Origin of the sequence: Mesorhizobium sp. M0408 (assembly GCF_040321495.1) — a bacterium.
In the GTDB taxonomy this organism is placed as follows: Bacteria; Pseudomonadota; Alphaproteobacteria; order Rhizobiales; family Rhizobiaceae; genus Mesorhizobium.
The window spans coordinates 55939-96796 of sequence record NZ_JAMYRO010000025.1; the positions used below are offsets into that span (position 1 = coordinate 55939).

Annotated in this window: 43 protein-coding genes (1 of these 43 cut by a window edge); 13 read left to right on the forward strand and 30 right to left on the reverse strand. The window is 62.0% G+C overall.

What is annotated here, in order from left to right:
• Both NKI67_RS25270 and cysS read right to left on the reverse strand, forming a co-directional pair.
• On the reverse strand, positions 1–97 hold the 5' end (the start) of the coding sequence (locus NKI67_RS25270) for a VOC family protein (RefSeq protein ID WP_352620462.1). It extends 290 nt beyond the left edge of the window; 97 of the gene's 387 nt are visible here — the first part of the coding sequence; the start codon lies at positions 95–97; its stop codon lies off the left edge, out of view.
• On the reverse strand, positions 94–1563 hold the full coding sequence (gene cysS / locus NKI67_RS25275; RefSeq protein ID WP_352637875.1) for a cysteine--tRNA ligase: 1470 nt from the start codon (positions 1561–1563) through the stop codon (positions 94–96). Before cysS ends, NKI67_RS25270 begins: the two co-directional genes overlap by 4 nt.
• A 414-nt stretch (positions 1564–1977) precedes the next feature.
• On the opposite strand from cysS, the gene NKI67_RS25280 reads away from it, so the two are divergent.
• Positions 1978–2127: a hypothetical protein gene (locus NKI67_RS25280; RefSeq protein WP_023677745.1), complete on the forward strand. Its 150-nt coding sequence runs from the start codon at positions 1978–1980 to the stop codon at positions 2125–2127.
• A 56-nt stretch (positions 2128–2183) separates the two neighbouring features.
• On the opposite strand, the gene NKI67_RS25285 is transcribed toward NKI67_RS25280, so the two are convergent.
• On the reverse strand, positions 2184–2945 hold the full coding sequence (locus NKI67_RS25285; protein WP_023677746.1) for an SOS response-associated peptidase: 762 nt from the start codon (positions 2943–2945) through the stop codon (positions 2184–2186).
• A gap of 123 nt (positions 2946–3068) precedes the next feature.
• Here NKI67_RS25285 and NKI67_RS25290 point away from each other — a divergent pair, with 123 nt between their 5' ends.
• The 4 genes from NKI67_RS25290 to NKI67_RS25305 all read left to right on the forward strand — a co-directional run bounded on the left by NKI67_RS25290 (position 3069) and on the right by NKI67_RS25305 (position 5436).
• Entirely contained in the window at positions 3069–3494 is a 426-nt protein-coding gene (locus NKI67_RS25290) for an NUDIX hydrolase (RefSeq protein WP_023677747.1), read from the forward strand.
• 48 nt (positions 3495–3542) lie between these two features.
• Complete coding sequence (locus NKI67_RS25295) at positions 3543–3920, forward strand: TIGR02301 family protein (RefSeq protein ID WP_023677748.1); 378 nt, start codon at positions 3543–3545, stop codon at positions 3918–3920.
• Between the two features lie 374 nt (positions 3921–4294).
• Complete coding sequence (locus NKI67_RS25300) at positions 4295–4552, forward strand: hypothetical protein (protein WP_023677749.1); 258 nt, start codon at positions 4295–4297, stop codon at positions 4550–4552.
• A gap of 80 nt (positions 4553–4632) precedes the next feature.
• A complete protein-coding gene (locus tag NKI67_RS25305; RefSeq protein WP_352637873.1) occupies positions 4633–5436 on the forward strand; it encodes a hypothetical protein in 804 nt (267 codons plus the stop codon).
• 32 nt (positions 5437–5468) lie between these two features.
• On the opposite strand, the gene NKI67_RS25310 is transcribed toward NKI67_RS25305, so the two are convergent.
• Positions 5469–6800 (reverse strand): dihydroorotase, encoded by a 1332-nt coding sequence (locus tag NKI67_RS25310; RefSeq protein ID WP_352647463.1) that lies wholly within the window; start codon positions 6798–6800, stop codon positions 5469–5471.
• Positions 6801–6883: 83 nt separating this feature from the next.
• Here NKI67_RS25310 and ygfZ point away from each other — a divergent pair, with 83 nt between their 5' ends.
• The 3 genes from ygfZ (at position 6884) to NKI67_RS25325 (ending at position 10579) form a co-directional block, all read left to right on the forward strand.
• Positions 6884–7744, forward strand: coding sequence for a CAF17-like 4Fe-4S cluster assembly/insertion protein YgfZ (ygfZ, locus tag NKI67_RS25315; RefSeq protein WP_352647465.1), 861 nt, complete (start codon positions 6884–6886; stop codon positions 7742–7744).
• On the forward strand, positions 7744–8376 hold the full coding sequence (locus NKI67_RS25320) for a YfbR-like 5'-deoxynucleotidase (protein WP_352647467.1): 633 nt from the start codon (positions 7744–7746) through the stop codon (positions 8374–8376). Before ygfZ ends, NKI67_RS25320 begins: the two co-directional genes overlap by 1 nt.
• Positions 8377–8440: 64 nt before the next feature.
• Positions 8441–10579, forward strand: a complete 2139-nt coding sequence (locus tag NKI67_RS25325; protein ID WP_023677754.1) for a putative bifunctional diguanylate cyclase/phosphodiesterase — start codon at positions 8441–8443, stop codon at positions 10577–10579.
• Between the two features lie 129 nt (positions 10580–10708).
• Here the strand turns inward: NKI67_RS25325 and NKI67_RS25330 are convergent, their stop codons facing one another.
• The 11 genes from NKI67_RS25330 to NKI67_RS25380 form a co-directional block, all read right to left on the reverse strand.
• Positions 10709–10882 carry a DUF3303 domain-containing protein gene (locus NKI67_RS25330; protein WP_245274738.1) on the reverse strand — a complete coding sequence of 58 codons (174 nt, stop codon included), beginning with the start codon at positions 10880–10882 and terminating at the stop codon, positions 10709–10711.
• A 120-nt stretch (positions 10883–11002) separates the two neighbouring features.
• On the reverse strand, positions 11003–12466 hold the full coding sequence (locus tag NKI67_RS25335; protein ID WP_023677755.1) for a RimK family ATP-grasp domain-containing protein: 1464 nt from the start codon (positions 12464–12466) through the stop codon (positions 11003–11005).
• Positions 12463–13569, reverse strand: a complete 1107-nt coding sequence (locus tag NKI67_RS25340) for a peptidase C39 family protein (protein WP_023677756.1) — start codon at positions 13567–13569, stop codon at positions 12463–12465. The genes NKI67_RS25335 and NKI67_RS25340 overlap by 4 nt, the downstream gene beginning before the upstream one ends.
• A 209-nt stretch (positions 13570–13778) precedes the next feature.
• The gene (locus NKI67_RS25345) at positions 13779–14573 is read right to left on the reverse strand and encodes an anti-sigma factor family protein (RefSeq protein ID WP_023677757.1); all 795 of its coding nucleotides are present in this window, start codon (positions 14571–14573) and stop codon (positions 13779–13781) included.
• On the reverse strand, positions 14570–15088 hold the full coding sequence (locus NKI67_RS25350; protein ID WP_023677758.1) for an RNA polymerase sigma factor: 519 nt from the start codon (positions 15086–15088) through the stop codon (positions 14570–14572). Before NKI67_RS25350 ends, NKI67_RS25345 begins: the two co-directional genes overlap by 4 nt.
• A gap of 161 nt (positions 15089–15249) precedes the next feature.
• Complete coding sequence (locus NKI67_RS25355) at positions 15250–15582, reverse strand: DUF6572 domain-containing protein (RefSeq protein ID WP_051406156.1); 333 nt, start codon at positions 15580–15582, stop codon at positions 15250–15252.
• Between the two features lie 36 nt (positions 15583–15618).
• Positions 15619–18321: a DUF2339 domain-containing protein gene (locus tag NKI67_RS25360; RefSeq protein WP_352647469.1), complete on the reverse strand. Its 2703-nt coding sequence runs from the start codon at positions 18319–18321 to the stop codon at positions 15619–15621.
• Between the two features lie 84 nt (positions 18322–18405).
• Positions 18406–18681 carry a PaaI family thioesterase gene (locus NKI67_RS25365; protein ID WP_352647471.1) on the reverse strand — a complete coding sequence of 92 codons (276 nt, stop codon included), beginning with the start codon at positions 18679–18681 and terminating at the stop codon, positions 18406–18408.
• The gene (recO, locus tag NKI67_RS25370; RefSeq protein ID WP_352647473.1) at positions 18678–19466 is read right to left on the reverse strand and encodes a DNA repair protein RecO; all 789 of its coding nucleotides are present in this window, start codon (positions 19464–19466) and stop codon (positions 18678–18680) included. The genes NKI67_RS25365 and recO overlap by 4 nt, the downstream gene beginning before the upstream one ends.
• A 117-nt stretch (positions 19467–19583) precedes the next feature.
• On the reverse strand, positions 19584–20672 hold the full coding sequence (locus NKI67_RS25375; protein WP_352647475.1) for a porin: 1089 nt from the start codon (positions 20670–20672) through the stop codon (positions 19584–19586).
• 363 nt (positions 20673–21035) lie between these two features.
• Entirely contained in the window at positions 21036–21740 is a 705-nt protein-coding gene (locus NKI67_RS25380) for an antitoxin Xre/MbcA/ParS-like domain-containing protein (RefSeq protein ID WP_352449000.1), read from the reverse strand.
• Between the two features lie 408 nt (positions 21741–22148).
• On the opposite strand from NKI67_RS25380, the gene NKI67_RS25385 reads away from it, so the two are divergent.
• Positions 22149–22538: a CPBP family intramembrane glutamic endopeptidase gene (locus NKI67_RS25385; protein WP_352647477.1), complete on the forward strand. Its 390-nt coding sequence runs from the start codon at positions 22149–22151 to the stop codon at positions 22536–22538.
• 103 nt (positions 22539–22641) lie between these two features.
• On the opposite strand, the gene era is transcribed toward NKI67_RS25385, so the two are convergent.
• The 9 genes from era to rpoZ form a co-directional block, all read right to left on the reverse strand.
• The gene (gene era, locus NKI67_RS25390; protein ID WP_023677765.1) at positions 22642–23568 is read right to left on the reverse strand and encodes a GTPase Era; all 927 of its coding nucleotides are present in this window, start codon (positions 23566–23568) and stop codon (positions 22642–22644) included.
• Positions 23565–24290, reverse strand: coding sequence for a ribonuclease III (gene rnc, locus NKI67_RS25395; protein WP_023677766.1), 726 nt, complete (start codon positions 24288–24290; stop codon positions 23565–23567). The genes era and rnc overlap by 4 nt, the downstream gene beginning before the upstream one ends.
• A 4-nt stretch (positions 24291–24294) precedes the next feature.
• Positions 24295–25044: a signal peptidase I gene (lepB, locus tag NKI67_RS25400; RefSeq protein ID WP_352647493.1), complete on the reverse strand. Its 750-nt coding sequence runs from the start codon at positions 25042–25044 to the stop codon at positions 24295–24297.
• Positions 25045–25121: 77 nt separating this feature from the next.
• Complete coding sequence (gene acpS / locus NKI67_RS25405; RefSeq protein WP_352647479.1) at positions 25122–25535, reverse strand: holo-ACP synthase; 414 nt, start codon at positions 25533–25535, stop codon at positions 25122–25124.
• Positions 25532–26113, reverse strand: a complete 582-nt coding sequence (locus tag NKI67_RS25410) for a DUF2062 domain-containing protein (RefSeq protein ID WP_023677769.1) — start codon at positions 26111–26113, stop codon at positions 25532–25534. Before NKI67_RS25410 ends, acpS begins: the two co-directional genes overlap by 4 nt.
• A 231-nt stretch (positions 26114–26344) precedes the next feature.
• Positions 26345–26755 (reverse strand): VOC family protein, encoded by a 411-nt coding sequence (locus NKI67_RS25415; protein WP_352647481.1) that lies wholly within the window; start codon positions 26753–26755, stop codon positions 26345–26347.
• A gap of 42 nt (positions 26756–26797) precedes the next feature.
• Positions 26798–27376 carry an orotate phosphoribosyltransferase gene (pyrE, locus tag NKI67_RS25420; protein ID WP_352647483.1) on the reverse strand — a complete coding sequence of 193 codons (579 nt, stop codon included), beginning with the start codon at positions 27374–27376 and terminating at the stop codon, positions 26798–26800.
• Positions 27377–27469: 93 nt separating this feature from the next.
• A complete protein-coding gene (locus NKI67_RS25425; RefSeq protein ID WP_023677772.1) occupies positions 27470–29698 on the reverse strand; it encodes a RelA/SpoT family protein in 2229 nt (742 codons plus the stop codon).
• A 111-nt stretch (positions 29699–29809) separates the two neighbouring features.
• Complete coding sequence (gene rpoZ / locus NKI67_RS25430) at positions 29810–30211, reverse strand: DNA-directed RNA polymerase subunit omega (RefSeq protein ID WP_023677773.1); 402 nt, start codon at positions 30209–30211, stop codon at positions 29810–29812.
• 278 nt (positions 30212–30489) lie between these two features.
• Here rpoZ and NKI67_RS25435 point away from each other — a divergent pair, with 278 nt between their 5' ends.
• A complete protein-coding gene (locus tag NKI67_RS25435) occupies positions 30490–31071 on the forward strand; it encodes a LabA-like NYN domain-containing protein (protein WP_023677774.1) in 582 nt (193 codons plus the stop codon).
• Positions 31068–31745, forward strand: coding sequence for a uracil-DNA glycosylase (locus NKI67_RS25440; protein ID WP_245274739.1), 678 nt, complete (start codon positions 31068–31070; stop codon positions 31743–31745). Before NKI67_RS25435 ends, NKI67_RS25440 begins: the two co-directional genes overlap by 4 nt.
• A 30-nt stretch (positions 31746–31775) precedes the next feature.
• On the opposite strand, the gene NKI67_RS25445 is transcribed toward NKI67_RS25440, so the two are convergent.
• From NKI67_RS25445 to dapA, 4 genes are all read right to left on the reverse strand, one after another.
• Complete coding sequence (locus tag NKI67_RS25445) at positions 31776–32297, reverse strand: hypothetical protein (RefSeq protein WP_031212018.1); 522 nt, start codon at positions 32295–32297, stop codon at positions 31776–31778.
• Positions 32298–32403: 106 nt separating this feature from the next.
• Complete coding sequence (locus NKI67_RS25450; protein WP_023677777.1) at positions 32404–33132, reverse strand: GH25 family lysozyme; 729 nt, start codon at positions 33130–33132, stop codon at positions 32404–32406.
• Positions 33133–33238: 106 nt separating this feature from the next.
• The gene (gene smpB / locus NKI67_RS25455) at positions 33239–33718 is read right to left on the reverse strand and encodes an SsrA-binding protein SmpB (RefSeq protein WP_023677778.1); all 480 of its coding nucleotides are present in this window, start codon (positions 33716–33718) and stop codon (positions 33239–33241) included.
• Positions 33719–33743: 25 nt separating this feature from the next.
• Positions 33744–34625, reverse strand: coding sequence for a 4-hydroxy-tetrahydrodipicolinate synthase (gene dapA, locus NKI67_RS25460; protein WP_023677779.1), 882 nt, complete (start codon positions 34623–34625; stop codon positions 33744–33746).
• A 327-nt stretch (positions 34626–34952) separates the two neighbouring features.
• On the opposite strand from dapA, the gene NKI67_RS25465 reads away from it, so the two are divergent.
• Together NKI67_RS25465 and NKI67_RS25470 are read left to right on the forward strand one after the other, a co-directional pair.
• Positions 34953–36992, forward strand: coding sequence for a lytic transglycosylase domain-containing protein (locus NKI67_RS25465; protein ID WP_023677781.1), 2040 nt, complete (start codon positions 34953–34955; stop codon positions 36990–36992).
• Between the two features lie 230 nt (positions 36993–37222).
• Positions 37223–38110, forward strand: a complete 888-nt coding sequence (locus NKI67_RS25470; protein ID WP_352647486.1) for an alpha/beta fold hydrolase — start codon at positions 37223–37225, stop codon at positions 38108–38110.
• 271 nt (positions 38111–38381) lie between these two features.
• Here NKI67_RS25470 and NKI67_RS25475 read toward each other — a convergent pair whose 3' ends face one another.
• Both NKI67_RS25475 and NKI67_RS25480 read right to left on the reverse strand, forming a co-directional pair.
• Entirely contained in the window at positions 38382–39443 is a 1062-nt protein-coding gene (locus NKI67_RS25475) for a tyrosine-type recombinase/integrase (RefSeq protein ID WP_023677783.1), read from the reverse strand.
• Positions 39444–39680: 237 nt separating this feature from the next.
• On the reverse strand, positions 39681–40858 hold a 1178-nt coding region (locus NKI67_RS25480; RefSeq protein ID WP_352647489.1), incomplete at its 5' end, for a porin.

Genomic DNA, 40858 nt, shown 5'->3' on the forward strand with positions numbered 1-40858 from the left:
TGTAGAGCAGCGAGGCGCCGAGCGGCGCCATCGCCCTGTCGTAAAAAGCCTTCGACGCGTCGAAATCCGAAACGGTGATGCCGAGATGATCGATCATCTTTTTACCTCCCAGGTGGTGATGCGTTCGCCGGTGACGGGGTCCTTGCCGTCCTTCAACTGGATGCCTTGCGTCAGCAACTCGTCGCGGATGCGGTCGGCCTCGGCCCAGTTCTTGGCGGCGATCAGCGCGAGGCGTTTGGCGATCGCCTTGGCAATGGCGTCTTCATCCACCTTGGCTGTTGCGATGTCGAAGCCGAGGAACAGAAGCGATGCCTTCAGTGAAGCGGCAGCATCGTTGTCTTCGGCGGCTGCGTTGCCGCTACCTGCGTTGAAATCAACAGCATCACCAGCCAACTGCGTCAGCAACTGGAATGCGGCGTAGGTGGCAAGGTCGTCCGACAGCGCTTCGATCACATCCGCCGGCACCGGCTTTGCCGTCGGCGGCGCCAGATCGGCCGCCCGCTTCCATTTGCGCAGCGTATTCTCCGCCTCTTCCAGCTTGCGCACGGAAAAGTCGATCGGCTCGCGATAGTGCGTCATCAGCATCGCCAGCCTGAGCACCTCGCCCGGCCATTTGCGGCCGCCAAAGGTATCCGTCTCCAGCAATTCGGTGATCGAATAGAAATTGCCCAGGCTCTTGGACATCTTCTGGCCCTCGACCTGCAGGAAACCGTTGTGCATCCAAATCTTGGCCATCGTTTCGGTGCCGTGGGCGCAACGCGATTGCGCGATCTCGTTCTCGTGGTGCGGAAAGATCAGGTCGAGACCACCGCCATGGATATCGAACACCTCGCCGAGATAGGCGGCCGACATCGCCGAGCACTCGATGTGCCAGCCCGGCCGACCCCTGCCCCACGGGCTGTCCCAGCCCGGCTCCTCGGGCGAAGACAATTTCCACAGCACGAAATCCTGCGGGTTCTTCTTGTGCTCATCGACGGCGACGCGGGCGCCGGCCTGCTGCTCATCGAGATTGCGCTTCGACAACTGCCCATAATCCGGCATGGAAGCGGTGTCGAACAAGACTTCTCCAGCCGCGACATAGGCATGGCCGCGTTCGATCAAGCGTTGAATCAAGAAGATCATGTCGACCTTGCCGTCGGGCCTGGGCTCGACGAACTCGGTGGCGCGCGGCTCGACCGTCGGTTCCAGGCAACCGAGCGCCGCAACGTCCTTGTGGAACTGACCGGCGGTCTTTTCGGTGACCCGCCTGATCGCTTCGTTCAGCGACAGCTTGCCAGAGGCAATCTCGCCGCCGAAATCGCGCAGTGCGCGGGCGTTGATCTTGTCGTCGACGTCCGTAATGTTGCGCACGTAAGTGACGTGCGCTTGCCCGTAGAGATGGCGCAGCAAACGGAACAGCACGTCGAAGACGATCACCGGCCGCGCATTGCCGATATGGGCGAAGTCGTAGACCGTCGGGCCGCAGACATACATGCGCACGTTGCGCGGATCGATCGGGAAGAAATCGTCCTTGCTCCGCGTTAGCGTATTGTAGAGGCGCAGGCTCTTCGATGCGTCAGACATACGTGCGTTCCCGGTGCGTTACTTTGGCATGATCTTTTGGGATCGTGCTCTGGATGGAGTCGGTTACGCCGAGGCGCAAATCGGGGTCCAGCCTGCTGGCCGGGGCGTTTGTCCAATCTGGGAGGAGATGAGGCGAAAACGTCCAGGACCAGCGCGAGGCTAGCCGATAATGCAAATGCCACAAATGGCGAAAGACGTTTTCATGGCCGGCTTTATCGCCTTGCCCGGTGTTGCCGTCAAGTCGCTACCTTCGCCAAAAATATCGTTGGCTCACAGGAATTGAGCCACTGAAACATTTTATTAAACAGGTCGGCACTGTGATGAAACATTCGCCGGCTAGATCAGCAAGCGTCACGATTTGGTCGGATTCGGCCAGCAAACGCAGACACGAAGACGTTACCAGGGAAGAGAACAATGCCTAAGCAAGAATCCAACCGCGCCAAGCAACCGGCGCTCGCCAGCCACTACCGGGCGATCGGCCCGGCAGCAATCGTCGCAGCTCTTCTGCACACCGCGAAGAAGAAGAAGCCGGCGCAGAAGATCGTTTCGCCGCGCGCTGCCTGAGAATGCCGTCGGGAAGGTTGAGGCGCTCACGGCGCACCCAGCAATAGTAGCTTTTGCTAAAATAAATTCATCTGACTGTCGTTCGCGCCGGACTTCTGGCGCCTGACCTTCTTAGGCTCAGGCTCGACGACGCCCTTCTCCTGAATCTCCGGCCCGGTATTGGCGACCTTGTTGACGAGGTCGGAAACCGGGATCGCTTCGAAGAAATCGGGCTGGGCGGGTCTCAGCAGATGGGCCACATCGCGCGGCTCGAGCGTGCTGCAATCCAGCCAGCGCGCGAAATCTTCGGGATGGATCACCACCGGGATGCGGTCGTGGATATGGGCAGTATCGGCATTGGCGTGGGCGGTCAGAATGGCGCCGGTGTCCATTTCCGAGCCGCCCGGCTCGGCATAGGTCTCAATCAGCCCGGCGAAGGCGACAAGCCCGCCACGCCTTGGCCGCACCCAATAGGGCTGCCCTCTTCTGCCACCGGTTTGGTGCCATTCGTAGAATCCCGAAGCCGGTACCAGGGCGCGGCGATGGCGCATGGCAGCGCGAAACGACGCCTTTTCCGAAGCCCCCTCAGAACGCGCGTTGAACAGCAGCGGGAAGTTACGCGTATCCTTGACCCAGGCCGGGATCAGGCCCCAGCGCACCAGCATCGAGCGGCGGTCGGGCAGGTTCGAGCCCGGCGCCTGCGGCAATCCGGCGAGCGCCATCAGCACCGGCTGCGTCGGCGCGATGTTGTAGCGGGCCGGAAACTCCTCAAGTTCCGCCAGGCTGAGAAAGGCGGCGGTCTGGTCCGGAGTGGCGGTCAAGGCAAAGCGTCCGCACATGAATTCAGCTCTCGAATTGGTGGCATGTGAAAGTGGCCATGGAACCCGCCTTTCGCAACCGCTAAAGCTGTTCGCCGACGGCCGGTCCACAACGGGCTATGCCAATCGAGCGATCCGAAGCCCATGGAAGCACGCAAGATCATTCCGGCAGTCTCGGTCTGCGTCGTGCGCGAGAACACGGTGCTGCTGGTCAAGCGGGCCAGGCCGCCCTCGCAAGGCCTCCATGCCTTTCCCGGCGGCAAGGTCGAAGCCGGCGAGACGCTGGAACAGGCAGCACGGCGCGAATTGCTGGAAGAGACCGGATTGCAGGCGCGCAGCTATCGGCCGCTGCGGGAAATCCACATCGACGGCAGCGGCGACGGGCATCCGGTCGACTACTGGCTGACGGTGTTTGGGGCCGATTATGCTGGCGGCGAGGCGGTGGCCAGCGACGACGCCGAGACCGCGGCTTTCTATACGCTGGCCGAAATGACAGCGATGCCGCTCGCCGATGCGGTGTTTGAAATTGCGGACGATCTACTCGGTCCCAACAAAGACGGCGGGACCTGAGCCAGAGAATCGCCTTGCAGGCGACAAATTGTTTCAGCACAAGGACTCATGAGCCGCACGTCTTCGTTTCTCGCCGCATGCCTCGCCGTCAGTGTGGTTGTCGGTGCGCGCCCGGCGATTGCCGCCGAAGCACCGTTCGAGCCCGGGCTGATGCGGCTGGCGGAAGTGCTCGGCTCGCTGCATTTCCTGCGTAATCTGTGTGGCGAGAAGGGCGATCGGTGGCGAGCCGAGATGGAAAAACTGATCGCATCGGAAAATCCGAACCCGGAGCGGCGCGCCCGCTTCATCGCCAGCTTCAACCGCGGCTACCGGTCGTTCGGCGGTACTTATACGCAATGCACCGCCTCGGCGACGGAAGCCATCAGCCGCTACATGAAGGAAGGCGAGACGCTGTCTCGCGACATCGCTTCGCGCTACGGAAACTGACGACGGCAGCTGCCGTTCCGGCAAACCGGCATCAACCGCCGGCGCTGTGGGCGGCGGACGCGTTCGACACTTCTCCGCTTGCCTCGGGTGAGGTCTTGGTGCAAACCTGATGTTGCACTTTTGCAACTATGTTAACGAAACGTTAGCGCGCGAATGTGAAATTAACTCAAACTGAAGGTTTCCGTCCCCTTGGCCGGCCTAATCGGCTAAGTTTGAATCGGATCGGACGCAGGTTTGCTGGACGCGACGGAATTTGTAGAAGACGACCAAAAAAATGTCGTATTTACAAATACTTACTGCGCCTGCGTGTAAAAGGGACAACTCAAGCTTGATCCCTGTCCAACGGATCACCGCTTGAAAGGGTGGAAATCGCAATGGAACATGGCGTCAACGACATCGACGCGCTGGTCAGGGAAGAAAAGCGCCTGACCGCCGTGGAAAGCCACAGCGAAGCCTGGGCAGAAGGATTGTCGGCCGGGATCGAGCCGGAAATCATCGCCGAGGCAGCCCTCGAAACGGCATTCGGCGAAATGCTGCGCACCAATGGCGAGACCTCGGCGCTTGCCCTGCTCGATCGCATGCGTGAAAAGGTGATTGCCGGGGCCTTCGAGCCCGAAAGACTGCGGCACTGACCCCGGTTCTTTGACGACGGCGCGCCGCCGGACATCATGTCCGGGCACATGGATGGGCTGGAACCAGGGAGTAGCAGGCGGTGAATTTTTCGATATCAGGCAAGCCGCGCGGCCTGGTCCTCAGCATTTGGCTTACTGTTTCCTGCGCCACGATTCCCCTTGCACTGTTTCTTGCGAGCAGTCCCGCTCACGCCCTCAGCGAGATCAAGCGCGAAGACCTGCCTTCGCCGGTCACGCCGCCGCCCGACGGTGACATGTCGCCGCCTGGAAGTACCGTGCCGATGCCCGGCCCGCTCGGCACGACGCCACCACCGGCCAGCCAGCCGACGCCATCCGACGAGCCGGAACAAACCGAACCGAAAGGGCCGGCCAATGATGGCGGCGTGGCCAATCCGCATGTCGATCCCGACGCGCCTGTGCCCGAAGTCGTCTACGACCTCGCCAAGTTGCCGGAACCGGTCAGGCGCATGCACGATCTGATCGTCGAGGCGTGCAAAAGCGGCGACATCGAAAAGCTTCGGCCGCTGATCGGCACGGGAGACATGATGACCCAATTGTCGCTGGGCGACATGGAGGGCGACCCGATCGCCTTCCTGAAAGGCCTTTCCGGCGACACGGAAGGCCAGGAGATCCTCGCCATCCTGGAAGAGGTGCTCAATGCCGGTTTTGTCCATGTCGATGCCGGCACGCCGCAGGATCTCTATGTCTGGCCCTATTTCTTCGCCCTGCCACTGGACAAGCTCGATGCCAGGCAGCGGGTCGAGCTGTTCAAGATCGTCACCGCCAGCGACTATGACGACATGAAGCAGTTCGGTGCCTACATTTTCTACCGCGTCGGCATCACGCCGACCGGACAATGGACGTTCTTCGTCGCCGGCGATTGAGTGGCTAAGCATGGTCTCTTGGAGACAGGAGCTTAGCCCGCCAACGCCTCGGAAAACTCCACCGCCCTACCCTGGCCCGGCGCGACGATCTCGCCTTCCCACATCACGCGCCGGCCGCGAACGATGGTGCCGACCGGCCAGCCGGTCACCTGCCTGCCGTCATAAGGCGTCCAGCCGACCTTGGAGCCTTGCTGGGCGTTGGCGATGGTCTCGCGGCGCTTCAGATCGACGATGGTCAGATCGGCATCGTAGCCGGCGGCAATACGGCCTTTCCTGGCGATGCCAAAAATACGCTGCGGGCCGTGGCTGGTCAGGTCGACAAAGCGCTGCAACGTCAGCCGGCCGGCGTTGACATGATCCAACATGATCGGCACCAAAGTCTGCACCCCGGTCATGCCGGACGGCGACGCCGGATAAGGCTTTGCCTTCTCGGCCAGCGTGTGCGGCGCATGGTCGGAGCCGAGCACATCAACGATGCCTTGCGCAACGCCGTACCAGACCCCGTCGCGATGGCGCGTGGCGCGCACCGGCGGGTTCATCTGGATCAGGGTGCCCAACTGCGCATAATCATCGGCGCTCAGCGTCAGATGATGCGGCGTCGCCTCGCAGGTCGCGACATCCTTGTGCTGTTCGAGGAAGCCTATCTCCTCGGCGGTCGAGATGTGCAGCACATGGATCCGGGCGCGGACCTGGCGCGCGATTCGCACGAGGCGCTCGGTGCAGCGCAACGCAGCGATCTCGTCGCGCCACACCGGATGTGAGGACGGATCGCCCGCGATGCGCTCGCCAAGCCGCTCGCGCAGCCGGAACTCGTCCTCGGAGTGAAAGGCGGCGCGGCGGCGTGTGTTCCTCAGGATCGAGGCAACGCCTTCGTCGTCCTCGACCAGCAGGTCGCCGGTGGACGAGCCCATGAAAACTTTTATGCCGGCCGCACCAGGCAGCCGCTCGAGATCGCCAGCGTCTTTTGCATTGTCGCGGGTCCCGCCGACCCAGAAGGCAAAGTCGCAATGCATGCGGCCGGTGGCACGCCGCACCTTGTCGGCAAGGGTTGCCTCACTGGTGGTCAGCGGATTGGTGTTCGGCATCTCGAAGACGGCGGTGACGCCGCCGAGCACCGCTGCCCGCGAGCCCGTCTCCAGATCTTCCTTGTGCTCCAGGCCCGGCTCGCGGAAATGCACCTGGCTGTCGACAACGCCCGGCAGGATGTGCAGCCCACGGCAGTCGATCGTCTCACCGGCCGACGCCTGGCGGAGGTCGCCGATGGCAGCGATGCGCCCACCATTGATGCCGATGTCGCGAAAACCCTGGCCGTCGTGATTGACCACGGTGCCGCCTGTCAGGATGAGATCGTAGATGGGGGCCATACGGATCCGGTCTCTTGCGGGGGAAGTGCCAGCGGCTTACGTAATGGCCGATAGTTTTGCAAGATCAGGCTCGTTTTCCCACCATGCCCTTTGCCTCGCTCAGAGATCGCGCACTCGTTTCCGTGTCCGGGCCGGATGCCGAGCACTTTTTACAGAACATCCTGACCACCGACCTCGACGTGCTCGGCAGCAGCGAAGCAAAGCCCGGTGCGCTGCTAACGCCGCAAGGCAAGATCCTTTTCGACTTCCTGATCTCGCGCGCCGGCGAAAATGCTTTCCGACTTGAATGCCGTACCGAGACCGCCGATGATTTCATGCGCCGGCTGACGCTCTACAAAATGCGCGCCAAAGTCGAAATTGCCAAGCTGGATCAGCCGGTTGTGGCCGTCGCATGGGGAAGCGATTCAGCCACTTCGCAATTTGAATCAGCACCGTTTGCTGATGCGCGGTTTGTCGATACTGCCGTCAAGCGCTTCTACGATGACACCGCAGATGGCGGCGACCTTGCCGCATGGCAAGCCTTTCGCATCGCCCACGGCATTGCCGAAAGCGGTGCGGACTACCAACTCGGCGACGCTTTTCCGCATGACGTGTTGCTCGACGAGATCGGCGGTGTCGGCTTCAAGAAAGGCTGCTACGTCGGCCAGGAGGTCGTCTCGCGCATGCAGCATCGCGGCACTGCCAGGCGTCGGGTGTTGATCGTCTCGGCCGAACGCACCCTGCCCACTTCGCGCGCAGAGTTGACCGTGGAGGGGCGACCGGTCGGCACGCTTGGCTCGACCGCGGCCAGGACAGGCCTTGCCATTGCCCGCATCGACCGGGTCAAGGCAGCGCTCGACGCCGGCCTGCCGATCCTGGCGGAGGACGTCGCCGTGTCGCTCGCTATCCCGTCCTGGGCGAAATTCAGCTTTCCACAGGAAGCCATCGGCGCGGAGGACGCCTGATGGCTGCCGATCGCGCCGGGGCGCCGCCGCGCGCCTGGCAGCGCATGCTGTCCGGCCGACGGCTCGATCTGCTCGATCCCTCGCCGCTCGACATCGAGATCTCCGATATTGCCCATGGCCTTGCCCGCGTCGCACGCTGGAACGGCCAGACCAGAGGCGAGCACGCCTTTTCGGTCGCCCAGCATTCGCTGCTGGTCGAAACGCTTGTCGGCGAGCTGATGCCGGATGCCGACGCCGACGCGCGGTTGGCGGCGCTGCTGCACGACGCGCCGGAATATGTCATCGGCGACATGATCTCGCCGTTCAAATCCGTGATGGGCGGCAGCTACAGGGATTGCGAGATCAGGCTGCAGCGCGCCATCCATCTGCGCTTTTCACTGCCGGCCGAACTCGACGCGGGACTGCGCAAGGAGATCAAGCGAGCGGATCAGATCGCCGCTTATTTCGAAGCAACGCTGCTTGCGGGTTTTTCGACGGCAGAGGCGACGCAGTTCTTCGGCAGGCCGCGCGGCTTCAATGCCGAGCGCTTCGACGTCACGCCGCGCTCGGTGACTTGGGCGCAGAATGCCTTTCTCAAACGCTTTGCGGCGATCGAAAAGTCGCGACGCCAGACTGCCGTTCCAGCCGGCTGAAAACGGTAAATTAACCGGCAGGGACAACAGTGCCATGGTTAACCATGGTCCATAGGCTTGCCTCATGCCCGTTGCCGGTATCAAGGCTGGTTCGTCCGTCCGCCGACGGAGGGCCAAAGGCGTTGGTCAGCCGCAACCTATTGAAGACGAGCTGCGCGAACAGAACGAGCGTTTTTCGGCAGCGGTCGAGAACATGTCGCATGGCCTGTGCATGTTCGATGCCGATGAACGGATGATCATCTGCAACAGGAACTACATCAGCATCTTTCGCCTCGACGCCGAAGTGGTGCGGCCCGGCATCCGGTTTTTCGACATCCTCCAGCACAGCGTGGATATCGGCATCGCCTCGCAAAGCGCTGAGCAACTCTATGCCATCCGCAAGCCCTATATCGACCAGGCAAAACCTTCCACCTATGAGGAAACGCTTGCAGACGGGCGTATCGTCAACATTTCGCACCGGCCGCTGGCGTCAGGCGGTTGGGTATCGATCTACGAGGACATCACCGAGCAACGGCGCGCCGAGCAGGAGTTGAAGGAGCAGCACCGCCGTTTCGACGCGGCACTTGCCAACATGTCGCAAGGCCTTTTGATGTACGATGCGGATGGCAAGCTGATCGTCCGCAACGAACGTTTCCTGGAACTTTATCATGTCAGGCCGGCCGACTTCCCGCTTGGCATGAGTCACCATGATGCGTTCAAGCGGCTGCTGGAACTGGGCATTTATACAAAGCTCGACCCCGACAGCGAAATCTCGCAAATCGAAGCCTGCCTGCGGGCGGGGAAAACACACGTAACGCATCGCCATCTCGCTGACGGCAGGACGCTGCTGGTTGCGCGCCGGCCGATGAGCGGCGGCGGCTGGGTCGCGACGTTCGACGACGTCACCGAGCGCAGGCGTGTGGAAGAGCGCATGACCCATCTTGCGCACCACGACACACTGACGAACCTGCCCAATCGCTCGATGCTTCGCGAACGGCTCGACCAAGCCCTGAGTGAGACGAGAGACGGATCGCTGGCGATATTCTCGCTCGACCTCGATCACTTCAAGGCGGTCAACGACACTTGGGGCCATCCTTCCGGCGACTGGCTGCTGAAATGCGTGGCCGAACGGCTGCAACGGTGCCTGCGCAATGAAACGGACGTTGTCTCCCGCTTCGGCGGCGACGAATTCGTCATCATCCAGTTCAATCTCAAAAGCCCGGGCGACGCGGAAAAGCTGGCCAAACGCATCGTCGAGATCATCGGAAAGCCGTTTCGCGACAAAAGACACGACATGCGTGTCGGCATCAGTCTCGGCATCGCGCTGTTTCCGAATGACGGCAAGGACGCCGACACTTTGCTGAAAAATGCCGATATGGCGCTCTATCGGGCAAAGAGCGAAGGGCGCAACCTGTACCGCTTCTTCGAACCAGCCATGGACGCGATGGTGCGGGCACGCCGGGCGCTCGAAATCGATCTCAGGGCAGCGCTGTCGCGCCGGGAATTCGAGCTGGATTTCCAGCCGATCATGAACATCGCCTCCGGCGAAATCGTCGGTGCCGAAGCCTTGATGCGCTGGCGTTCGCCGGTGCGCGGCCTGGTACGGCCGGACGACTTCATTCCGGCCGCCGAGGAGACCGGGCTGATCGTGCCGCTTGGAGAATGGGCGCTGCGAAAAGCCTGCACGACCGCGGCAGGCTGGGCGGCTTGGCGGATCGCAGTCAATGTCTCCGCTGTGCAGATCAAAAGCGGTACCTTTGCCCGCAGCGTTATCTCGGCACTGGCGTTCTCGGGCGTGCCGGCCAACCGGCTTGAACTGGAAATCACCGAAACCGTGCTGATGGACGAGAGCGATCTGGTGCTCAAGACACTCAGGCAGCTACGCGATCTGGGCGTCCGCATCGCGCTGGACGATTTCGGCACCGGCTATTCGTCGCTGGGCTACCTCAGGCGCTTTCCCGTCGACAAGATCAAGATCGATCGCTCTTTCACCCGTGACATCGACAGTCGCGATACCGCGGCGATCGTGCGCACCATCATCGGGCTTGGCGCACAGCTGGGCATCACCGTCACCGCCGAAGGTGTCGAGACCGAAGCGCAGCTTGAATTCCTGCAAAAGGAGGGTTGTGTCGAGGCCCAGGGCTATTTGATCGGGGTGCCGTCAAAGGCGTCGGACATTAATCGGCTGCTGAAGTCGAGCGCGACGATCCGGCAGTCCGGCTAAGTGCGACAGTCTCGCGGAAGCGCGGGCAACCGCCTTAGATCTCCTTGAGATGACGCTCGATCCGCGTGTTAATTCCTTGATAGGAGAAGGCGGCATTCAGGTGTGGCGAACCAGGAGGTTCCCAACGGGTCAGAGATGTCCGCTCAATGCCTCCACCATATCCTTGTTCGTCGCCACGGGAACAATCTCGAATTCGACCAGATCCGCCCATTCGATGACCCACCGCTGCAGGAGCGTGACGTCATCGGCCTCCACCAGCAGGAAGCAGCGGCTCATATCCGCTGCGATCCAGCTGTGGTGCACGAGAAGCGCGTCCGGCTTCAGGCGGCCCTGGTCGCGAAACGGCGGTAGATCTCCTTGCGGTCGCAGCCGCGAAAATCCTCGGTTACGAAGAACAGCATCTTTTTCCCCTCAGTTCGGATATTATCGCCCCGGCCGGTCCAGCCGCTCCAGGAACCACTGCGTCAGCCGCACCCAGACCTCGTCTTTTTCGCCGGAGTCTTCCCAGCCGTGGTCGAGGTTGGGGTTGTCGTTGACCTCGATGACGAAGACGCCGTCCCTGGTTTCCTTGAGGTCGACGCCGTAGAGGCCGTCGCCAATGCAGCGCGCCGCGCTCACCGCCGTCTCGACGACATGGGCCGGTGCTTCCTTCAGGGTGAAGGTCTTGATGCCGCCCTGGTCGGGCTTGCCGTTGGCCTTATGATTGACGATCTGCCAATGTTTCTTGGCCATCAGATAATGAACGGCAAACAAGGGCTGGCCGCCGAGGACACCGACACGCCAGTCATATTCCGTCGGAATGAATTTTTGCGCGATCAGGAGGTCGGAATCCTCCAGCCATTCGGTTGCGAGCGTCTTCAACTCTTCAAAGGTGCCGCATTTCTTGACGCCGCGCGAAAACGAGGAGTCCGGGATCTTCAGCACCAGCGGGAAGCCCAGCGTCTGTGCCGCAACGTCCAGGTCCGAGGTGCCGGCAATCATCACCGTCGGCGGCACCGGTACCTTGTTGTAGGTCATCAGCTCGTTGAGATAGACCTTGTTGGTGCAGCGGATCATCGACAGCGGATCGTCGATGACCGGCATGCCTTCCTGCTGGGCGCGGCGGGCAAAGCGGTAGGTGTGGTTGGAGATCGAAGTGGTCTCGCGGATGAACAGCGCGTCGTAGTTGGCGAGCTTGGCCAGATCCCGCTTGGTGATCGGCTCGATTTCGACGCCCATCTTTTCAGCGATCTTGGCCCAGTGGCGCAGCGACGAAATCTCCGACGGCGGCAGTTCCTCATGCGGATCGACCAGCGTTGCGAAAGTGTAGCGCGCCGGCGTGCGGCCCTTGGTGTCGCGCCACTCGCGATTGGTGTAGGTCTCCAGGCACTGGAGAAAGTGCGTTTCCTCGTCCTCGGTCATCCTGGCCAGGGGATGGAACCCGATCTTGCGGATCGAGGCCCATTCGGCGCTGTCCCTGATGTGGAGCTCGAGCGCCGGGGCACGGAACCAGTCGAACAGAAGTTTTGCGAAGCGGTCCCATATCCTGGATGGTCCGATGCCGAAGAAGATGCAGACCTTCTGCGGAAAAGCGCCACCCAGGTCCTTGCGGCACTTGTTGAGTGCGAGTTCGAGTTCCGGCAACGCGTGCTCATAGAGCTTGCGTTCTGACAGGTCGATCATCGTTTCGACCGTCGGGATGACCTTATGGCCGCGCGAACCGGCAAGCAGCGACGCGTAATAGCCGCGGCTCTGGTAGCCATAATTGTTCGACAGGTTGATGACCTTCGGCCGCTGACCGCGAAACAGTGCCGGATGGGCAAGGTAGTCGCGATTGGTGATGATCTTGTGCGGCGTCGCCACCTGGTCGAGATCGTTCTGCCGGCCGGTAAGGATGACCCAGGTCATTGGCTGTCGCGCTTTCCGAGAGTGATGGCGGCGCGCAATCCGTCGCGGCCGAATTGCGCCATGTTCATGAAGATGCCGTAAGGCACGGGAATGTTGGCAGCATCGAGGATCGTCTCCTGCCGCTCGTCCTCGACCCAAGGGTCGTGGATCAGGATATGATCGCCGTCGTCACCGATGGCCAATACCCAGTGCGGAACCTTCTTGCCGAACATCAGGAAGCCGCTGATCAGGACCAGCACCAGTTTTCCCTCTGCGATCGCGGTGCGAATGTCGTCAAGCCCGAATGAACGGTAATTCACCGGGATACCGTAAAGTTCCGCGCGGCGGCGAAAGTCGACCTGCGCCAGCTCCATGACCCGGCGCTTGTCCTCGCTGCGCACCGACTGCAGGAACAGCGCGCCGTAGAAGGAGACATAGATCTCAGCAGCAAGCCCGCTCTCATAGCCGGCGACGGCCAGCCCGAACGGTTCGCAGCCGCCCGGCCCCGACATCATGAAAACGGTCGTCGCCTCACGCCACAGCCTGATTTCCATCACAGGGTCCGGCACGAATCCGGGGTCGAAGTTAGCCATCGCCATCATCAGGCAGCATGGTCCGCAGGTGAATTCGCAAGTCTGCTGATAAAACGGCACTTCGGTGGCGACCGGAATGTCGCCGCGCAAGGTCTTTTCATAGCGCAGCGCCGTGGCGCCGTCCTCGTAATAGTCCGGTTCGCGGCCGATCTTACGGTAGCCGCTCTGCTCGTAGATCTGGATGGCGCGCGGATTGTCTTCGCGGACTTCCAAACGAAGCATCATGCGGCCGTGCTCGAAAGCGGCGGCTTCAGCCTCTTCCAGCAGCAGGCGGCCAACGCCGCGGCCGCCGAAAAATGGACCGACGGCGATCGAATAGAGCCGCGCGACGCCGCTGCCCTTGCGAAACAGCACGACCGCATAGCCGGCGACGTGGCCATCGTTCTCGCCAACCAGCAGTTCGGCGGTGTCGCGTTCGATCAGTTGGCGAAAGGAGCGGCGAGAAATGCGGTCGCTCGAGAAAACAGCTTTTTCGATGGCGGCGAGGTCATCGACGTCGGACGCGCGGGCCTTGCGAATCTCGGCAGGCATGCGGGCTCAGAAAACCTCGATTGGGTTGTGGAAACGGCCCTAGTCTAAACATCGGTCACACCAGCCGAAGTGCCAGCATTCAGCAAGCGCTATCGCACCTCGATTAGGGCCGAATTGTGACAGTTTTTAAGGCAGCCAGGTCGCGCAAAGGCTTTGAAACGACCTTCGTGTTTCGGCATCGGCGCGGCTATAGAAAAACGAGATCCTGCTCAGCTTTTCAAGCCCGCCAGAAGCTGGCCATAGGCGCTCTTGGCCACCGCGGCCAGCTGCTCGTGCGGCAGCGATCCGACGACGGCGCAGCCATAACCCTTGTCCAGCCAGTAGACGGCCTCAGGACCATTTTCCTCCGACCCATAGGTGCCTTTGGCCTTGGCCGCCGATTCGGCGATTACGAAGAGCGAAATGCGCTCGCCCTTGTCGTCCTCGTAAAGCAGCATCGCGGCCTTGCCCTGGCCGGCAGGCAGTAGCCGGCCACCGACCAGTTGGAATCCCTGCGCCGCCAGATCCGGCGCGACCAGCTTCAAACCCACCTGGTTAGACAGCCAGTTCTGCAAATGATCCTTGTCTCTTGCCGGCACTTCCACAGCATGCCGCTTTTCAGCGGCATAGATGACGTGGGCGGCAATCGCCTCTTCGGCAAGCTGGTCCTCGGCCGTATTTTCCAGGCCGAGGCCGCCGATGCCGGCAAGATAGCCGCCAGCACCGCCAATCACCAGGATGGCGGCAGCGGCGGCCGCAAGCCACCAACGCGTGCGCGACGGCGACGCTTTGACCACCGGCGCCTCGCCGAGCACCACCTTATTCAGCCGCACCGGGATGGGTTCGTCCAGCACGCCGTTAAAGGCCGCGCGCAACGCTGCCCGGTCGGCGGCGTAGCGTGCGCTCTTGGCCTTCATCTCGGCATTGGCCTCGAGCCATGCCTCATAGGCCGTCCGCTCGTCGCCTGGCAACTCGCCATCGAGAGCCATGTGGATATCGCGTTCGGAGAAATCGCGCCGGCTCATTTCTCGACGATCCTTATCGAGCGGCGGCGCGCGGTGTCGTCCAAAAGCCCGCGCAACTCCTCACGCCCGCGCGCGATGCGCGACATCAAAGTGCCGGCGGGGACTCCAAGGATGTTGGCGGCTTCGGCATAGGAAAACCCTTCGATGGCGACCATCACAAGGGCCGCGCGCCGGTCTGGGCTGATCGCCTGCAGAGCCTCGACGATCTCGCGCGAGGCGATGCTCTCGACCTGCTCGGCGGGTGCTGCCTGCGCCTCGCTCGCCTCCAGCGGCAGCATCGCTGCCTCGCCACGCCGGTTCACCTTGCGCATCTGGTCGATGAATAAATGATGCATGATCGTAAACAGCCATCTCCTGGGGCTTTCTCCTGTCTGCCAATTGTCGAGCCGCACAAGTGCCCGCTCGAGACAATCCTGGACGAGATCGTCGGCGGAATCGCGGTCGCGCAACAGCGAGCGTGCATAGCGGCGCAGACGCGGTATTTCACCAAGGATTGCTGCCTTCTTTTCGTCCATGACCGCTGGTTCTGGAGCCCTGTCCATGGTGATTGAACGCGCCTTCGCGGCGCGGCGCAAGCGGCCAGCGCGAAGCGGTCCGCCGCCCCGGTCACCCAAGCAACTGAATAACGCTGCCAGTGGCAGGTTTATTCCCGGCCGATCCCCACCTGAAGACCCCTCTACAAATTCCCCTTCGAGAGGTGCTGAACTTCAAATTGCAATCCGGCCTTTTCGACTGATACCGCAGCTGCGGTAAAGAACCATTGTACCTCGGCTGGCATAATAGACAACAATGCCACCGAAATCATAACGGGTCGCCCCACAGCATCCGGATGTTCTTTGTAGAATTGCCCTTCTAAAACGAAAACACAATATAGATTCAGTTTATTCTCTAGAAGCTCAAGATGATTTTCTACATCATCCCAATCGAGATCATCTACAATGCTGAGCAAATATTCACCATTTTTGCCTTTTGCGACAATATCCACGACGTCCGTATGCTGAACAGCCATCTGTCAATAGCCTTTTCCCGTGATCATAGACTCACACTAATTTACCTCCCTCGCCGCTCTTGTCAGCAGCCGCTGATAAAACAAGCCGATGCCGATGAGCACCGCGCCGAGGCCGATGAAGGACAGCGCCCGCAACACGCCTTCCAGTTCGGACATGTCGAAGACGAAGACTTTGAGCACGGCGACTGAGATCAGCGCCGCCGACGCTATGCGAAGCACCTGCGACTTCAGCCACACACCGGCGGTGAGCAGCACCACGCCGATGACCAGCCAGAGCGCCGAATAAGTATAGGTCTCGAGCTGGCCGAGACCGCTCCAAAGGCCGATGAACTCGCCCTTGAACAGGCGCCTTACCGACAGCGTGGCATAGGCGAAGCCGAGCACCGCCGCCACAACCGCCAGCATGGCCGCATACCATTTCGGCCGCTTGTCGCGGGTATAGAGCGCCAGTGCGCCTGTCGCGACCGCCGGCAAGAGGTAGGCGAGCAACAGAAGGTTGAACACCGGAATGCTGCCGGTCGATTCGTCCGTCAGCAGGGGGTTCAGCGCCAGAAAATGCTGGAGGACGATGAAGGCGACCGAGACCACGCCCGCTGCAATCGAGCCGTAGCGCAGCACCGAGCTTGGCGAGCGCATGTCGATGGCGACCAGGATGGCACCGGCACCGATAGCGATCAGCGTGTAGATCGCCTGTTCGGCAAGTGTCGCAGCAGCCGTATCGATGACGCCGCCATGCATGGCATGGCGCACCAGCATGGCAACGGCGAGCAGAGCAAACAGCGCGGCGCCGGCCTCCATGGCGAGGCGCGGCCGGCCATTGGTGGTGCGGGCGAGTTGCCAGGCGGCAAAGCCGAAGGCGAGCGCCGGCACGCCATATCCAAGCAGCAGCCAGTTGAACACCGGCGTCTTCGACAGGAACTCGGCACCGACGATGGTCGGGTCGAAGGCAGCGCGGCCGAGCACTGCAATCACCGCACCAACGGAAATCCAGCCAAGCACCGGATAGCTGCGCCAGCGCGTCGCCAGCGCCGGCACGACGGCGGCTGCTCCGAGCAGGATGGTTGTCCAGCCTGAACCGAAGGCCATGTGCAGCATCAGCAGGCCGGCAATCGCCGCGCCGCCGAGCGCGAAGGAGACGGCAGCGCCGCCGGTCAGCGGCGGCGCTTCGCCGCGCGCTATCCATTCGCCGCCGGCGACGAAGACGCCGACCAAAACGGCTGCGACCGCCGCATAAGCAAGGTCACGGTCGAGATTGCCGAAGGCAGACCAGAGCGCCAGCAGGATGACCAGTGGCGCGACAGCGCTCCAGGCCGCCCATGCGGCGGCGCGCAGCCAGCCAGAGGCCGCAAAACGGCGCGCCGCCCAAAAGCCGGCGCCGATGAAGACCAGGCCGAGAGCGATGCCGACCCTGAGCATCAAGGCATCGGACGCCACGACCGGCATGCCGTCGACGCCAAGAGTGCCACCCGAAAAATCGGAAGCGATCGTGGTCGGCGGAATGATGCCGAGATAGACCAGTACCGTCGCCAGCCCGGCGGCGTGCAGCAGTGCAAGCGCCCGCGGCCGGTAGAGCGCCACCGCCACCAGGGCTGCGACAAGGGCGGCCCCCGGCAATGCACCGCGGATGGCGGCGAAGGCCGGATCGACAAACAGGGCCAGCGCCGAAAGGCCGACGAAGAAGCCCGGCGCGATCGACGGCCAGTCGAAGCCGCTGCCGGCGACCGCTTCGTCGCGGCGGCCAAGCCAGACGAAGGCGAGCACGGCCAGTGTCACCACGTCGATAAAGAGGATGACGGCAAGGTTCGCCCCCGGCGCGTCGGTCATGTAGAAGATGGTCCAGATGCCCGTGGCGACGAAGGCTGCGGCCATCAAAAGCCTCCAGTCGCGGATGCGGGCAATGACGCAGGTGGCGGCGAGCACGATCGCCAGATAGCCGAACAGCGCCCACGGATTGGGCGCCTGCGAGGCGACCAGCAGCGGCGTCACCATGGCACCGAGCAGGCCGACGCCGGCCAGCGCCTGACCGTGGACCAGGCTTGCCGCGATCGTCGCCACCCCGATGGCGCCGAGCAGCGTGAAAGCGAGCGTCGGGCCGATGAAGCCGTAAACGCTGTACGCGGCGTAGACGGTACCGAACAGGATGAAAGCGCCGGCCGCCGTCAGGATCGCCGGGATATAGGCACCGGCGGCACCTTGCACCGGCACCCTGAAGCCGGTGCGCCGGATGAACTCGCCGCCGGCGACCAGCACCAGCCCGAGTGCCGCCGCCATGACAAGCCGCACGCGTGGCCCGAAAATGCCGGCCTCGATGGTGTAGCGGATCAGAAACAAGCCACCCAGCGCCAGCGCGATGCCGCCGACCCAGACCGCCCAGCGGGTACCGAGCGCCGTTTCGACGTCGGACTGGCGAGCTGCCTTCGCCGCTGCCGCCGGTTGCGCCGACTCCGGCGCGGACGGCGCCGTTGTATCGGCATCGGCCTCTGTAGCTGACACGACCGCTGCGGTCCGTGGCGATACGGCCATGTCGGCTGCGGCCGCAAGCGGGATTGCGGCATCCGCCGGTTTGCTGTCGTTTGCAGCCGGTTCCTTGGCTTGCGGCGGCAGCGCAGGCGTGCCCGAAAGCACAAGGCTGCGCAAGGCGCCAAGCTCGCGCTCGATCAGGCCGATGCGGCTCTGCTGGCGTGAAATGATGACGAACAGCACGATGATGGCGACGAGGCCAATCAGGCTTTCAAACATGGCGGTTCCCCCAAACCAGGCCAGTTGTCACTGACATTCAATGTTCAGTGACATTCAAATGCGGCGGCCAAACGGCCGGTCCATTCAACGTGCCGCCAGATTGGCCGGAAAGATCGAGCATGTTTCGGTGGCGAAAGCCAGCAGCTTGCCGTTGGCGTCCTTCAGCGCCGCTTCCGAAACCGTCAGCGTGCGGCCCTTGTGCACCACTTTGCCCTCGCACACCACCTCGCCCGTCCTTGGCGTGATCGGCCGCGTCAAATTCACTTTGAACTCGGCCGTCGCATAGGCCTCGCCCATCTGCGAAATGGTGCCAAGGCCGAGCGGCGAAACGTTTTCGGGATCAGGTTCAACTTCGCTCATCTGGTGGTTTCCCCGGTGGCGGTTTCCCCGGCGCTTGCCTTGCCGGATTCATGGCCGGGTGAATGATGCCTGCGCAAGGCGGCGAGAAACCCGGCGCGGGCGCCGGGAGGCTCGATGCCGCGCGGTTCGTAGACACGGCGGGTCAAAAAGAAGCCGGTCAGCCGGAAGGCGTCCTCGATCGCCGCCGGATCGGCGCGCAGCCCGGAGCCGCGCTGCAGGAAGGCAGGCAGCGCCAGCATCTTGTCGCGCCACGGCGCGCCCGCCGCCCGCGACACGGCGCGGCCGGATTTCGGCGAGACATAGGCAAGGTCCTGCCTAGTGCCGGTCGCCGCACACTGGCTGAGATCGAGGCCGAAACCGAGTTCGTCGAGTACCAGCAGCTCGAAGCGGGCCACCAGTTCGCCGGCGGCATCGGCATCGGCGAGATGAGCGATCATCACCGCAAGCGTCTCGTAAAGGCCGCCATGGGCGTCACGCTCAGGCAGAAGACGCAAATGCGCGGCCATCGTCTGCAGGCCGTAGACGGCAACGGCGCTGTCCATCAGCCGGGCGGCGTTCATCTCGATAGCCTCGACCTGGAAGGTGCCGAGATGCTCGTCGAGCCGCGCCCGCCACAACAGGTCGACGCGATTGCCGGGCTGCAAGACAGGCTGCTGTTTGCGCGAACGGCCGCCGCGCACGAGACCGAGATGGCGGCCATGCGCGCGCGTCATCACCTCGAGAATGGCGCTGGTTTCGCCATGCTTGCGGGTGCCGAGAATGATTCCCTCGTCGCGCCATTCCATGACGAGAGCTTGTCACCGGTTGGATGGCGAAATCAAGATGTGCGACGTATCCGCCGCCAAACCAAAACGGCCCGTAGCGTATCGCTACGGGCCGTTTTTTGCGCGATCGTCGTTTGATCAGAACGAGCGCTGGAAGCGGAAGATGCCGCCGATTGCGTCGGCATCGTCGGCATCGAAATTGTCGTAATAATCGACTTCGGCGGTGATCGTGTAACCAGGAACGATGGTGTAGGCGACGTTGGCCGCAACGGCGAAGTCTTGGTCGTCGGTATAGGAGACCTGGGCGTTCAAAGAGGTCTTCTTGTTGACGGCATAGCTGCCGCCGCCCCAGACGGCAAAGTTGCCAGTCCACGGCTTGTAGAAGTTCTTCGCGACGTTGTCGTCGCTGCCGTAGCCCGCCATCACGAACAGGGTCAGGTCAGTAATCGGCTTGACGTCGACGCGAGCTTTGCCGGCCCATTCTTCCGACGTGCTGTTATAGGCGCCGACCGCAGTGATCGCACCCCAGTCGCCCTTGTATTTCACGCCGCCGACGACAAACGGAACGTAGCTGTCGATCGACTGGTCAACGCCGGAGCCCGTTTCGACCGAGGCGACTGCCGTAAAGCCATTACCGCCGTCGAAGTAGTAACTGATCAGGTTGGTGTCCTTGGTGCCGTAAGGAATGATAGTGTCCTGGACGACGTTGCCGGCGTAACCGATGAACGAATCATAGACAGTTTCATCCTTACCGACGCGGAAACCTCCAAGCTGGATCCAGGCGAAGTTCAGGGTAACCGCCTTGTTGTCCTGCACGCTGAAATCAACACCGCTCACGGTGCGTTTGGTGTTGCCGAAGTTGAAACGGGTCTCGGTATAGGTCTTCAACGTGCCGAGCTCGGTCTCCTGGCCGGTCCACGTCTTCAAATTGAAGCGGGCATTCTTGTTCCAGGTCTGCTGCTCGTCACCGTCCAAAAGGTCATGTGTCGTCGCGCCATCGAAAACGCGGCCGGCGTCGCCGAAGCTGGCGTCATAGCGGACATAGCCGCCGATGCGCAGGCAGGTCTCGGTGCCGGGAATGTAGAAGTAGCCGGCGCCGTAGACGTCGCAAATCTTGACGTATTCGGCGGGTTCCGGCTCGGCGACCACAACAGCGTCGGCGGCGCGCGCACCGGAGACCGCGACGAATGCCGCGGCTGAGCCGAGAAGAAGGCTCTTGATATTCATTTTCTGACCTCTCCAGTCAAAGTTAAAAATGGCTTTGGATTCATGGGTTGAACGGCTGAACGCCTCACCCACGTCGAAAAAAGCGCGCACCGCACCCCCTCTTCAGGCGGCGAACATACTCATCCGCATTCCAGTCTAAATGACGATTCCAAAAATAATCAATGTTTGCATAACAGAATAAATCCATGTTGCACAAATATCACTTCATATTTTCTTTCACATTTGCCCCCGGCACAAACGAGACACTGTCACAATTGTACAAAAATATACTTATGCCATTAGCCGGCAAACCGATCGGAATCCGACATACATTCCTTCTACGTGTTCTTTTTTTGGAATAGACTTCTAACGTTGGCAGCGAGATCAAGCCGACTTCGCCATCGCTGCGTTCTGTGCGGCAAGAACGACTTCCGCCACCAGATCCCGTTTGAGCATTTCAATGGGAATACGTCCGGCGAGGCCGGGCGCGGGGCCGATCAGCCACGACCAGGCATGCCGTGGATCGGGCATCGCGGATAACACTTCCTTGACACCCGGCGCCGGCCTGCCGTCGATGAACTGGGCCAGGGGAAATACATGTTTGCGGCCACCGGTGCGCAACGCAACGACCGTGCCGCTCCGCTGCCAGCGATGCAGGGTCGAGCGCGATATGCCGAGATTTTGCTGCAGGAACGTCGACCCGGCGACCCGACCGGCCCAGTCCTCGACCCGCATCGCGTCGAGGTCGCCCGTTCCGGCCAGGCGTTGGATGTCTGCCCCTTGACCTTCGTGCGCCGTCGACAGATGCGTCCGGGCACGGCGTTCCGCAGCTTCGGCTGCCAATATCCGCACGAAACGCGACGCCATGCCGGGTAATCTTTCCTGCATGGTGTCGATCGCACTGATGTCGGTCGGCGCAAGCAAAGCGACGGCGGCGGCAACGGCGCCGGCGACCCTGCCCGCTGCAACGACCGCATCGCTGTTCGTCACCTTGCCTTGCCGCGCCAGCACGCGCTCGATCTCAACAGCGACGGCGTTTGCAAACTCGATCTGACGGATGGGGTCGATGCGATTCCAAGTCCCGGTCATGTCCTGATCTGGCTGTTTGCCTGCCGGTTCCGGTTTGCTCGGAGGCGGGTCTTTCGCACAGCCTATAGGCAGGGTGTATGACGGAGAGACGACAAACGGGAACCACGCACGGTCGCAGTATCGGCAGGAGTTCCATTCGATCTACTGGCCGATTTTGCATGAAATATCGGAAATTTCTCAGAACCCGCTCAGGATTTCGGGCCGCGCCGGTGCCAATAAGAAACGGCTCGACCGACGTGGTCGACGCATGGCCTCCCGGAATGATTCGGCGGCTGTTCAATACGCAAGTCGACCGATCGGGCACCCCGGCGACCTCTCGGCCTGGAGCAACATTCCAGCTGTCATTGAGATACTGCCGATCATCGCGCTTTATGCGGTCTTCAGCGGCCCGCTTGGCGAAGAGCCGGGATGGCGCGGCTTTGCGACACTGCGTCTGCTAGCAAGCATTCGGCGCTGGCCGGAAGTCTGATCCTCGGCGCGATCCGGGCGATCTGGCATTTTCCGCTCGGCCTGGTCGGCGATCTCAGCGTCTATGGCACAGTCAACGTTGTGCTGGCGGCAGTGGTATTTACCTGGCTCTATCAGAACACCGGTAGCGTGCTTCTCGCCATTCTGATGCATGTCACCCATCAGAACAGCGTACGCTTCCTGGGCAAGGTGTTCATCGACGCCGACCATGTGCAGCAGCAATGGATCGGTGTTGCGATCTGGGCGGTGGCTGCGGTCGCCATCGTTGCCGTCTACGGCACCGAGAGCTTCGCCCGCAGGTCGGCAACGCAGCTTGCTGGCGCCGTTTAATCACGGCGCCTCTGACGCAGAACATCTTGCCGACGGCGTGTCGCTGGCACTTGGGCAATCCTGAGGCGACCAACAGGCCGCTCGGCGGATCGCCCAAACAGGCTCAGTGCGGAAATTCGAGCCCCATTTCGCGGTAGCGCTCGGGATCGTCGCCCCAGTTCTCGCGCACCTTGACGAACAGGAAGAGGTGCACCTTCTGCTCGAGTATGCCTGCGATTTCCATGCGCGCGGCCTGGCCGATCGCGCGGATCGTCTCGCCCTTATGGCCGAGCACGATCTTCTTCTGGCTGTCACGCTCGACATAGATTGTCTGGTCGATGCGCACCGAGCCGTCCTTCTTCTCTTCCCATTTCTCGGTCTCGATGTGGGAGGAATAAGGCAGTTCCTGATGCAGCCTGAGATAAAGCTTTTCGCGGGTGATCTCGGCCGCGAGCTGGCGCATCGGCAGGTCGGAGATCTGGTCCTCCGGATAGTACCAGGGGCCGGCCGGCAAGGTCTCGGCGAGATAGTCGAGCAGGTCCTTGCAGCCGGACCCGGTCAGCGCCGAAACCATGAAGGTGCGCTTGAACGGCACCCTTTCGTTGGCTGCCGCCGACAATGCCAGCAACGTCTCGTGCTTGACCCGATCGACCTTGTTGAGGATCAACACCATCGGCTGCCGGACATCCTTCAGCCGCTCGAGGATGGCGTCGGCATCGCCCCGGATGCCGCGCTCGGCATCGATCAAGAGCAGCACGATATCGGCGTCCTTGGCACCGCCCCACGCTGTGGTCACCATCGCGGTGTCCAGCCGGCGCTTCGGCTTGAATATGCCCGGCGTGTCGACGAAGACGATCTGCGCGTTGTTGTGGGTGGCAATGCCGCGCACGATAGCGCGCGTGGTCTGCACCTTGTGCGTCACGATCGACACCTTGGCGCCGACCAATTGGTTGACCAGCGTCGATTTCCCCGCATTGGGCGCGCCGATCAGCGCGACGAAGCCGGAGCGGGTAGCGGGAGCTTCTGTTGCCGGAGCTTCGGTGGCGGTCATGCGGCACTCCCTTGATCGAGCCAGACGCCTTCCCGCTGCAGAAGTGCCGCGGCTGCAGCCTGCTCCGCCTCGCGCTTGGAGCGCCCGCTGCCGGTCGCCGGCGGATAGGCGCCAACCTTGACACTGACGGTGAACAGCGGATCGTGGTCCGGTCCCTCGCGGCTGTCGATTATGTAAACCGGCACTGCGCCTGCCGCCTGATGCGCCCATTCCTGGAGTTCGGTTTTCGCATCGCGACGGGCGGCGTCAATGGCTTGCGAGCGCGGCTGCCAGTATCTGTGGATGAAGGCACGGGCCGCTTCCAATCCTCCGTCGAGATAGAGCACGGCGATCAGCGATTCCAATGCATCGGCGCGCAGATTGACGCGCTTGCGCCCGTCGAGGCCGCGTACGTCCGAACCGGCGCGAATAAGTTCCGGCAGGCCGATCTCCTCGGCAATTTCCGCCAGGGCTTCAGCGTTGACCAGAGCGTTCAATCTCAGCGACAGCTCACCCTCGGCGGCGTCGGGAAATGCCGCCAGCAGCATATCGGCAACGACAAGGCCGAGAACGCGGTCGCCCAGGAATTCGAAACGTTCGTAGTCGATGCCGGCGTGACTGCCGCGAGCGCTGGCATGGGTCAGCGCCCGCTGCAGGCGCTGATGGTCGCCAAAACTGTGGCCGGTGCGCTCCCTGAGCGCCTCGGCGAGCGCATCGGCGGTCAGCCGTTTCGTCGCCGCCATGGCCCTAATTGACGAAATGGAACAGGCGCGAGGCGCGCATCAGTGACGGCCATTTCCAGATTTCGAGCGGGCTGGCGCTGCCGCCGATCGAGAAGAAAATGAGGTTGGCGCGGCCGACCAAATTCTCGTCCGGCACGAAGCCGACGGTGAAGCGGCTGTCCGACGAGTTGTCGCGATTGTCGCCCATCATGAAATAGTGACCGGGCGGCACCTTGAACTCTTTGGTATTGTCGCCGATCGAAGCCTGCGTCAGGTCGAGCGTGTCGTAGCTGACGCCGTTCGGCAGCGTCTCGCGATAGACATCGACCGGCCCGTTCTCCTCGGTGATGTCGTGGTTGTCGATCTGCCCGACCTTGACGCGCGGCACGCCGACGTCGTTGATGAAGAGCTGGCCATCCTTGACCTGGATCTTGTCGCCCGGCAGGCCGACGACGCGCTTGATATAATCGACAGAAGGATCCGGCGGAAACTTGAACACCACCACGTCGCCGCGCTGCGGCTCTGAGCCCCAGATGCGGCCCGAAAAGATGTTCGGCCCGAACGGCAGTGAATAGCGGGAGAAGCCGTAGGACCACTTGGTGACGAAGAGATAGTCGCCTTCGAGCAAAGTCGGCCGCATCGACCCGGACGGGATCGAGAACGGCTGGAACAGGAGCGTGCGGATGACCAGCGCAAGCAGCAGGGCCTGGACTATGACGCTGACGGTTTCGCCAAGTCCGCCGGATTTCTTCTGGGTTTTTTCAGCCACGCTCATGTCGTCCTCGATTGTGCGTTGGATGGTATAGAGTCTCGGCGCGCGCTGGGCAACGTCATGCCGGTGGTCAGATGCAATCAATGTGGCGCTTCTTCGACCGGCAACGCTTCAATGATCACAAAGGCTTGAGCGAGCGGAAAATCATCGGTGATGGTGAGGTGGATCACCGCGCGGTGCCCTTCAGGCAGAATTTCGTCCAGCCGCGCGGCCGCCCCATTGGTCAGCGCCATGGTCGGCTTGCCGCTGGCCAGGTTGACGACCCCCATGTCGCGCCAGAACACACCCTGCGCCATACCGGTACCCAATGCCTTGGCGCAGGCTTCCTTGGCAGCGAAACGCTTGGCGTAGGAGGCCACACGCGCCGCGCGGTTTTCGGAGCGCGCCTGTTCGATCTCGGTGTAGATGCGCTGGATGAAGCGCTGGCCATGGCGTTCCAGCGACTTCTCGATGCGTCTGATGTCGATGAGGTCGCTGCCGATACCGATAATCATTCGGCAGGAACTTCCGGCCCGGTTTTTCCAGCCTTTGCCGCTCTTTCGGCCAGCCGCTTGCGGCGCTGCTCGTGGAAGGTGACCATGCCCCAGCGGGTGATGCCGTAAAACAGCAGGCCGAAAACCAGGCCGAGCGGTATTGCGCCGATCGTCATCGGCTTCAGCACCGGTCCCCACAATTGCGCAAAGGAAAGATTATGCAGCATGTCGCCGAGATGCGCGGGCGGGCCATGCGCCGGCAGGTGTTCATGCAGGATCAGCTTGCCGACCTCCCAGGAGGCGGCCCATAGCAGCGGAAAGGTTAGGGGGTTGCCGAAGACCGTGCCGAGTGCTGCCGCGACCAGATTGCCGGCGATCAGCCAGCACAGGATGGCAGCAATGATGAAGTGAAAGCCAAGCGGGAAAAACGACGCGAATACGCCCGCCGCAACACCTGCGGCCACGGCATGCGGCGTGGCCCTAAGCCGCAGGATGCGCTTGGAAAAATACCGCAGCGAGCGCGAGAACGAGCGGCGCGGCCACAAATAAGTACGCACCCGCTCGAAAAAACCATCAGGCTTGCGCCGTCGAAAAAGCACTCTGTTCCTGTTCCTAGTTCCGTCAATAGCTTCACGCCGGCTTCTCCAGCCGGGCGCGACAGCCCCATGCTGCGCTCTGCGGTCGCCGAAAAGCAACTACGACTTTGATATAGCGATGCGCTGGCCGAAGAACAACGAGGCCGACGGCATCCGCTTGGTGGCCGGTCGCGCCGGCCCTGGGTGTCGCCGTTCTGAACAGGGCATGATCGCGGCGAATTTAAGGAGCGTCACTTAGGATCGATATTCGCTGACCTCGACGAGATTGCCGTCCGGATCGCGGAAATAGACCGACATCATCGCACCCCGAGCGCCGACACGCTCGACCGGGCCGACCGCTATCACCACACCATTGGCGGCGAGGTTGGCACATATCTCGGCGAGCGGCCGGGCAGCAATCAAGCAGAAATCTCCGGAGCCCTGCGTCGGCGCCTTCGCCTTCGGCTCGAAGGTGTGCCCGACCTCGTGCACATTGATCTTCTGCGTTCCAAACAGCAGCGCCGTTGGTCGGTCCGGCTCGTCGAGGCGCTTGAAGCCAAGCACGCGCTGATAGAAGGCGCAGGTATCGTCCACCGAACGAACCGTCAGCACGAAATGATCGATGCCGGCAATCACGGAAGCGCCTCTTGACTTGTTTTTATGCATGTCGTTGTCCCAAAACCGCCGCACACTTTTGGGCGACATGCATTAGATATTGCGGCTGCCCGGCTTGATCGCCGGTATGGCGGCGAGTTCGGGCGGCAGCCTGTCGGCCGGATAGGCCGGAACTTCGTATTCGGCGAGTGCGATCAGCGGCACGCCGACATCGGTCTTGCCGGCCGAACGGTCGATGATGCATGCGGCGGCAACGACTTCGGCGCCAAGGCCGCGCAGGCAGTCGATGGTCTCGCGGATCGACAGGCCGGTGGTGACGATGTCCTCGACAATGACGACGCGCGATCCCTTGGCGATCTCGAAACGGCGCAGCCTGAATTCGCCCCCTTCCCGCTCGACCCAGATCGCCGGCGCACCAAGATGGCGCGAGGTCTCATAGGCCGGGATCAGCCCGCCGATCGCCGGGCCGACGACGTAGTCGATCCTGCCGGGCACGTCAGTGCGAATCTTTTCGGCGAGCGCCTTGCACAAGCGCTCGGTCTTGTCGGCATGCATGAAAACACGCGCTTTCTGCAGAAAGACCGGGCTGCGCAGGCCCGACGTCAGGATGAAATGCCCTTCGAGAACGGCGCCGGCCTCGCGGAAAATGCCCAGCACTTCATCGGTGTTCATCGTTCACTCCATGTCCATGGTGAATGGTGAATGGTGAATGGTGAATGGTAGTGAGAGCACCCTCTTCACTATTCACTATTCACTATTCACTATTCACCCATTCACGCGCCTTGCATCGCTGACGCTCGAATTGTCCTTTAGCTGCGACAGCAGCCGGTTCAAGTGCTTGAGGTCCCACACTTCGAGATCGATCAGCATTTCGGTGAAATCGGGCGCGGTGCGCACCATCGACAGAGTGTGGATATTGGCGTCGTTGGATGCGACGACCTGTGCAATGTCGGCCAGCGAGCCCGGCGCGTTGATGGCGGTGACCGAGACGCGCGCCGGGAACCGCTCCTTGGTGCGCTCGTCAATATCCCAGCGCACGTCGATCCAGCGCTCGGGCTGGTCGTCAAAGGCCTGCAGCGCCGGCGACTGGATCGGATAGATGGTGATACCGGTTCCCGGCTGCACGATGCCGACGATGCGATCGCCTGGCACTGCCCCTTCCGGCGCGAAGCGCACCGGCAGATCGCCGCGCACACCGCGGATCGGCACCGCGTCGTCGCGCGGCTGGTTCTTGTCCTTGCGTGCGGCGCGGCCCGGAATCTGGAACAGCATGCCGGCGGCGTTGCGGATCTTCGACCAGCCCTCCTCGCGCTGCTTGGGCGCGACCAGCGTGACACGCTCGTCCTTGTAGTCGGGAAACACCGCCTTCATGACATCGGTGGAGGCAAGTTCGCCTCGGCCGACCGCGGCCAGCACATCCTCGATGTCCTTGCGCGCCAGCCGGTGCAGCACCGGCTTCAGGCTTTCCTTGGTGAAGGTCTTGCCGGAGCGTTCGAAGGCGCGCTCCAGAATGCGGATACCGAGACCTGAATATTGCTTGCGAATGGCGTTCTTGGTGGCGCGGCGGATGGCCGAGCGTGCCTTGCCGGTAACGACCACCGATTCCCACGCCGCCGGCGGGACCTGCGCCTTCGAGCGGATGATCTCGACCTCGTCGCCGTTCTTCAGCTCCGTCATCAGCGGCATGATGCGGCCATTGACCTTGGCGCCGACGCAAGTGTCGCCGACGTCGGTGTGGACGGCATAGGCAAAGTCGATCGGCGTGGCGCCGCGCGGCAGCGCGATCAGCATGCCCTTCGGCGTGAAGCAGAATACCTGGTCCTGAAACAGTTCCAGCTTGGTGTTTTCGAGGAAGTCCTCGGGATTGTCGCCTTCGGCAAGCTGCTCGATGGTGCGCCGCAGCCAGGCATAGGCATTGGTTTCCTTCGAGATCGCATGGGCGGCACCATTCATCTTGCCACCGGTATCCTTATAGATCGAATGAGCCGCGACGCCGTATTCGGCGATCTTGTTCATTTGATAGGTGCGGATCTGCAATTCGACGCGCTGGCGCGACGGGCCGACGATGGTAGTGTGGATCGAGCGGTAGTCGTTCTGCTTCGGCGTCGAGATGTAATCCTTGAAGCGGCCGGGCACCATCGACCAGGTGGTGTGGATGGCGCCGAGCGCGCGGTAACAGTCCTCGACCGTCTCGACAACGACGCGGAAGCCGAAAATGTCGGACAGCTGCTCGAACGACAGCGCCTTGGCCTCCATCTTGCGGAATACCGACCACGGCTTCTTCTGCCGGCTCTTGACCTCGGCCTTGATCGAATATTTGTCGAACAGCGTGGAGAGCGCCTTCTCGATCTCCGACAGCACGCCCTTGTTGCGCTCGAAGATTTCGGCCAGCCGTGCGGTGACGGCGCGGTAGGCTTCCGGATTGATGAAGCGGAAGGCAATCTCCTCCAGCTCCTCGCGCATGCCTTGCATACCCATGCGGCCGGCCAGCGGCGCGTAGATGTCCATCGTCTCTTCGGCGATGCGCAGGCGCTTGGCTTCCGGCACATGGTCGAGCGTGCGCATATTGTGCAGGCGGTCGGCGAGCTTGACCAGAAGCACGCGCACGTCTTCCGAGATCGCCAGCAACAGCTTGCGCAGGTTCTCCGCCTGCTCGGCCTTCTTCGAGACGAGGTCGAGCTTCTTCAGCTTGGTCAGGCCCTCGACCAGCTTGCCCATTTCCGGGCCGAACAATTCGTCGATCTCGGCCCTGGTCGCCGTGGTGTCCTCGATCGTGTCGTGCAGCAAGGCAACGGCGATCGTCGCCTCGTCCATGTGCATTTCGGTGAGGATGGCGGCGACTTCGAGCGGATGCGAGAAATACGGGTCGCCGGAGGCGCGTTTCTGGTGGCCATGCTTCTGCATGGCGTAAACATAGGCCTTGTTGAGCAGCGCCTCGTTGACGTCAGGCTTGTAGCGCTGCACGCGCTCGACAAGCTCATACTGACGCATCATGGCCGGGATCTCGCAATGCTGAAATGAATCATGCGCCGCACTGGCGTACGGCGCATGTCATAGATAGCCACGAAACTGCCGACGCGAAAGTGTCGGCAGTTGTCGCTAAGATCAATAATCGTCGCTTTTTTCCGGCGGCACCAGGCCTTCGATGCCGGCCAACAGGTCTTCTTCGGTCATGCGATCGAAGGTGACGTTGTCCTCGGCGTCGTCGGCATCGGTGGCTGCAACGGCGCTGCCGGTCTGGTCGGCAATCGCCTCGCCATCGGCTTCCGGCTCATCGACCTCGACATGCTTCTGCAGCGAATGGATGAGATCTTCCTTGAGGTCGTCCGGCGACAGCGTCTCTTCGGCGATTTCGCGGAGCGCAACGACCGGGTTCTTGTCGTTGTCGCGCGGTACGGTGATCTGCGCGCCCTGGCTGATCTGACGGGCGCGGTGGCCGGCCAAGAGCACCAGCTCGAAGCGGTTGTCGACCTTGTCGATGCAATCTTCAACGGTTACGCGGGCCATGAGTTGCCCCTTTCATGCCTGGATTTGATGGAAAACAGGCGCGGTCCATAACCTGAACGCTGCCAAAATACAAGCTTTTATGGCGGTGCGCAGCTCTGACGCGGGCCGCCTGCGACGACACAGCGCCGATCACAATTGCTTGCGGTGCGGCATGGTGCCTTGGATTGCCGTAAAACTGGCGTTATCTCGAACGATGAAGGCCAACAGGTCTATTATCAGACCGGCCGATAGTCGCCACGCATTTAGACGACCGCTTATTTCGAAAAAGGACATTTTCCATGTTCGATCCTCGTGAAAAAATCGCTCTCTTTATCGACGGTGCCAATCTCTACGCCACCTCGCGCGCGCTGGGCTTTGACATCGATTACCGCAAACTTCTGGCGAGCTTCCAGAAACGCGGCTATCTGCTGCGCGCTTATTACTACACCGCGCTGGTCGAGGATCAGGAATACTCCTCGATACGGCCGCTGATCGACTGGCTCGACTATAACGGCTTCAAGGTGGTGACCAAACCGGCCAAGGAATTCACCGACTCGACCGGCCGGCGCAAGATTAAGGGCAATATGGATATCGAGCTGACCGTCGATGCGCTCGAGCTTGCCGATGTCGTCGACCATTATGTCATCTTTTCGGGCGACGGCGATTTCCGCACGCTGGTCGAGGCGCTGCAGCGGCGCGGGCGCAAGGTGTCGATCGTCTCGACCATGGCTTCGCAGCCGCCGATGATCTCCGACGATCTGCGCCGCCAGGCCGACCATTTCATCGACTTGATGACGCTTAAGAATGAAGTCGGCCGCGATCCGTCGGAGCGGCCGGTGCGCCGGCCCGAACCGGCCGAAGTCGACGAGGAAGACTATTGACGGTCGTTGCCTTGACCGCGCCCCTGGTCGTCTCCCCCGAACCCGATCGCGATTGCCCGCTCTGCCCGCGGTTGCACGACTTCATCGCCGAGTGGCGACGGCGCGAGCCGTCCTGGTTCAACGCGCCGGTGCCGACCTTTTTGCCGCCGGAAGGCGAGGATGCAGTGCGTCTGCTGATCGTCGGGCTGGCGCCTGGACTGCGCGGGGCGAACCGGACGGGGCGCCCCTTCACCGGCGATTTTGCCGGCGACCTGCTCTACAACACGCTGATCGCGCACGGCTTTGCGCGCGGCGAATTCAAAGCGCGACCGGATGACGGGCTGGAGCTTGTCGGTACGGCGATTACCAATGCGGTGCGCTGCGTGCCGCCGGACAACAAGCCGGTTGGCGCCGAGATAGCGACCTGCCGGACGTTCCTGGTGCCGACGATCGCGCGATTTCCAAATCTGCGCGCTGTGCTGGCGCTTGGCTCGATCGCGCACCAGTCGACCGTGCGGGCGCTCGGCCAGCGCGTTGCCGCCTATCCGTTCCGGCATGGTGGGCAGCAGCAGGCCAATGGCATCACGCTGTTTTCCAGCTATCATTGCTCGCGCTACAACACCAATACCGGCGTGTTGACGGAAGCGATGTTCGTCAACGTCTTCAGTCAGATAGAAGCTTTTCTGAAGACATAGAATCGGACGACGCCCGCCAGGGCACGAGCCCTAGATTCGGGCGATCGCGAACAACCAGGCCAGGAGATCCAGCGACCACAGAAACAGTGCAAGCTGCAGCGCGACGCGCAGGCGTTGGATGATCCGCCAATTGCTGGCCATGTCGGATTTGATGCGCAGCGCAAGCGCTCGGTGCATCCCGTCCAGGGTTGCGGGAGGGTGCTGATCAACGAAGTCCTGGAGCAGCTTCTCTGGATCGAAACGGAACGTATAGTTATAATACGGCCACACCATAATCGCGACCAGCAGCCCGATAAGAAAAAGCAATGTCAGCGCCAGCCAGTCCCAAGGCCCCACGCCATCCAGGAGCGCCCTGCCTCCGAGGAGAGAACTCGCGAACGCGGTTGCGAAGATCAGATTGCCGGCGCGCGTATTGAGACTTTCAACCACGCCCTGCTGGTGCTGGAGGCCACGCACCGCCTCCGCATAGACAAATGCCAGGCGGGGGTCGCCGCCGTCCGTCGCAGCAGGCGGGGCGTTGCTGTCATTGGTTGATGAAGGGCGCTCCGGCATCAAATGTACTTAGCACGGCGCCGCCTGCGATCTGAATAGCCACAAGGGAACGCTTCGTCGCTCTGTCTTCGTGCCATCGAGGGTGTTTTGGTGGACAGGAATAGCATCAATCCGACGCTGTCGCTTCAGGCGCTGCGGCAAACAATGCGGCCAGCGTCGCAGGTCCGCCCTGGAGAACATTCAGGTCGACGTCGCCGCTGATGCCGTCGACGCGGCCCCGGTTGTGGTACTGCCAGTAGATCCAGTCGTCATGGCCCGGCCGCAGCGCCAGCGAACGCAGCCAGCGCGGGCGGCCGGCTAGCTGCCCGGCATAGGCTTGTGCCGCCTCGTCGGTCACATAGAGGATCGCCGTCTTGCCGAACGCCGCCTCGACCGGGCTGAGGAAGGCGGAAAGCTCGGCGTTCAGCTGTTCGGGGGTTGGCCGCTGCGGGCAATTGCCGCCGAACTCGATGTCTACCACCGGCGGCAGCAAAGGCTGATCGCGCGGCACCGCCGAGATGAAGTTGCGTGCCTGATCGGCACCCGGCCTGCAGAAGGTGAAGAAATGATAGGCACCGACGGCAAGACCGGCGGCGCGGGCCGCGCGCAAATTGGCGGCGAAGGCATCGTCGACATGATCGCCGCCTTCCGTCGCCTTGATCACGGCGAAGGCGACATCGTCGGCGGCAACACGCCGCCAGTCGATCTGCAGCTGATGATGGGAGACGTCGATGCCCCTGACCGGATATTTGCCGCGGTCCGGAGAAAACGTCTGGAAGTAGGTATAGCCGCCGGCCAGAACGAGGCCCGCCACGAGCAGACCGGCCGCGCCCCATAAGACGATCCGGTTTTTCAAACGAGACCTATCCGTTTTGGTCCGCCCTGCCCGCCGCTATGGCTCCGGGCGTTGGTCGCTCGAAAAGCCAAATCGCTGGCTTTTCGTCCGCTTCGCGGATCGCTCCTCACCCTCGCTCCTTCAGCAGCCGGCCCTTCTCGCGCGACCAGTCGCGCTGCTTTTCGGTCTCGCGCTTGTCGTGCAGCTTCTTGCCGCGGCCAACGGCGAGCAGCAGCTTGGCACGGCCTTGGTCGTTGAAGTAGATCTTCAGCGGCACCAGCGTCATGCCTTCGCGGTCGACGCTTTGCGCCAGCTTGGCCATCTCGCGCTTGTTGAGCAGCAGTTTGCGGCGGCGGCGCGGCTCATGGTTGAAGCGGTTGGCCTGCAGATACTCCGGCAAATAGGAGTTGATCAGCCAGATCTCGCCGCCCTCGACCGAGGCGTAGCTGTCCTGGATGTTGGCCTGGCCCTGGCGCAGCGATTTCACTTCCGTACCGGTCAGCACCAGGCCGGCCTCGATCGTGTCGAGCACCTCATAGGAAAACCGCGCCTTGCGGTTTTCCGCAACGGTCTTGTTGTTGGGATCGGCTTTTCTGACGTGATTCATGATGCGGAGAGGTGGCGCCTCATCCCTAGTTTATCAAGCCGGCGTGCTTCATCGCCGCGTCGATCTTCTCGGCGGTCGACGGCTCGATCGTCATTAGCGGCGAGCGCAGCACGTTCTCGACCTTGCCCAGTTTCGACAGCGCATATTTCGCGCCGGAAACGCCGGGCTCCATGAAAATCGCCTTGTGCAGCGGCAACAGACGGTCCTGCAGGTCGAGCGCCTTGGCGCAGTCACCGGAAAGCGTTGCCTCCTGGAATTCAGCGCAAAGCCTGGGTGCGACATTTGCCGTCACCGAAATACAGCCGACGCCGCCATGCGCGTTGAAGCCGAGCGCCGAGGCGTCTTCGCCGGAGAGCTGGATGAAATCCTTGCCACAGGTGGCGCGCTGCTCCGAAACCCGCTCGACCTTGCCGGTGGCATCCTTGACGCCGACGATGTTCTTGAAGTCATGCACCAACTGGCCCATCGTCTCGGGGCTCATGTCGACCACCGAGCGCGGCGGAATGTTGTAGATGATGATCGGCAGGCCGGTTGCCTTGGCGACGGCGGCGAAATGCGCATAGAGGCCGCGCTGTGTCGGTCTGTTGTAATAGGGCGTGACGACAAGGGCCGCGTCGGCGCCCGCCTTCTCGGCATACTGGACTAGGCCGACCGCCTCTTCGGTGTTGTTGGAGCCGGCGCCGGCGACGACCGGAACCCGGCCCTTGGCGACCTCGATGCAAACCTTGACGACTTGGCGGTGCTCGTCATGCGACAGCGTCGGCGACTCGCCGGTGGTGCCGACCGGGACCACGCCCGTCGTGCCTTCGGCGATCTGCCAGGCGATGAACGCGCGAAAGGCTTTCTCGTCGAAACGGCCGCTCTTTTCGAACGGTGTGACGAGCGCGGTCAGCGAGCCTCTTAGCATGTCGTCCAACTCCTTGGGACTAGCGCATGACCCCGAAAATCGCAGTCGATTTCGGAAAGGGTTATGCGCCAAATTTAAATTGCTACATCGTCCTTTGCGCGTCTGAGAAGACGCGCGGCGCTGTAGGTGTTTGTCGTGCGCGCCTTCTAGCCGAAAGCGAAGCGGCGCACCATAGTCTCGACATTGTTGCGCGGCAAGCATTGCGCCAGCAATTGCAATTCGAACGACCTCGATAAGGTTTTCTTTACGGGCCCTTCATCACAGACGAATAGGCTGCAGTTCATCTGTGCCAGTGATAGCATCGAAGAATAGGAAATGACCAAATCCATGCCGACCAGGCGGCCCCATCTTTTCGCGCTTCTCGGCGCGATCGTTGTGCTGGTCCCCGGCGCGGCGATCGGCGGCAGCGTCGATGGGCAGGTCACGTCGGCGATCCCGATGACGGAGCCGCAGAACGATGCACTGCAGCAGTCCCCTTCGCCATCCGCCAGCGTCGCGGTGCTGAAGAGCGGTCTCGATGCGCTGGCGGCAAACGACATTCAGCGCGCGCGCCAGGTGCGTGAAGCGCTGCCGGCCAAATCGCTCGATCGGCACATCCTTGCCTGGGCGATTGCGCTCTATGGCGGCGACCAGGTGCCGAGCGGTGACATCGCCGATGCCGCGAAGATGCTGCCGAACTGGCCGGGCACGATCGCCTTGCGCAAGAACAGCGAGCGCGCGCTCTATCGCGAGAACCCCGCGCCACAGGTCGTGGTGCGGGCGTTCGACGGCAGCCAGCCGCTGACCTTCGAGGGCGTGGTGATCCTTGCGCGCTCCTATGTAGCGCTAGGCAATACCAAGGCGGCGCGCTCGGTGCTGTCGCCATTCTGGCGCACCGAAAAGCTCGAAGCCGGGGACGAGGCGGCGGTCATCCGCGAGTTCGGCGCGCTGATCCCGGCCGCCGACCATCGCTTCCGCATGGAGCGCATGTTTTATGCCGACCGGGTCGCTTCGGCGCTGCGCGTCGCCGGTCTCGCCGGCGCCCAGCAATTGGCCGACGCCTGGGCGGCGGTCAGCAAGGGCGACAAGAACGCGGCCAAGCTGCTGAAGGCGGTGCCGGCAGCGCAGCGGGCGGCCGGCTATCTCTTTGCCGAAGCCGAATATCTGCGCAAGCAACAGAAATTTTCCGACGCGGCCGCGCTGGTGATGAAGGCGCCGGGCGATCGTGACGCTCTGGTCGATGCGGACGCCTGGTGGGTCGAACGCCGGGTGCTGTCGCGCGAGCTGGTCGACCAGGGCGACATGAAGACCGCCTACAGAATAGTCGCCGCGCATGCCGCCGAAAGTCCCGCCAATGCCGCCGAGGCGGAATTCCATGCAGGCTGGTACGCGTTGCGCGGCCTCAACGACCCGAGCACCGCCGCCAAGCATTTTGCGCAAATCGCGGAGCTCGCCCAAGGGCCGATGTCGCTGTCGCGCGCCTATTACTGGCTCGGCCGTGCCGCCGAAGTCGGCGGGCCCGGCAATGCCAAGGATTTTTTCAGCCGTGCCGCCAGCTACGGCACGACCTTTTACGGCCAGCTCGCCGGCGAGCGTGTCGGCCGGAAGACCCTCAATATCGTCTACCCCCAGCCAAGTGCCGCCGACCGCCGGAATTTTGCCACCCGCGAGGCGGTCAGCGCCATCGAGCGGCTGCAGCAGGCAGGCTATGACCGCTATGCCGAAACCCTCTACCGCGACCTTGCCGGGCAGCTGAACAGCCCCGGCGAACTGGCGCTGCTTGCGGTGTTGGCGGAAAGACAAGGCAACCATTTCATGGCGCTGAAGGTCGGCAAGATCGCCGGCGCCCGCGGCATCGACGTAGGCGCGCTGTCGCATCCGCTCGGCGTCATTCCCGACACCGCCAACGTCTCCGGCTCGGGCAAGGCGCTGGCCTATGCGATTGCCCGGCAGGAAAGCGAGTTCAACATCGGCGCCGTCTCCAGCGCCGGCGCGCGCGGACTGCTGCAGCTGATGCCAGGCACGGCCAAGCAATTGGCGAAGAAGGCCGGCATGACCTTCTCGCAGGCGCGGCTGACCACCGATGCCGGCTACAATGCAACGCTGGGCGCCGCCTTTCTGGGCGAGCAGCTCGGCCGTTTCGACGGCTCCTACGTGCTGACCTTCGCCGGCTACAATGCCGGCCCCACCCGCGCCGCCCAGTGGGTGGCGAAATACGGCGATCCGCGCGGCAAGGACATCGATGCCATCGTCGACTGGATCGAGCGGATTCCCTATACGGAAACAAGAAGTTACGTCCAGCGCGTGATGGAGAACTACGAGGTCTACAAGATGCGTATCTCCGGCAAATACGACATTGTCGGGGATCTGGTGAACGGCCGGGGTTAGCCTTTCCTTCTCCCCCTGTGGGAGAAGGTGGCCGAGCGAAGCTCGGTCGGATGAGGGGTGCTCCAGCTTGGTTCCGACAGCGCTCCGTCCACCCCCCCAACCGTCTCGGCGCTAACGCGCCGATCCACCTTCTCCCACAAGGAGAGAAGGAAGAGCCCCCGATTTGACCGCCCCTGCCCTCGCCTGTAGCAGTCGCAAACGATCTGACAGCAGCACGGAATCGAGTGTACATGCCAAACGACGAAGGCTTCTCCGATTTCTTCTACGCCGCGCCGGACGGGCTGTCCCTGCACGCCCGCATCTACGGCGAAGCGAATTCCGGCCATTGGCCGGTCGTTTGCCTGCCCGGCCTGACCCGCAATTGCCGTGATTTCCACGAATTGGCGCTTTATCTGTCGACGCAGGCGAAGCGCAGGGTTGTCGCCTTCGATTATCGCGGGCGCGGGCAGTCCGCCTACGATGCCGATATCGGCCATTACAATATCGGCATCGAAGCCGGCGATATTCTCGCCGGGTTGGCAGCACTTGGCATCGAGGAGGCAGCCTTCATTGGGACGTCGCGCGGCGGACTGATCATCCATGTGCTCGGGGCGATGCGGCCGGCCGTGCTGAAGGCCATCGTCTTCAACGACATCGGCCCGGTGATCGAGTCGCAAGGTCTCGCCCGTATCCGCTCCTATCTCGACCTCGCGCCAAGGCCGAAGACGTACGCGGAGGTGGTCTGCGGCCTGCGCAGCACCCATAGCGGGGATTTTTCGGCGCTGACCGATGCGGATTGGGAGCGGATGGCGTCAGCCCTCTACCGCGAGACCGAGGAAGGGTTCTTGCCCGATTTCGATCCGAAACTGGTCGAGACGCTGGCGAGGCTCGATCCCAGCCGGCCGCTGCCCGATCTTTGGCCACAGTTCGACGCGCTGGTGGCCATCCCGATGCTCGTCATACGCGGCGCCAATTCGATGCTGCTGTCCGCCGAAACGCTCGAGCAGATGCGGACGCGCCATACCTATATCGAGACGATCACCGCCGACGGCCAGGGGCATGCACCGTTTTTGGAGTCCGGGATCCTGCCGGGCAGGATCGCTGGTTTTTTCGATCGAGCGGAGCGGCGGGGTGGTTAGAAGTAAAACTCAAGATCAAATAACCACCTTGAAAGCTTTACACGGACCCTATTTAGCGGTGACAGATTGTCGAAGTCGGTGCCCACGTTTCTTCCCTTCTCCCCCTGTGGGAGAAGGTGGATTGGCGCGTAGCGCCAAGACGGTTGAGGGGTGTTGGAAGAAATGAGGCGTTGGCGTTCCCTGGAACACCCCTCATCCGACCGAGCTGCGCTCGGCCACCTTCTCCCACAAGGGGAGAAGGGAGAGCCGTACGCGACCCAGATGGGCGACACTACCGGGATTTTGCTCTTTTCACCACGGTTTTCGGAGACTTTTCGCTCTTAGCCGGCTTATTCTTCTGCTCATCCATCGCTGAATGAGCAGACAAAGCGCTTGCGCCGCCACTGTCCGCGCCACTGCACCGCGGCGTCTCCAGCACGGTGACGCAGCCGTCGAGGTCGTTGGTGGCCAGATGGGCGTAGCGCATGGTCATCGACAGCGTCTGGTGACCGAGCCACATCTGCACACGCCTGATGTCGATGCCGCCCTGGACGAGACGCGAGGCACAAGTATGACGCAATATATGCGGCACGACCTGATCGTCGGCGCCAAGCCCGACCTCGGCCTTGGCATCGTTCCAGATGGCACGAAACTGCGCCTGGCTGAGCTTGGTGAACGGGCCTTTGGGCCGGCGGCCCTCGGTGGCCGGCAGCTTGATCACCTCTTTTACCCGCTCGGTCATCGGAATGGTGCGGCTGCGGCCGGACTTGGTGATCCAGAAACTGACGCGATGCTCCTGGATATCGTTCCAGATCAAACCCAGCGCTTCGCCGAGGCGGCAGCCGGTGTCGACGAGAAAGACGGAAAGCCGATAAGCGTCCTCGCTGCGGCTTTTGATGGCGGCGAACAACCGGGCCTCCTCGTCCCTTTCGAGGAAACGAATCCGTCCCGCCCGCTCCTTCTGGCGGCGGAACTCAGGCAGGCTGTGGATATCTCCCATCTTGTGAGCCTTGCGCAGCAGTTTGCTGAGGGCAGCCATCTTCCGGTTGATGGTTGCGTTGCTGTTGCCGCGCTGGCGCAAGGTGCCGATAAGATTGTCGAGGGTGCTTTGGTCAAAGGCGCTGAAACGCTCCCCAAGGAGGATCTCGTCTATTTCGCCGATGAAGGAGCTGACATTGTATTTATGCCGCCCGTCATCCCAAAGTATGTCCCGGTATGCTGAAAAAAGTTCTCCGATCCTGTGCGACTTTACTTCTCGTATCTTGTTGTAACTGTATTTTATCTTTGCAGTTTGAGAAGAAAACATCGAAAAATGATCAGAGGTTCCTCCCTCTTGAATCGCATCGTTCGTCATTATTCGCCACACCCCCGAGTGGATAGGCCTAGACCTACCTGCTTGGCGGTGCCCTTTCAAGAGTTTTAAGCGTTGCGGCCGATTTCATCCACCAGCGGCGGATCCCAACGACATCGTTCCACAACCCTGTTCAGCTACCGAACCCCCTTTTCCTTCTGTTTGCGACCAGTCGCGAAAACAAAACAGCCCGGGCGTTAAAGCGCCCGGGCTGGATTTCACTTGCCTTAAGTCCAGCCCTTAGAACGAGCGCTGGAAGCGGAGGAAGCCGCCAACGGCGTCTTTCTTGTTACCCGGGATGCCGGTCCAGTTGTATTCGTAGGGGCCCAGAACGCCGATGAGGCCGCCGTAGTTCTTCGTATCATGGTCATTGTGAGCATAGTCCACTTCGGCCGTGATCGTGAAGCCGGGAACGATGTCGTAGGCGATATTGGCCGCGACGCCAGCTTCCTTGGCTTCGTCATACGACGCCTGCAGGTTGAACGAGGTCTTCTCGTTGATGGTGTAGGTGCCACCACCCCAGACTGCCCAGTTGCCGCCCCACTGCTTGTAGAAGTTGCGCGGAGCGTTGTCGTCAGAGCCGTAGCCGGCCATCAGGAACAGCGACAGGTTCTGCATCGGGGTCACGTCGAGGCGAACCTTGGCAGACCATTCTTCCAGGCTGCTGTCATAGGCAGCAACACCGGAGATTGAGCCCCAGCCCTGCGTGTATTTGAGACCGCCAACTACATACGGAACAAAGCTATCGACCGAGTCGTGACCGAAATTGAAGGCAGTATTGTCGTCGTTAATCCAAAAACCTTCACCGGTTTCCAATGAAGCCACGGCTGAGAAGCCGTTGCCTGCATCGAAATAATACTGGACGACATTGGTGTCGAAGCCGCCATACGGAACGATCGTATCCTGGATGACGTTGCCGGCGTAGCCGGTGAACGTGTTGAAGGCTGTTTCGTCCTTACCGACGCGGAGACCGCCAAGCTGGATCCAGGCGAAGTTCAGCGAAACGCCTCTGCTGCCGAACTGAGAGCCGTCGACGCCCAGCCCGAGGTCGTGATAACCGGTTCCCCAGTTGAACCGGGTCTCGGTGTAGGTCTTCAAGGTGCCCATCTCGGTTTCCTGGCCGGTGTAGGTCCTCAGCGTGAAGCGGGCCTGCTTGTAGTAGCCGTCATTTTCGTTGATTTCGCCGTCCAGAAGATCCTTGCTGTCAAGGTATCGCGCGCCGTCGAACGAGCCAGCCTGGCCGACGCCGATGTCGTAGCGGACATAACCGCCGATGCGCAGGCAGATTTCGGTGCCGGGGATGTAGTAGTAGCCAGCGCCGTAGACGTCGCAAATCTTGACGTATTCAGCGGGTTCCGGCTCGGCGACGACGACGGCGTCGGCGGCGCGCGCACCGGAAACTGCGATCAGTGCCGCAG

Excerpts from the sequence above, each read along its gene's own strand:
- cysS (WP_352637875.1), bottom strand. The coding sequence starts at position 1,563 with ATGTCTGACGCATCGAAGAGCCTGCGCCTCTACAATACGCTAACGCGG.
- NKI67_RS25280 (WP_023677745.1), top strand. The coding sequence starts at position 1,978 with ATGCCTAAGCAAGAATCCAACCGCGCCAAGCAACCGGCGCTCGCCAGC.
- NKI67_RS25285 (WP_023677746.1), bottom strand. The coding sequence starts at position 2,945 with ATGTGCGGACGCTTTGCCTTGACCGCCACTCCGGACCAGACCGCCGCC.
- NKI67_RS25290 (WP_023677747.1), top strand. The coding sequence starts at position 3,069 with ATGGAAGCACGCAAGATCATTCCGGCAGTCTCGGTCTGCGTCGTGCGC.
- NKI67_RS25295 (WP_023677748.1), top strand. The coding sequence starts at position 3,543 with ATGAGCCGCACGTCTTCGTTTCTCGCCGCATGCCTCGCCGTCAGTGTG.
- NKI67_RS25300 (WP_023677749.1), top strand. The coding sequence starts at position 4,295 with ATGGAACATGGCGTCAACGACATCGACGCGCTGGTCAGGGAAGAAAAG.
- NKI67_RS25310 (WP_352647463.1), bottom strand. The coding sequence starts at position 6,800 with ATGGCCCCCATCTACGATCTCATCCTGACAGGCGGCACCGTGGTCAAT.
- ygfZ (WP_352647465.1), top strand. The coding sequence starts at position 6,884 with ATGCCCTTTGCCTCGCTCAGAGATCGCGCACTCGTTTCCGTGTCCGGG.
- NKI67_RS25320 (WP_352647467.1), top strand. The coding sequence starts at position 7,744 with ATGGCTGCCGATCGCGCCGGGGCGCCGCCGCGCGCCTGGCAGCGCATG.
- NKI67_RS25325 (WP_023677754.1), top strand. The coding sequence starts at position 8,441 with ATGCCCGTTGCCGGTATCAAGGCTGGTTCGTCCGTCCGCCGACGGAGG.
- NKI67_RS25335 (WP_023677755.1), bottom strand. The coding sequence starts at position 12,466 with ATGACCTGGGTCATCCTTACCGGCCGGCAGAACGATCTCGACCAGGTG.
- NKI67_RS25340 (WP_023677756.1), bottom strand. The coding sequence starts at position 13,569 with ATGCCTGCCGAGATTCGCAAGGCCCGCGCGTCCGACGTCGATGACCTC.
- NKI67_RS25345 (WP_023677757.1), bottom strand. The coding sequence starts at position 14,573 with ATGAGCCGGCGCGATTTCTCCGAACGCGATATCCACATGGCTCTCGAT.
- NKI67_RS25350 (WP_023677758.1), bottom strand. The coding sequence starts at position 15,088 with ATGGACGAAAAGAAGGCAGCAATCCTTGGTGAAATACCGCGTCTGCGC.
- NKI67_RS25355 (WP_051406156.1), bottom strand. The coding sequence starts at position 15,582 with ATGGCTGTTCAGCATACGGACGTCGTGGATATTGTCGCAAAAGGCAAA.
- NKI67_RS25360 (WP_352647469.1), bottom strand. The coding sequence starts at position 18,321 with ATGTTTGAAAGCCTGATTGGCCTCGTCGCCATCATCGTGCTGTTCGTC.
- NKI67_RS25365 (WP_352647471.1), bottom strand. The coding sequence starts at position 18,681 with ATGAGCGAAGTTGAACCTGATCCCGAAAACGTTTCGCCGCTCGGCCTT.
- recO (WP_352647473.1), bottom strand. The coding sequence starts at position 19,466 with ATGGAATGGCGCGACGAGGGAATCATTCTCGGCACCCGCAAGCATGGC.
- NKI67_RS25375 (WP_352647475.1), bottom strand. The coding sequence starts at position 20,672 with ATGAATATCAAGAGCCTTCTTCTCGGCTCAGCCGCGGCATTCGTCGCG.
- NKI67_RS25380 (WP_352449000.1), bottom strand. The coding sequence starts at position 21,740 with ATGACCGGGACTTGGAATCGCATCGACCCCATCCGTCAGATCGAGTTT.
- NKI67_RS25385 (WP_352647477.1), top strand. The coding sequence starts at position 22,149 with ATGGCGCGGCTTTGCGACACTGCGTCTGCTAGCAAGCATTCGGCGCTG.
- era (WP_023677765.1), bottom strand. The coding sequence starts at position 23,568 with ATGACCGCCACCGAAGCTCCGGCAACAGAAGCTCCCGCTACCCGCTCC.
- rnc (WP_023677766.1), bottom strand. The coding sequence starts at position 24,290 with ATGGCGGCGACGAAACGGCTGACCGCCGATGCGCTCGCCGAGGCGCTC.
- lepB (WP_352647493.1), bottom strand. The coding sequence starts at position 25,044 with ATGAGCGTGGCTGAAAAAACCCAGAAGAAATCCGGCGGACTTGGCGAA.
- acpS (WP_352647479.1), bottom strand. The coding sequence starts at position 25,535 with ATGATTATCGGTATCGGCAGCGACCTCATCGACATCAGACGCATCGAG.
- NKI67_RS25415 (WP_352647481.1), bottom strand. The coding sequence starts at position 26,755 with ATGCATAAAAACAAGTCAAGAGGCGCTTCCGTGATTGCCGGCATCGAT.
- pyrE (WP_352647483.1), bottom strand. The coding sequence starts at position 27,376 with ATGAACACCGATGAAGTGCTGGGCATTTTCCGCGAGGCCGGCGCCGTT.
- NKI67_RS25425 (WP_023677772.1), bottom strand. The coding sequence starts at position 29,698 with ATGATGCGTCAGTATGAGCTTGTCGAGCGCGTGCAGCGCTACAAGCCT.
- rpoZ (WP_023677773.1), bottom strand. The coding sequence starts at position 30,211 with ATGGCCCGCGTAACCGTTGAAGATTGCATCGACAAGGTCGACAACCGC.
- NKI67_RS25435 (WP_023677774.1), top strand. The coding sequence starts at position 30,490 with ATGTTCGATCCTCGTGAAAAAATCGCTCTCTTTATCGACGGTGCCAAT.
- NKI67_RS25445 (WP_031212018.1), bottom strand. The coding sequence starts at position 32,297 with ATGCCGGAGCGCCCTTCATCAACCAATGACAGCAACGCCCCGCCTGCT.
- smpB (WP_023677778.1), bottom strand. The coding sequence starts at position 33,718 with ATGAATCACGTCAGAAAAGCCGATCCCAACAACAAGACCGTTGCGGAA.
- dapA (WP_023677779.1), bottom strand. The coding sequence starts at position 34,625 with ATGCTAAGAGGCTCGCTGACCGCGCTCGTCACACCGTTCGAAAAGAGC.
- NKI67_RS25465 (WP_023677781.1), top strand. The coding sequence starts at position 34,953 with ATGCCGACCAGGCGGCCCCATCTTTTCGCGCTTCTCGGCGCGATCGTT.
- NKI67_RS25470 (WP_352647486.1), top strand. The coding sequence starts at position 37,223 with ATGCCAAACGACGAAGGCTTCTCCGATTTCTTCTACGCCGCGCCGGAC.
- NKI67_RS25475 (WP_023677783.1), bottom strand. The coding sequence starts at position 39,443 with ATGACGAACGATGCGATTCAAGAGGGAGGAACCTCTGATCATTTTTCG.